Source organism: Conexibacter stalactiti (assembly GCF_033542075.1).
Lineage (GTDB): Bacteria > Actinomycetota > Thermoleophilia > Solirubrobacterales > Solirubrobacteraceae > Conexibacter > Conexibacter stalactiti.
The window spans coordinates 1-41,733 of sequence record NZ_JAWSTH010000052.1 but is presented as its reverse complement, the minus strand read 5'-3'; the positions used below and the strand labels follow the sequence as shown (position 1 = coordinate 41,733).

The following is a 41,733-nucleotide window of genomic DNA, read 5'->3' as shown; positions in this document are numbered from 1 at the left end:
GGCGCGCGCGAGCGTGCCGGCGCGCGTCGGCAGCCCGGCGACGTCGAGCGCATCCTTGATCGTCAGCGGCAGCCCCAGCAGCGGCGGCAGCGGCTCGCGCTCGCGCAGCAGCCGCGCGCGCTCGGCGTCGGCCGCGTCCGCGGCGGCGAGCGCGGCCTCGTCGTCGCGTGAGACGACGGCGTGGACGCGCGCGTCGGCGGCGTCGATCCGCGCCAGCGTCGCCTCGGTCAGCTCACGCGCCGAGACCTCGCGCGCGGAGAGGGCGGCGAGCCAGGCGGTGGCGGAGGGCTGTGCGCTGCGAGCAGTGCAGGTCTGCTGCGGCAGAGCAGCAGTAGACCTGCGTTCCTCGGGGGCGGCGCCGTTCATTCCGCCCCGAACGCCGCGAGCGCGTCCGCGAAGGCCGGCGCCTCCTCGAACGGGGTGCCGTGGGCGCTGTGCTCGAACACGACCGCGCGGCCGCGCGGGGCGGCCTCCGCGATCCAGTCGCCGAGTGAGGTCGGGTAGTACGGGTCGCCGGTCGCGTACGCCGCCAGCACCGGGACGCGCAGGCCGCGAACGGCCTCGCGCATGTCGAGCTTCGCCTGCTCGCGCACGGCCGACAACGCCACCGGCAGCGGTGTCTGCAACGCGATCCCGTAGAGCCAGTCGACGACGGCCGGGTCACTGCCGGGCAGCACCGACTCGGCCTGGAAGGCGCGCTCGGAGGCCGGCCAGCCGGCGGTCATCTCGGCCAGGTAGCCGTCGAGCTGCTCGTCGCTCATCGCGTGCGGAAAGTCGGGCGCGCGCGTCAGCCGCAGCGGCCCGTTCAGCAGCACGACGCGGCCGACCCGCGACCCGTCGCGCTGCATGTGGCGCAGCACGACCGTGCAGCCCATCGACCAGCCGACGACGGTCGCGCCGTCGAGGTCGCGCGTCGCGAGCAGCTCGCCGAGGTCGTCGGCGAAGGTGTCGAAGTCGTAGACCCCGTCGGGCTTGTCGGACTCGCCCATCCCGCGCAGGTCGAACGCCACCGTCCGCACGCCGCGCGCTTCCAGCTCGACGACCGTGCGATCCCACAGCCGGTGCGAGCCCTTCCAGCCGTGCACGAGCACGACCGGCGGCCCGCCGGCCGCGTCGCCGCCGCGCTCGCTGACGCGCAGGCGGACGCCGTCGCGCATGCGCTGCGAGCCGACGGGCGCGGGCGCGATGGGGTCGGGCGCGCTCACGCCTTCCCCAGCCGCCGCAGTCTCACGCCGGCCGCCTCGCGGTCCCAGTCGCCCTCCACGACGCCGCTCTCGCGCAGCACGGCCTTGCGGACCTTGCCGTTGGTCGTCAGCGGCAGCTCGGCGACGAAGCGCAGGTAGCGCGGGATCGCGAAGTACGCGAGGCGCGGCTCGCAGTGGCGGATCAGCTCGACCGGATCGCCGACAACGCCCTCCTCCAGCACGATCGCGCAGGCGACCTCGTCCTCGGCCAGCTCGGAGGCGACCGGGAAGACCGCGACGGCGCTCACCGACGCATGCTGCAAGAGCACCTGCTCGACCTCGAACGCGGAGATGTTCTCGCCGCGGCGGCGGATCGCGTCCTTGAGGCGATCCATGAAGCGGAACCAGCCGTCCTCGTCGCGCAGCACGCGGTCGCCGGTGTGGAACCAGAGGTTGCGCCACGCCTCGACCGTCTTCTCGTCCATCCCGAAGTAGCCGGTCGCGAAGGCGAACGGCGGGTCGTGGCGCAGCACCAGCTCGCCGGCGACGCCGTCGGGGACCTCCTCGTCGTGCTCGTCGACGACGCGCGCGTGGAAGCCCGTGCGCACACGGCCCATCCAGCCGGCGCGCTGCTCGCCGGGCGCGACGCCGATCGGCGCGTTCGTCTCGGTCGAGCCATACGCCTCGATCAGCTGCACGCCGAAGCGCTCGCGGAAGGGGTCGAAGAGCCCGGCCGGCGTGCCGGGCGCCAAGGCGACGCGCACGCCGTGCGCGCGGTCCTCGGGACCCGGTGCACGCGAGGCGAGGATGTTGACCATCGCGCCGAGCAGGTAGGTGACGGTCGCGCCGGCGTCGGCGACCCGCTGCCAGAAGCGCGAGGCGGAGAAGCGCGGGCCGAGGTGGTAGGTCGCGCCGGCGACGAGCGCCTGCACGAACGCGTTCAACGCGTTGGTGTGGAACAGCGGCAGGTTGGTGTAGAGGACGTCGTCCTCGCTCAGCTCCAGCTGCTCGCCCATCAGCACGCCCCACCAGTAGAACTGGGCCTGCGGGCACTGCACGCCCTTCGCGGGGCCGGTCGTGCCTGACGTGTAGAGGATCGCGGCCGTCTCGCCGGGACCGGCGTCGAAGGCCGGCACCGGCGCCGCCGGCGACGGCGGGCCGAGCACGCGGTAGCCGTCGGGCAGCGCGGACGCGGAAGCCGGCACGCCGTCGAGCGCCCACACCGCGTCGAGCGTCGCGGGCGCGGGAACGACCTCCAGCACCTCGACCAGAACAGAATCGACCGCCAGCACGCGCGCGCCGGAGTTGACCAGCTGGTGCTCCAGCTGCACGCCGCGCAGGGCGGTGTTGAGCGGCACCGCGACGGCGCCGAGCCAGGCGCAGCCGAGCACGTAGTCGAGCAGCTCGATGCGGTTCTCGCACATCAGCGCGACGCGCTCGCCGCGCCCGACGCCGGCCGCCGCGAGCGTGCCCGCCGCGACCGCCGCCGCGTCGCGCACCTGCGCGAACGACCGCTCCAGCTCGCCGAAGCGCAGCAGCGGCTTGTCGCCGTACGTCGCCGCCTGACGGTCGAGCAGACGCGGAAGCGTCTGCTCGACGGCCGGCAGCCCACGGAGCGGCGAGGGACGGAGACCGTCCACCGTCCGCTCCGATGACTGGGGCTGCGTCACGATCAGCTGCCGCCCTCGACGAGCGGGATGTTGTCGAACGAGTAGTCGCGCTGCTCGGGATCGACGTAGTCGCCGACCGTCTCAGGCGTCCACAGTATCGATCTGACGATCAGGTTCTCCTGTCTCGCCTCGGGGTCGGCCATCGCGCTTCTCATCGCCTGCGCCACGGCCCAGCCCGACGCGACCGAGTCGGTGTCCCAGGTGCCGGTCAGACGACCCTCTCTGACGGCCTGGATCGCGTCCGGGTCGCCGTTGGAGCCGAACACCATGATGCCGTCGGATCTGCCGTCGGAGACTCTCTTGCCGGCGTTGAGGATCGCCGAGGAGACGCCGAGCGCGGTCTGGTCGTTGTAGTCCCAGAAGACGTCGACGTCGCCGTGCTTGGTCAGCAGGTCCTCGGCCAGCTGCGCGGCCGGGGCGGCGGCGTCTCTGACGTTGTCGGCCTGGTCGATGATCTCCAGCCCGGCCGCCTCGGCGGCGTCGCGGAAGCATCTGACGTTGGCCGTGATCGACGGCGCGGGCGGACCGCCCATCACGATCACCTTCGCTCTGGGACGAGCGTCGGCGATGAACTGGGCCGTTCTCGCCCACGGGCCGTCGGGCTCGCAGGTGTTGACCTCCCACCAGACGGTCGAGGTGACGCCCTCGCCCTCGGAGTTGACGCCGATGACCGGGATGCCGGCCTCCTGCGCGCGCGTGTAGGCGCCGGCCGTCGCGCCCGGGTCGAGCGTCCAGCTCGCGAAGGCGCCGACTCTCTCGTTGATCAGCGTGTCGACGTGCGAGACCTGGCGGTCGGGCGAGAGGTTGGCGTCGAGCACTCTGACGTTCCAGCCTTCGATTCTGGCGGCGCCTTCGAGGCCGAAGTTGACCTGCTGCTGACCGATCTGGGCGCCGACCGGCGAGATGTACGCGACGGTCGTGTCACCACCGCCGCCGCCCGAGCCGCTGCTGGTCGAGCCGCTCGTCGAGCTGCCGCTGTCGTCGCTGCCGCATGCCGCGAGCGCGACCGCCGCGACGAGCGCGGCGCCTGCTGCCGTGAGGCGAATCATCTGGATGCTTCCTCTTTCCTATAGACGGAACCGCGCGCCGGGCGCGCAGCTTCTCCTCCGCGACCTGCACCCTGCACCTGCGTTGCTACTGCGACCCCCACAGGTCCGGCCGCGCGCCGCCGAGCCGCATGCTCACGGCCTTCGGCGCGCTGTACTCCAACAGCGTCTCGGCGCACAGCTCACGACCGTGCCCGCTGTGCTTGACGCCCCCCAACGGCTGCCCCGGACCGACCTGGAACCAGGTGTTGACCCAGACCGTTCCCGCTTCCAGCTCGTCGGCCATGCGGTGGGCGCGACCGAGGTCGCTCGTCCACACGCCGGCCGCGAGCCCGAACTCGCTGTCGTTGGCACGCGCGATCACGTCGCGCTCATCGCGCCACGTCTGCGCGACCACGACCGGTCCGAAGATCTCCTCGCGCGCCGCCGTCGTCGCCCCGTCGGGGTCGTCGACGAGCGCCGGCTCGACGTAGTAGCCGCCGGCCAGCGCGCCGTCCAGCTCGCGCCGCTGCCCGCCGGCGAGCACGCGGCCACCCTCGGCCCGCGCCCGCTCGACATAGCCGAGCACGCGCTCGCGGTGGGGCGCGGAGACGAGCGGGCCGACCTGCGTGTCGGGGTCGAGCGCGTCGCCGATCCGCACGCCGGCGATCGCCGCGCGCATCCGCTCGAGGAACTCGTCGCGGATCGTCTCGTGCACGAACAGGCGCGATGCGGCGAAGCAGACCTCGCCGTTCTGGCTCAGGATCCCCGACAGCGCATCGTGGACGGCAGCGTCGAGGTCGGCGTCGGGGCAGATCACGAAGGCGCTCTTGCCGCCCAGCTCGAGGATCGTCGGCGTCAGCGTCTCGGCCGTCGCGCGCACGATGTGACGCGCCGTCGGCACGCCGCCGGTGAACGAGATCTTCGCGATCCCCGGGTGCGCGACGAGCGCCGCGCCCGCGCCGGGACCGCTGCCGGTCAGCACGTTGAGGACGCCCGGCGGCAGCAGCTCGGCGGTGCGGCGCGCCAGCTCGACGACGCTCGGCGCGGCGAACTCCGACGGCTTCAGCACGACCGTGTTGCCGGTCGCCAGCGCCGGCCCCAGCTTCAGCGCCGCGGAGATCAGCGGCGAGTTCCACGGGATCAGCGCGGCGATCACGCCGAGCGGCTCGCGCACCGTGAAGACGCGGCTGAGCGGGTCGCCGGTCGGGATCGTCTCGCCGTGCAGGCCGCGCACGAGGCCGGCGTAGTAGCGCAGCACCGCGGCGGAGAACGGCACGTCGGCGGCGAGCGCCTCGCGGATCGGGCGGCCGTTCTCGGTCGCCAGCAGCGGCGCCCAGTCGGGCGTCGCCTCGATCGCGTCGGCGAGCGCCAGCAGCACGCGCTGGCGCTCCTCCAGCGTCGAGCGGCGCCAGGCCGGGAAGGCGGCGCGAGCGGCACGGACGGCGGCGTCGGCCTGCGCGGCCGACGCCTCCGCGACCGTCGCCCACTGCTCGCCTGTGGACGGGTTGAGCGCGGCGAAGTCGCCGTCGCCGGGCAGCTCCTCGCCGCCGATGAAGAGGCCGTACGGCCGGCTCGGCGCATAAGGCGCGTGGACGGCGCTCATGACGCGACCGCCAGCATTCTCGCCGCGGTCCGCTCGGCCAGCGCCATGATCGTGATCATCGGGTTGACGCCGGGCGCGGTCGGCAGCGCGGCGGCGTCGCCGATCCAGACGCCGCGCACGTCGTGCAGCTGGCCGTCGCCGTCGGCGACCGCCTCGGCCGGGTCGGCGCCGAGCCGGCACGAGCCCATCTGGTGGGCCGAGTAGGCGGTGAACTGATCGGGCGGGGTCGCGCGCACGCGCTCCTCGTACGCCGCGAAGTCCTCGCCCTCGCGCCAGCGCAGCGGCTTCCAGGCGAAGGTGAAGACCTCCCTGGCGCCGGCGGCGCGATGGATCCGCGCCAGCTCGATCTGCGCGCGCACGGCGACGGCGTGGTCGACCTCGTCCTCCAGCGACCACTGCACGAGCGCCTCGCCGTCGTCGTCGAGCACGACGCGCCCGCTGCCGTGGTCGTGCGAGACGCCGTGCCAGGCGGCGACGTGGCCGAGCTTGAGCGCCTGCTCGCGCGCGGCGGCGCCGTGCTCGAACGGCGACTGGCCGGCCCAGAAGCCGGGGCTGAGGCCGAGCGTCTCGCAGAGGAAGCCGACGCCCTCCTCGACGTGCGTGAAGTCGAACGAGACGGCCGACTGGATCTGGCCCTCCCACCCTCTGACCGGCTCGTCGTAGACGCCGCCGACCATCCACGCCGGGTGGACGCGCAGGTGCTTGCCGGCCGCGGGGCCGCCGATGCCGGAGCGCAGCAGCACGGCCGGCGACTCGATCCCGCCGGCCGCGATCACGACCGTGGGGGCGTTGACCGTGAGGCGCGTCGGCGCGCCATTGGAGTCCTCGCCGCGCACGATCGCCTCGACGCCGACGGCGGCGCCGTCCTCGACCAGCACGCGCTCGACGTGGCAGCCGACGACGAAGCGGGCGCCGGCGTCGGCCGCGTCCTGCAGGTAGTTCTTCTGCGTCGAGCGCTTGCAGCCCTGCTGGCAGCCGCTGTTGCAGTAGCCGCAGAATCTGGGGTCGTCGTCGAGCGTGACGTTGCGCGGCAGCGGCTCGTGGCCGTGGCCCAGCTCGGAGAGGCCCGCGATCATCCGCTGCGAGCTGGCGTTGTGCCGCGTCGCCTCGGTGTTGACGTTGAGCGCGTCCCAGACGCTCTGCTGCCAGCGGTCGTAGTCGTCGCCGTCGAGCCCGTCGAGGCCGAAGGCGGTCCAGTCGGCGCGGATCTCGTCCGGCGTTCTGAGGCAGACCATCGAGTTGATGACCGTCCCGCCGCCGAGCGTCGAGCCGGCCAGCAGGCCCAGCTCGCCGTGCTCGGACCAGACCATCCCCCCGCCGAGGTACATCTCCCCCGCGGCCGATTCGAGCTGCACGAAGTCGGCCTCGTTGCGGTAGGCGCCGCGCTCCAGCACGAGCACCGATCTGCCGGCCTGCGCCAGGCGCGCGGCGATCACGGAGCCGCCGGCGCCGGAGCCGACGATCACGACGTCGGCGGTCAGCGTCGCCTCGCCGCCGCTCACCTGCGTGATCGGCAGCGTCTTCGGCGCCTGCTCCGGCGCCGGCGGCGCGCTGATCGGGCCGGCGAAGCCGATCGCGTCCCAGACCTCGTTGCGGCCGTCCTCGCCGAGCAGGCCGAACAGCAGCCCGAACGTCATCGTCTTCAGCTGCTTGACGGCGAAGCGGCCGTCGGGGAGGCGGTCGCCCAGCTCCAGCAGGCGCGCGGTGCGCTCGTCCAGCGAACGCTCCGCGAAGCCCTCCGCCGCCAGCTCGTCGAGCAGCGCCAGCAGCGCCGCGCGCGGCGCGGCCGGCAGCGCCGGGATCGCGGCGGCGACGTGGGCGGGGATCCCGCGCTCGCGCGCGCCGCGCCGCAGCAGGTCGCCGGCCGGGCCGGGCTCGCGCGTCTCGATCGCCGGCAGCAGCGTGTCGCAGGCCGCGTCGAGAGCGGCGGTGCGCGCCTCGCTCAGCGGGCCGGTGCTCGTCATCGTGCTCATCCTTCTCCCCACAACCGCGGTCGCGCGACGCTCAGGTCGACGTTGACGACCTTCGGCGCGCTGTATTCATGCAGCGTCTCGGCGCTCAGCTCGCGCCCGAAGCCGCTGTCCTTCACCCCGCCCATCGGCACGCCGACGGGCAGGTCGAACCACTTGTTGACCCAGACGATCCCGGCCTCCAGCTCGCGCGCCATACGGTGGGCGCGGGCGAGGTCGCGCGTCCAGACGCCGGCCGCCAGCCCGTAGCGGGTGGCGTTCGCGCGCTGCAGCGCGTCGGCGTCGTCCGTGAACTTCTCCAGCACCGTCACCGGGCCGAAGAACTCCTCCTGCGAGGCGCTCGTGCCGCCGGCCGGGTCGGCCAGCAGCGTCGGCGAGAGGAAGAAGCCGTTGTCGAGCGGCGCGGGCAGCTCGGGCGCGCTGCCGCCGACGACGACCTCGGCGCCCTCGCCGCGGGCGCGCGCGATCGCGGCCGCGACGCGGTCGCGCTGCTGCGCGGTCACGAGCGGGCCGAACTGCGTCGCGGGGTCGAGCGCGTCGCCGATCTTGATCGTGCGCGCGAGCGCCGTGAAGCGCTGCGCGAACTCGTCGTGCACGTCGGCGTGGACGAGCAGCCGCGAGGCGGCGACGCAGACCTCGCCGTTGGCCATGTAGATGCCGGTCAAGGCGTCTGCGACGGCGGCATCGAGGTCGGCGTCGGCGCAGACGATCATCGCGCCCTTGCCGCCCAGCTCCATGATCGCGGGCGTCAGCGCCTCGCCGGCGGCGGCCATGATCTTGCGCGCCGTCGGCGTGCCGCCGGTGAACGTCACCTTCTGCACGTCGGGGTGCGCGACGAGCGCGGCACCGACCTCGGGGCCGAAGCCGGTCACGACGTTGACGACGCCGGGCGGCAGGATCCCCTGCGCCAGGCGGGCGAACTCCAGCACGCTCGCGGAGGCGAACTCCGACGGCTTCAGCACGACCGTGTTGCCGGCCGCCAGCGCCGGGCCGAGCTTGTTCGCGAGCGTGATCAGCGGCGAGTTCCACGGGATCAGCGCGGCGATCACACCGAGCGGCTCGCGCACGGTGTAGATCAGCGTGTCGGGCGCCTCGACGGGGATCTGGTCGCCGCGCAGGTCGCGCAGCACGCCGGAGAAGAAGCGCAGGATCGCGGCGCAGGTCGGCACGTCGGCGACGGTCGCCTCGCGGATCGGGCGGCCGTTCTCGGTCGCCAGCAGTCGCGCCCACCGCTCCGGCTCGGCCTCGACCGCGTCGGCGAGGCGCCACAGCAGCTCCTGCCGCGTCGCCGGGCTGGAGCGGCGCCAGCTCGCGAAGGCGCCGCGCGCGGCCGCGACGGCGCGGTCGACGTCGGCCGCGCTCGCCTGCGGGATCTCCGCCCACGGCGTGCCGACGGAGGGGTCGACCGCCTCGAAGGCGTCGGCGGCGCTGATTTCCTCGCCGCCGATGTGGAGGCCGTAGGCGCTGCGCGGGACGTACGCCGCGCGGGTGTCGGTCACGGGGTTCACGCCATCGGCCCGGCAGCGGGCGCCGGCGCGGCCGGCGGGTTCTCGGGCGGCGGCCCGCCGCGCCGCAGTCTCGGCAGGCGGCCGCGTCTGCGCAGCACCTCCAGGCCGACGGCGCCGATCAGGATCAGGCCGGAGACCATCCCCTGCCAGAAGGTGTTGACGCCCGACAGCGTCAGGCCGTTCTGCACGACGCCGAGGAAGAGGACACCGATCAGCGTGCCGAAGACGCCGCCCTCGCCGCCGGTGTAGGCGGTGCCGCCGATCAGCACGGCGGTGATGACGGTCAGCAGCAGCGTCGGGTCGGACTCCGGCGAGGCGCCGGTGAGGCGGCCGACGGAGACGATCGCGGCGACGCCGGCGGTCAGGCCCGCGATGCCGTAGACGGCCATCAGCACGGCGCCGACGTTGATGCCGTTGAGGCGCGCCGCCTCCGGGTTGGAGCCGACCGCGAACAGCGCGCGGCCGAAGCGCGTGTAGCGCAGCACGCCGCCGGCCAGCAGCAGCAGCGCGAGGTCGAACAGCAGCAGCAGCGGGATGCCGGCGATCTCGTCGTTGACGAACGATCTGATCGGGCTGAAGCCGGAGAGGCCGAAGACCGAGATCGTCGCGCCGTCGTTGACGACCAGCGCGAAGCTCTGGAAGATCGACAGGCCGCCGAGCGTGACGACGAGGAACGAGATCTTCAGCCACGAGATCGTCGCGCCCATGATCAGGCCGAGCCCGAGGCCGAACAGCAGCGTGACGGCGATCGCGGGGACGGTCGCCCAGCCCGCTCTCAGCGTCAGGCCGAGGATCATGCCGCTCGCCGCCATCGCGGAGGCGACCGACAGGTCGATCCCGGCCGAGATGATCACGAACGTCGCGCCGAGCGCCAGCACGAACATGACGCTGTTCGACTTGACGACGTTCATCAGGTTGTCCCACGTGCCGAACGCCGGCTCGGTGATCGCGAGGTAGACGCAGACGACCAGCAGCGCCGCGAGCACGCCGCTGTAGCGCCCTGGTGAGATCCGTCGCAGCCACTCCGGGCCGGCGGCGCGCGGCCGCTCGGCGGCGGCGGCCGGAGCCGGTCGCGCGTCGGTGGTGGGCTGGTCGATGCTCATGGACGACTCTCCGTTCCTGACGGTCATGCTGCTTGCTGCTCCAGGGGCTGGCCGGAGACCGCGACGTGCGCGATCGCCTCCTCCTCCAACCCGTTCGCGTCGAACTCGGCGCGCACCTCGCCGCCGAAGAAGACGAGGATGCGATCGGCGATGCCGAGCAGCTCGGGCAGCTCGGAGGAGACGACGAGCACGCCGGCTCCCGCCTCCGTCGCCTCCTGCATCAGCCGGTAGACCTCGGCCTTGGCGCCGACGTCGATGCCGCGCGTCGGCTCGCCGAGCACGAGCACGTCGGGGCCGAGCGCGAAGACGCGCCCGAGCACGACCTTCTGCTGGTTGCCGCCCGAGAGCGTCGTGATCAGGTGCTGCGAGGAGGCGGTCACGACGCCGTAGCGGTCGATCGCCTCGCGCACGCGTCTGCGCTCGGCGCGCACGTCGAGCAGGCCGCCGCGCGAGAGGTCGCCCCACGCGATCGAGAAGTTCTCCGCGACGCTGCGCGTCGGCAGCAGCGCGGCGCGCTTGCGATCGTCGGGGACGAAGCCGATCCCGCCGGCGAGCGCGGCGCGCGGGTCGCGCAGCGAGACCTCGCGGCCGGCGACGCGGACGCTGCCGCTGGACGGGATCGCGCCGCCGAGCGCGTGCGCCAGCTCGGCCTTGCCGGAGCCGACGAGGCCGGCGATCCCGAGGATCTCGCCGCGCCGCAGGCGCAGGCTGGTCGGCTTCAGCTTGCCGTCGTTGGATGCGAGGTTCTCCAGCTCCAGCACGACCTCGCCGCGCGCGATCTCGCGCTTGCCGTAGTAGTCGCCCAGCTCGCGGCCGACCATCAGCCGCACGAGCTGCTGCTCCGGCGTCTGCGGCAGCGGGACGCTGTCGACGCGCTTGCCGTCGCGCAGCACGGTCGCGATCGAGGCGACCTCGTACAGCTCCGGCATGCGGTGGGAGATCGTCACGACCGCGACGCCCTCGTCGCGGCGCTGCTTGACGAGCTGGAGCAGGCGGGTGGTCGCCGCCTCGCTCAGCGAGCTGGTCGCCTCGTCGAGGATCAGCAGCCGCGCCGGCGAGGACATCGCGCGGGCGATCTCGACCTCCTGCTGCAGCTCGACGCTCAGCTCGCCGACGGGGCGGCGGGTGTCGACGTGGACGTCGAGGCGGTCGAGCACGTCGCGCGCGTGGCGGTGGACGGCGCGCCAGTCGACGAAGCCCAGTCTGGTGCGCGGGAGGCGGCCGAGGTAGACGTTCTCCGCGACGCTGAGCGTCGGCGCGAGCGTCAGCTCCTGGCTGATCAGCACGATCCCGCGCTTCAGCGCGGCCGCGGGGCTCGCGATCGTGCAGCGCGTGCCGTCGATCTCGATCGTGCCGCCGTCGGGCTGCACGACACCCGCGAGGACCTTCGCCAGCGTCGACTTGCCAGAGCCGTTCTCGCCCGTGAGGGCGTGCACCTCGCCGGGCATGATCGTGAGGTCGACGCCGTCGAGCGCGCGCACGCCGGGGAACGACTTGTCGATCCCGCGCAGGCGCACGAGCGGCTGCGCGACGCGCTCCGCTCCACTCATCTCGCTGCTCCCGGGTGCACCACGTTCCACTGCACTTCCGCACTCCTTCTGGGGATTCGGACCTGTGCTCCGCCTCCCAGGGCAAGCTGCCATATCTTTGATCAAAAGTCAACAGATGTGGCATGATCCCCGTGGCAGTGCGAGTCACGGAGAGAGGAACCGGATGAGCAGCGAGCCGTACCACGAGGGATCGCGGGCGCTTCAGGACCGCTTCGACACGCGGCGCCTCGCCGACCGCGGCGCCGAGCTGATGTTCGTGCCGGAGCCGCGGATCGGGCCGAGAGAGCGCGCCTTCGTCGAGCGGATGGAGATGGTCTTCGTCGGCACCGCCGACGCCGACGGCATCCCCCACTGCTCCTACAAGGGCGGCGCTCCCGGCTTCGTGCGCGTGCTCGACGAGCGCACGCTCGCGATCCCCAACTACGACGGCAACGGCTTCTTCGACTCGTGGGGCAACGTCGCCGTCAACCCGAACGTCGACCTGCTCTTCATCGACTTCGAGGCCGACTCGCCGTGGCGGCTGCGGATCAAGGGCACCGCCGCGCTCGAGTTCGACGGCCCGCTGCTGGCCGACTACCGCGAGGCGCAGTTCGTCGTGCGGATCACGCCGACGCGGATCTACCCCGTCTGCCCGCGCTACGTCCATCAGATGGAGATCGTCAGACGGTCGCGCTTCGTGCCGGACGACGACGCCGCCCCGACGCCCGTCGCGCAGTGGAAGCTCGACGGCGCCGAGGTGCCGCCGGAGGTGCTCGCCGCCGACGACCCGTCGCGACGCGAGTCCGAGCGGCTGCGCGACGGCGGCGCGCCGCAGCCGCCGACCCACGGCCCCTTTCCGGGCTGAACCGACTTCGCCACCCCGACCGACCACAGCCAAGGAGCCAGTGCATGCCCCGCATCGCCACCGTGCAGCTCGAACCGTCCTACATGGACCCCGAGGCCGGCCTGGAGCGGATCCGCCACTTCACCGCGCAGGCCGCGGCCGAGGGCGCCGAGCTGGTCGTCTTCCCCGAGCTGCTCGTGCCCGGCTACCCGCGCTACGTGCCCGACCCCTTCCCGCACACCGAGGAGGGGCAGCGGCTGTGGTCTGACATCCAGCGCTACCACCGCGCCTACCTCGAGCACTCGCAGCTGATCCCGGGGCCGTTCACCGACCGTCTCGGCGAGATCGCGCGCGCCCACGACACCGCGCTCGTCGTCGGCGTCTCGGAGGCGCATCCGAGACGGCGCAGCTGCATCTGGAACACGGCCGTGGCGATCGACCGCGACGGCACCTACCGCGGCAAGCGCCGCAAGCTCGTCGCCGTGATGCACGAGCGGCTCTACTTCACGCGCGGCGGCAGAGAGGACCTGCGCACCTTCGAGCTCGACGGCAACAACGTCGGGATCGCGATCTGCTTCGAGAACCACCACCCGCAGATCCGCCGCGCCTTCGGCGAGCTGGGCGAGGAGATCCACTGCGCGCTGTGGACCGGCCCGGCGCCGCGCGAGGTCGCCGCCGGCGGCGGCTCGCACGAGCAGCACAAGGCGCTCGGGGTCGCGCACGCGCTCGACACCGGCGCCTTCGTCGTGATCTCCAGCCAGGTGACCGAGCGCGAGCCCGACGGCGGCGACTACGGCTCCAACTGGTCGCACAGCGGCGGCAGCTACATCATCGACCCGCTCGGCCGCACGCTCGCCTCGGTGCCCGACTGGGAGGAGGGGATCGCCGTCGCCGACTGCGACCTGTCGCACATCGACGTCGGCCGGCTCGTCTGGAACCCGTTCGGCGACGACCTGCGCGACGACCTCTTCCCGTCGCCGTTCGACTGAGGCGGGACGGGCGCGGCGCGCCCGCGGTCTACGACGAGCTGCGCGGGAGCAGCTCGTCGAGCGCCGGCAGGTGGACGCGCGTCGCCTCGGGGTCGCCCTCGAGGCCGGCCGCGACCAGCTCGACCGACGACAGCAGGTGCGAGGCGAGCAGCGCGACCGCGCCCTCGGCGTCGCCCTGCTCCAGCGCCTCCAGCATCTGCACGTGCTCCTCGGCGCGCCGCGCGACGTGGTCGGGATGGCGCATCGACTCGACGCGGTAGCGCTCGCTGTTGCGCCAGGCGGGGCCGATCGAGCGCACCAGCCAGTCCGAGCGGCAGGCGCGGTACATCGTGAAGTGGAAGCGCTCGTGCGCGTTGCGCGCGCCGACCTGGTCGCCGCGGGCGCGCGCGGCGACGTGCTCGTCGAGCGCGTCGCGGGCGGCGGCGCCCTCCTCGGCGGTGAACTGGCCGGCGGCCGTCCGCATCGCGAGGCATTCGAGGTTGAGGCGCGTGAAGTAGGTGTCGTGCAGGTCCTCGAGCGTCAGCGGGCGCACCCAGGCGCCCTTGTGCGCGACGATCTCGACGAGGCCGAGACCCTCCAGGCGCCGCAGCGCCTCGCGCACCGGCATGATCGACATGCCGAGCTGCTCGGCCAGCTCCTGCAGCCGCAGCGGCGAGCCGGGCGGGATCTTCCCGTCCATGATCGCCTCGAAGACGGCCTCCTCGGCCTGGTCGCCGGCGGTCTGCCGGGCCGGACGTGAGACGACGGGGCTGGCGCTCGCCAGTCCGGTGCTGCCGTTGCCGCCGTCGACCTGCTCGCCTTTGCTCATGTCAGCGTCACCGCCACGACGTTGTTGCGAAGCTCCCCAAGGCCCTTCACCTTCGTCACCACCATGTCCCCGTCGTTCAGAAAGACCTGCGGATCGCGGGCGTTTCCAATTCCGCTCGGCGTTCCCGTCAGGATCACGTCGCCCGCGCGCAGCGTCATCCCGCGGCTCAGCTCCGCGATCAACCGCTCGAACCTGAAGGCTACCTGCGCCGTGGACGCATTCTGCATGATCTCGCCGTTCAACTCGCAGGTGATCTGCAGGTCGTACGGATCGGGGACCTCGTCGGCGGTCGTGATCCACGGCCCCAGCGGCATCGTGTCGTCGATCGACTTGCCCTTCAGCCACTGGCCGCCATGGGCGCGCTGGAGGTCGCGCTGCGAGACGTCGTTGGCGATGCAGAAGCCGAAGACGTGCTCCCACGCCCGCTCCTCCGGGATCGAACGGCCGTCGCGGCCGATCACCAGCACGACCTCGGCCTCGTAGTCCCACTTCTGCGACAGCGCCGCGTCGAAGGCGACGTCGTCGGCCGGGCCGATCACGGTGTCCGGCCCCTTCGTGAAGAAGGTCGGGTGCCGCGGTCTCTCTCTCGGATCCTGGCCCTCGCGCTTGCCGGCCGACTCGGCGAAGTGGTCCCAGTAGTTCCAGCCGGTGCAGAGCACGTCGCGGTTGAAGCGCGTCAGCGGCGAGAGCAGGCGCACGTCGGCGAGCGGCAGCGGCGCGCGGCCGGCGTCGGTCTCGGGCTGCGCGCCGCGCACGACGTCGTCCACGGACGTCCCGCCGGCCAACGGGACGAACGTCTCGCCCTCGACCAGGCCGGAGACGGCGGCGCCGTCCACCAGCGCGCGCGCCAGCCTCACGACACCACCGCGATCGCGTTGATCTCGATCAGGTAGTCCTTGTTGACGAACTTCGACACCTCGACCATCGTCGAGGCCGGCGCGACCCCCGTGAAGTACTGGCGGCGGACGGCGTGGATCGCGTCGAAGTCCTCCATGTTGCGGACGTAGACGTCCACGCGCGCGATGTCCTCCAGCGTGCCGCCGGCGCTCTCGACCGCCGCCTGCAGGTTCTGGCAGACCTGGTGGGTCTGCGCGCTCACGTCGCCGACACCGGTGACGCCGCCCTCGGCGTTGCGCGCCGTCATCCCCGAGATGAAGACGAAGCGGCCGGTCGCCTCGGCGACCGTCGCCTGCGCGAAGTGGCCGTTCGGCACCGCGAGCTTGTCGGAGACCAGTTCCTGCTTGGGCATCAGCGTGCGTCCTCGGGATCGGTGTACCAGTCGGGCTGCGTCGGGTAGTGGGGGCCGTCGTAGAACTCGAGCAGCACCGAGTCCTCCTCCGCGAGCGTCGGGCCGTGCATGCTGCCCTTCGGATTCCAGTAGAACGCACCGGGCGTCAGCACGACCCCGGTCGCCGTGTACGTGTAGCGGCCGGCGAGGCAGTACATGAACTGGTTGGAGGCATGCGCGTGGATCGACGGGACGCCGCTGCCTCTGAGAAAGCGCACGAGCGCGATCGAGGCGCCGGTGTCGTCGTCGCGCCACAGCATTCTCTGCGCCAGGCCCGGCAGCGACTTGTCCGACCACTCCAGCTTCTCCGGGTCGAGCAGGATCTCGCGGAAGCGCGCGAGGCCGTCGGCGTCGGGCGCGGTGGCGCGTGCGCCGTCGCCGGCCGCGCCGGAGTAGCGCGCCGGCTCGGAGAGGTTCTCGGGCTCAGACACCGTCGCCCTCCCGCTCCAGGTGCTTCAGCTCGATCAGGCGGTTGCGATAGGTCGTCTCGCCGGCGTTGGTGAGCTTGTGGACTCTGCCGGCCTCGCGGTAGACGACGCGGCCGACGGTCTCGTGCATTCTGCGCGCCTCGCCGCCGTCGAGGTACTCCATCACGTTGTGCGCCTCCTCGACCGCGAGCACGAGGTACGGGTGGTCGTGCAGGTGCCAGTCCTGCACCTGCCCCGGTTCGAGCAGCACCTCCCACACGCGCACGTGCTCGTTCTCGAACAGGATCGACGTGCCGACGTCGCCGAGCACGACGTCGCTCCCCGCCGGATCCGTCACGACGTCGCCGTTGGCCATGCCAGCTCTCTCCTCTGCTCGCTTCCGGTGATGCGGTCGTAGAGCGCGCCGGCGAGGTCCTCGCCGGCGGCCGGGTCGAACGGCACGATCGCCGCGACGTGCGCGTCGGGGCGCAGCAGCACGAGCGTGTCGTCAGGGACCCCGAAGCGGCGCTTGACGCGCTCGGCGGGGTCGAACAGCGCGCGCTCGCGCAGGCCCGAGTCGTGCGGCGCGTCCCAGCGGCTGACGGCGACACGGCGCAGGCCGGGGCGGTCGTCGGGCGCGATCTGGGGACGGCGGCGCACGTCGGTGAAGTGGAGCGCGAGGAAGCCGTCGGCGGCAAGGTCGTGCAGGTGCGCCTGGCCGGCGTCGCCGAACAGCGGCAGGTCGGGGGCGCGGTCGCCCGCGCGGACCGCGGTCGGCGCCGACCCTCTCTTGACCATCGACCAGTCGCCGCTGCCGTCGACGTCGAGGCTGACGCCGAGCAGCGCGCGCGTGAAGGCGTTGCCCCAGTTGTCCTGGCCCATCGCGGCGACGTCGCCGGCGCGGCCGTCCATGTAGGCGCGCGCCGCCTCGGCCATCTCGCCCGAGCCCTGGATCGCGACCGGCCCCTGCTCCTGCTCGTAGGCGTCGAGCAGCGACGGCTGCGCCCAGCCGCGCAGCACCCAGGCGATCCGCCACGGCAGGTTGGAGGCGTCGAGCACGCCGGTGTTGAGGCCGAGCGCCCACATCGGCGTGATCAGGTGGGCGGCGTCGCCCATCAGGAAGATCCGCCCGTCACGCCAGCGGTCGGCGACGCGGTGGTGGACGGTGTAGACGTTGGAGCCGAGGATCTCCAGTTCGCCGACCTCGCCGATGAAGCGGCGCGCCTTGTCGGCCAGCTGCTCGCGCGTCGGTTCCTCTCTGCCGGGCGCGAGCGGGAAGAGGAAGCGCCAGCAGTGCGGCTGGCGCACGAGGATCATCCACTCGCTCGGATCGCCGAAGTAGGCGAGGTAGGGGTAGTCGCGCGCGTCGGCGACGTCGAGGTCGGCCTTCAGGTCGACGAGGCTGTAGCGCTCCGGCAGCGTCGTCCCCTGGACGGTGATGCCGAGCTGCTCGCGCACCTGCGAGCGGCCGCCGTCGCAGGCGAGCACGTACTGCGCCTTGATCGTCTTGGTGCCGCCGGGGGTCTCGACGGTGAGGACGACGTGGTCGTCTTCTTGTGTGAAGGCGGTCAGCCGGTGCGACAACCTCAGCGCGCCGGGCGCGAGCCGCTCCAGCGCGCCCTTCAGCACCGGCTCCAGCTCGTGCTGGGGGATGTTGATGACGAACGGGAAGCGCGTGTCCTCGGTCAGCGCGCCGGTCAGGACGCTCGCGCGGGCGGTGTTGGTCGCGCGGTCGAGGTCGCCGATCTCGTCGATCCGCAGCGAGGCGCGCAGCACCTCGTCGAGCGCGCCGTAGCGGTGCAGCACCTCGAGCGTGCGCGTCAGGACGGTGCCGGCCTTCGTGTCGAGCGAGAGGCGGTCGTCCTCCTCCAGCACGATCGTCTCGACGCCGTAGCGGGCGAGGCCGAGCGCGGTCACGAGGCCGACGGGGCCGGCGCCGATCACGGCGACGGGAAGCTGCTCGTCGGTCACTGGCCGTCCTCCTCTTGCTCTGCGGGGAAGGCGCGATCGCGGGTCAGCGTCGAGCCGGTCATCGTGGCGGCGTCGGAGAGCAGGAACAGCAGCGGGCCGACGACGTCGTCGGGCGTGCCGATGCCGGTCGTCTTCTGCCAGTGCTCGCGCTCGCCGCCGGTCGGGTTCGCGGCCTGGAACTGGGGCGTGTCGATCACGCCCGGGAAGACGGTGTTGACGCGCACGCGCGCCGGCGCGACCTCGGCCGCGAGCGACTTCGCGAAGGCGATCAGCGCGCCCTTGCTGGCGGCGTACGCCGACGCCTGCGCGCGGCCCATGTGGGCGAGGCCGGAGGCGAAGACGAGGATCGCTCCGCGTTGGGCGGCGGTCATCGTGGGCAGCACCGCCTGACAGGCCCAGACGACGCCGTCGAGGTTGACCGCGAGCGTGCGGCGCCACGCTTCGGGATCCATCGTCCGCACGTCGCTGCGCGGCTGCACGGCGGCGCCGGCGACGAGCGCGTCGACGCGGCCGTGTCTGTCGAGGACCGCTTGGGTCGCGGCGAAGACGGCGTCGCGGTCGGAGACGTCGACGGTGTGCTGCTCGACGCGGGGCTCTTGGTCGAGGTCGGACGCGTGCGTGACGTCGAAGACCGCCACGCTGCCGCCGGCCCGCGCGTAGCCGCGCGCGAGCGCGGCGCCGATGCCGTTGGCGCCGCCGGTCACGATCAGGACCTCGCCGGTCGCGTCGAAGGCGGCTCTCATGCGGGCGCCCCGGTGGGGTCGGCCGGGGCGGGGCCGCCGGGCGCTGCCGGGGCGGGGTCGCCCAGCTCCACGCCGACGCTCTCGGCCGCGGCGCGCAGTCTCTCCAGCACGCTCGCGTCGAGCGCGACGCCTTGCGCCTCGGCGGCGGCGTGACGCTCGGCCTCCAGCTGGCCCGGCACGAGCAGCCGCTCGACGCCGGGGGCGGCCGGCGGGCTCGTGACCTGCTGTGAGAGGTCGGCAACGCGCGCCGCGAAGCCGTCGAGATCGCTGCCGAAGCGCGTCACGTCGAGCGCGAGGAAGAAGTGGGCGCAGTCGTTCGGCACCGCCGTGTCGGCGTACAGCCCTCTGACGGCGCCGCCGTAGGAGCCGCCCGACAGCACGCCGGTCAGCACGTCGACCATCAGCGCGAGGCCGTAGCCCTTGTGACCGGCGGCCGGCAGCAGCAGGCCGGCGATCGCGGCGGCGGGGTCGGTCGTCGGCGTGCCGTCGGCGGCGGTCGCCCACGTCGCGGGGATCTCGCGGCCCTCCTGCGCGGCGAGGCGGATCTTGCCGAGCGCCGCTTCGGAGAGCGCCATGTCGAGCACGAGCGGCTCGCCGCCGGCGCGCGGCACGCCGATCGCGAGCGGGTTGTTGCCGACGACCGCGTGGGCGCCGCCGGGCGCCGGCATCAGCGGCCGCGTGTTGGCGGCGGCGACGCCGATCATGCCGGCCTCCGCGGCGCTCTGGACGTAGCGGAAGGCGCCGCCGAAGTGGAAGGCGCGGCGGACGGCGACGGCGCCGAGGCCGTGGTCGCGCGCCTTCTCGATCGCGAGCGCCATCGCCTGGTCGGCGGTCAGCACGCCGAGCGCGTGGCCACCGTCGAGGACGGCGACGGCACCGAAGTCGGCGACCGGCTCGGCGCTGGTCAGCGTGGTGACCGAGCCGCTCACGATCCGCTCGACGTACATCGGCACCAGCAGCGAGCCGTGCGACGGGATCCCGCGCATGTCGGCGTCGATCAGCGCGGTCGCGACGGTCGTCGCGGCGGCGCGTTCGAGACCGGCGCCGGCGAAGACCGCCGCGAGCCGTTCGACGAGCCATGACGGGGATGTGAGGGTGGGTCCGGGCATCTGCTCTCGCGGTCGGAATCGCTTGCTGCGACGGCGTTTTCGACGCCTTCGCGGGTTGCGTTCTTGGGTGCTTGTGGGCAAGCTTATCGTTTATCAAACTTTCCCGCGACCCAATTTCGCACACCCTCCCGGAGCCCCTCCATGCCTGGAATCGACGTTCATACGCACCTCGCCCCGCTGTTTGAGGACGGCTCCGCGGCCGGCGTCACCGCGACGCCCGACGGCCGCCTCGACGTGGACGGCCACGTCGTCGGGCCGGGCGGGCTGTACGCGCCCGACCAGCTCGTCGCGTACCTCGACCGGGTCGGCCTCGACGCGGCCGCCGTCTCCGTGCCGCCGCCGTTCTTCCGTCAGCGCCTCGACGCCGACGACGCCGCCGCCTGGGCGCGCGCCGTCAACGACGGCCTGCTTGCCGCCGTCGGCGGCCGCGAGCGGCTGCTGCCGCTCGCCTACCTGCCGCTGGAGCATCCGCAGGTCGCGCTCGCCGAGTACGAGCGGGTGCGCGGCGACGGGCGCTGGGCCGGCCTCTGCGCCAGCGCCGGCGGCCGCTCCGTCTCGCTCGCCGACGACGCGCTCGCGCCGCTGTGGCGCGCGCTCGACGACGACGCCCGCCTGCTGCTGCTGCACCCCGGCAGCTCGCCCGACGCGCGCCTGGCCGAGTTCTACCTCGCGAACCTGCTCGGCAACCCGGTCGAGACGGCGGTCGCCGCCGCGCAGCTCGTCTTCGGCGACGTGCTGCCGGCCCACCCGCGCATGCGCGTGCTGCTGGTCCACTGCGGCGGCTGCCTCGGCAGCGTCGTCGGCCGCTGGGAGCGCGGCGTCGCGACCGATCGGCCTGGCCTCAAGCCGCTGACCGAGTCGCCGCGCGAGGCGGTCCGCCGCCTGCACGTCGACTGCCTCGCGCACGACCCCGTGCTCGTCACGCAGGCGGTCGAGCTGTTCGGCCCCGACAAGCTGCTGCTCGGCAGCGACTGGCCCTTCCCGATGGGGATCGACGACCCGCGCGAGCTGATCGCCCACCTGCCCGCCGAGCTGCGCGAGCGCGTCGCCGTCGACAACGCGCGAGCGGCGCTGGGGATCTGACGTCGGAGCTAGCGTCCGCCGCCTCCCAGCCGCGTCGCGACGAGGTCGGCGGTGGAGCGCAGGTGGGAGGCGAGCAGCGCGGCGGCAGCGCGGCCGTCGCCGGCCTCCAGGGCGGTCAGCATGCGGCCGTGCTCCTCGGCGCGGCGGCGCACGTGGCCGGGGTCGCGCATCGACTCGACGCGATAGCGCTCGCTGTTGCGCCAGGCCGGCTCCAGCGAGCGCACCAGCCACTCCGAGCCGGAGGCGCGGTAGAGCGTGAAGTGGAAGCGCTCGTGCGCGTCGCGCGCGCCGACGCGGTCGCCGGAGCGGTTGGCCGCGTCCTGCTCGCGCAGCGCCGCGCGCGCCTGCGCCGCCTGCTGCGGCGTGAAGCGGTCGGCGGCCGCCAGCAGCGCCAGCGATTCGAGGCTGATGCGCGTGAAGTAGGTGTCGCGCAGGTCCTCCAACGTCAGCGGCCGCACCCACGCGCCCTTGTGCGCGACGATCTCGACCAGCCCGAAGCCGGCCAGCCGCCGCAGCGCCTCGCGCACCGGCATGATCGACATCCCGAGCTGCTGCGCCAGCTCCTGCAGCCGCAACGGCGCGCCCGGCGGGATCTTGCCGTCCATGATCGCCTCGAACAGCGCTTCCTCGGCCTGGTCGCTGGCCGTCTGCCGGCTCGGTCTGCTGACGACCTGCGCCTCGTACGCCTCGCCTCCGCTGCTGAACATCGCTCCCGCCCCCTCTGCCCGCTCAGTCGTTCCCGAAGAAGAGGCGGCGGCCGACGCGCGCCTCGACCTTCATGTACTTCCACAGCCGGTCGGCCCCGACCTCGAACTCGCGCAGCACGTTGGTGACCTGCTTGACCGCCTCCAGGTCGGGCGCGTCGGCAAGCACGTACGCCGTCCACGGATAGGTCGTCGACGCGCCGACCTGCAGGTCGTCGTCGTCCAGCGTCCCGAGCACGGTCAGGCCGAAGCGGCCGCCGAGGTCGTCGTAGGCGCGCGTGATCGTCTCCCCGACCGCTGTGCGCGTCTCCGCGTCCGCGTCGAAGAAGGCCTGTGTCACGCCGAAGCAGAGCAGGACGCGCAGCTGCTCGCTGTCGCGCCGGCGGATCGCGTCGGTCATCTCGTCTCCCGCAGTCGGGTCGTGGTGTCGGCATCGAGCGTGCCGTCGGGGTGCAGCGCGACGCGGTAGGTGTCGCGGGCGCGCTCGCGCGTGACGTAGCCCTCGCGCACGTCGGCGACGACGCGCGCCGGCTCGCGCTCGCGCGGCGGGCCGTAGCCGGCGCCGCCGCAGGAGATCGAGACGAGCCGCTCGCCGGGCGCGACCGTCACCTGCGCGTAGGTCCCCAGCTCCCCGCCGAGCGTGCCGTCGGCGCTCCGCAGACGCTGCTGCGCCGGCGCGCCGTCGAGGCCGCCGCGCACGCCGGCGGCCGGGTTCTCGGTCCCGTCGGAGAGCCAGATCACCTCCAGCTCGCAGCCAACCGGCCCGTACTCGACGTGCGCGCCGGGCGAGCCGCGGCGGCGCCCGGCGCCCTCGCTGTCGGCGATCAAGCGCTGCTCGTGGACGCGGATCGGGTACTTCATCTCGTCGATCTCGACGCTGTCGCGCAGCAGGAAGCCGGCGGCGCCGATCCCCAGCGTCGTCAGCCAGCCGTCGGCGACCGGGCCGCCGGCGCCGCCGGTGACCGCGAGCATCAGCTGGTTGACGAACGGGCCGCCGTGCTCGCGTGGGTCGACGCCGGAGATGACGCCGGTCGCGGGCGGCTGGTTGCGGCCGGTCGCCGCCATCCCGCAGCCCTCCCCCAGCTCCGCGAGCGCGCCGGCGACGAGGTTGGCGGTCAGCTCCGAGAGGTTGGTCGTCGCGGCCGAGCAGGAGTGCGGATGGCGCGGGATCCCGACGACGCAGTTCTCGCGCAGCCTCACCTCGATGCGGCGGAAGCTGCCGGCGTTCGGCGGCACCTCGGCGCCGAGGCCGGTGAAGATCCCGATCATCGCCGCCGTCTTGGAGGTCGCGCGCGTGAGGTTGAGGCCGCACGGCAGGCAGTCGGGGTTGTCGGTCAGGTCGACGGCGATCCGCCCTGCCTGCGGGTCCACGTCGACCGCGACCTGGACGGGGACGCCGTCGGGGGCGCCGGGGACGGGATCGTGGCGGCCGCGCGTGACCGCTCGCCCGGCCGGCAGCCGGCCGATCGCGTCGGCCATCCGCCGCTCGCTGTAGTCGAACCAGTCGCGCTCGTAGTCGGCGAGCGCCTGCGGGCCCAGCTCGTCGAGCAGCTCCAGCAGCCGCCGCTCACCGATCCGCGCGGCGCCGAGCAGCGCGAGGAAGTCGCCGTGCCACAGCTCCGGCACGCGGATGCGCGTGCGCGCCATCTCCAGCACGTCGGCGCGGTCCTGGTAGTCGTGCTGGACCTGGACGCAGGGGAAGATCAGCGCGCCCTCCTCGTAGACGTCTCTCGCCGCCGCCGAGTAGGTCGTCGGAATCGCGTTGCCGCAGTCGGCGAGGTGGGCCTTTGCGAGCACGGTGTAGCGGTGGACGCCGGCGTCGTCGATCACCGGCACCAGCAGCGACCAGTCGGCCGCGTGCGAGTTGCCGTGGTAGGGCGAGTTGTTGAGGAAGGCGTCGCCGCGTTTGAGGTTCGGGTGCGCCTGCTTCATGTGCGCGGCCATCAGGTCGGGGCCGCTCATCACGTGGATCGGCAGGCTCTCGGCCATCGCCAGCAGCTCGTCGCCGGCGGTCAGCACGCAGCAGGAGAAGTCGCGCGCGGTGTTGAGGATCGCGCTGCGGGCCGTCCGCAGCAGCGTGTTCATCATCGCCCGCGAGATCCCCTCGAAGCGGTTGTTCAGGAGCGCGAGGCGGAGGCCGTCGGGCTGGGGCGCGGCGGCGGGCTCGCGGGCGGCGTCGGGCTGGCTCATCGGTTCGTCTCCAGGGGTCGCAGCAGCAGCGTTCCGCTCGCCGCCAGCTCGGCCGAGGCGCCGGGCTCGACGACGACGGTCGTGACCGGCGACTCGACGAAGGCCGGTCCTTCGACGCGGTCGCCGGGGCTCAGGTCGGCGACGCGGTGGACGGGCACGTCGGTCGTCCCGATCGCGGCGAAGTGGGCGCGGCGGGTCGTGAGCACCGCAACTCCGCGGTCGCTCTGCGGCCGTGAGCTTCCAGTGCTCGCGTCCGGCGTCGCGATTTCGAGATCGGGGCTGCCGAGGTCGCAGCGGATGCGCGCCCGCCACGTCACCAGCTCGACCTCGGCGTCGCGGTCGGCGACGGCGAAGAGGCTCTCGTGCAGGCGGTGGAAGTCCTCGCGCAGCGTCGCCACGTCGGCCGGCGTCGCGATCGAGCCGCTGCGCAGGGGCAGCTCGATCTCCCACACCTGCTGCGGATAGCGCGCCTCGACCGAGTAGGTGATCTCGCTGCCGAGCGCGCCCGCGCCCGGCCCCTCGGCGAACTCGCGGCAGCGCAGCTCCAGTCGCCGCAGCACCTGCTCGGCGCGCGCGTGGTCGAAGGCGCCGCTGCTCAGCACGGCCGTCTCGGCGACGTCGGTCTGCAGGTCACTCAGCAGCACGCCGGTCGCCGAGAGCGTCGCCGCGACCGCGGGCAGCGCGACCAGCGGGCTGCCGAGGCGGCGCGCGATCGCGCACGAGTAGAGGCCGCTGCCGCCCCCGCCGCCGATCATCACCGTGCCGGCCGGCTCGATCCCCTGCTGCAACGTCAGCTCCTCGATCACCCGCACCATCCGCTCGACCGCGAGCTGCACGACCGCCGCCGCGGCCGCCTCGACGTCGAGCCCCAGCGGCCCGCCGACGTCGCGTTGCAGCGCGGCGCGCGCCGCGTCGCCGTCGAGCGTCAGCTCGCCGCCGAGGAAGTAGGCGGGGTCGATCCAGCCGAGCGCGACGCAGGCGTCGGTGACGGTCGCGCGCACGCCGCCTCTGGCGTAGCAGGCGGGACCGGGGTCGGCGCCCGCGCTCTGCGGCCCGACGTGCAGCAGGCCGCCGTCGTCGACCCACGCGATCGAGCCGCCGCCGGCGCCGATCGAGGTCGTGTCGACCGACGGGAAGCCGGTCGTGAAACCGAACGTCGGGTGGCCGACGACCGACTCGCGCGTCCACGGCAGGACGCCGTCGCGCAGCACGCTGACGTCGTAGGTGGTGCCGCCGGCGTCGGTCACGATCGCCGTGTCGCGAGCGGCGTCGAGCTGCGCGAAGTGGCGGCCGGCGACCGGCGCGGCGGCCGGGCCGGAGCCGATCGAGTGGATCGGCGCGGCGGCGACGGCGTGCGCGTCGAGCGTGCCGCCCGAGGAGGTCATGATCAGCAGCCGGCCCTCGAAGCCGGCGCCGCGCAGCCGCTCGCCGAGCTGCTGGAGGAACGTGCTCATCAGCGGCTTGAGCGAGGCGTCGATCGCGGCGCTGGAGGTGCGGCGGTACTCCCGCAGCGCCGGGTTGAGCTGGTGCGAGAGCGTGAACGGGATCCCCGGCAGCTCCTCCGCGATCAGCTCGCCGAGGCGCAGCTCGTGGGCCGGCTCGACGATCGACCACAGCAGGCAGACGGCGATCGCCTCGGTGTGGTGATCGGGCAGCGTGCGCAGCAGCGCGCGGGTCTTCGCCTCGTCGAGCGGCGTGACGATCTCGCCGCCGGCGCCGACCCGCTCGGGGATCTCGAAGGTGAGCGCGCGCGGGACGTACGGCGCCGGGTACTCGTGCGAATAGTCGAACAGGCTCGGGCGGCCGCCGCCCTCGCGCAGCGTGAGCGTGTCGGGGTGGCCGGCGGTGGTGAGGAGGGCGGTGCGGGCGGTCGCGCCCTCGACGATCGCGTTCGTCGCGCGGGTGGTGCCGAAGACGAGCTGGTCGCCGCGCGCGAGCAGCTCCTGCCGCGTGCAGCCGAAGTCCTGCGCGGCGGCGTCGAGCGCGTCGAGCAGCCCCTCGACCGGGTCGGCCGGCGTCGTCGGCCGCTTGAAGATCCGCAGCCCGCCCGAGTCGCCCGCGACGACGAGGTCCGTGAACGTGCCGCCCGTGTCGACGCCGAAGCGGAGGCGGTTATCGTTGATCAATGGCATCCGAGGACTCCTTCGATGGGCGGCGCGTCGCGCTCGTGACCGGGGCCGCGCGCGGGCTCGGGCGGGCGATCGCCGCGACCCTGCTCGAGCGCGGCCACGACGTGGTGCTCGCCGATCTCGACGGCGACGCGCTGCGCGAGACGCAGGCACAGCTCGATCCCGGTCTGCGACGCAGCGACGCGGTCGTCGCCGACGTCAGCGAGCGCGGCCAGTTCGAGGCCGCCTTCGCCGTCGCGCAGGCCCGCGGCGGCCGCGTGCACGTGCTCGTGAACAACGCCGGCAAGACGGTCAGCCGCCCGTTCTTCGAGATCGAGCAGCAGGAGTGGGACGAGCTGATGGCGGTCAACCTGCGCAGCGTGCTGTTCGGCTGCCAGATCGCCGGCGCGCACATGCGCGCCGCGGGCGGCGGCCGGATCGTCAACATGGCCTCGCTCGCGGGGCAGCGCGGCGGGCTCGTCGCCGGCGCCCACTACGCCGCCTCGAAGGCCGGCATCCTCGTGCTGACGAAGATCGTCGCCGCCGAGCTGGCGCCGCACGGCGTGACCGTCAACGCCGTCGCCCCCGCGGCGATCGACGGGCCGGTGATGCAGGCGCTCGGCGAGGAGCGGATCGCGCAGCTGGAGGCGGCGATCCCGGTCGGCCGCGTCGGCCGCCCGGAGGAGGTCGCGGCGCTCGTCGCCCACCTCGCCGGTGACGACGCGGGCTTCGTGACGGGCGCCTGCTTCGACGTCAACGGCGGCGTGTCGATGCGGTGAGGTGCTCACAACAGCGCCTCCAACCGGTTCGCGATCGTCGCCCACGCCGCCGAGCGCGGCTCGATCGGGGCTAAGTGCTCGACGCCCTCCAGCTCCAGCAGCTCGACCCAGTCCCCGGCCGCCGCGGCGCGCTCGGCGTAGCTGCGGTTCATGTCGACGTTGTCGGGCTGGTCGGCCGTGCCGTGCACGAGCAGCTGGCGCACGCCGAGCGGCAGCAGTTCGTGAGGCGAGGCGAGCGCGTAGCGCTCGGGGAACTCGTCGGGCCGCCCGCCGAGCAGCGCGGTCGCGCCGTCGTCGTAGGTCGCCCGCCGCGACGTCTCGGCCATGTCCGGCAGGCCGGCGAGCGAGACGACGAGGGCGGGCGGGTGGCGTGCCGCCGCCCACAGCGCCAGGTGGCCGCCGGCGGAGTGGCCGAGGAGGGCGACGCGGGCGAGGTCGAGCGGGGCGTCGAGCTGCGCGAGCAGGTCGATCGCGGCGGCGACGTCGTCGAACGTCTGCGGCCAACCGCCGCCCTCCCCCACGCGCCGGTACTCGACGTTCCAGCTCGCGTAGCCGCGCCGCGCGAGGTCGACCGCGAGCGCGTCCATCAGGTCGCGCTCCCACTGCGCCCGCCAGGCGCCGCCGTGCAGCAGCGCGACGACGGGGAAGCCTCCGGGCGGCGCGGCGCCGGCCGGCAGCCGCAGGTCGCCGACCTGGTCGCGGCCGTCGCCGTAGGCGTGGGTCGAGAACGGCCACGCGGCGCGCTCCAGCAGGCTGCGCAGCGCCCAGCGGTGGCCGTCGATCCCGCGGCCGCGGACGGTCTGCACACGCGCCGCGGAGATCGTCGCCGGCGGCGGCCCCAGCGCCGCCTCCAGCTCGAACCAGATCAGCGGGCCGGCGGCGCGGGCGGCGGCCGCGGCCTGCACCTCCTCGTTCCCGCTGAGATCGCCCGGGGCGAAGATGACGGGAGCCGGTGTGGCAAGTTCACGCAGGAGGGAGACGGCGTCCTCGCACACCACCAGCTCCACCGCGACCCCCTCCTGCGCCGCGCACCAGCGCTCCAGCGACGGGCGGTGGCAGTCGACGCCCGGGCCATGCAAGACGACGATGCGCATCAGTACAGCTCCGCCGTCTCGGAGTCGGCCAGCAGCCTGCGCTCGGCGGCGTCGGGGGCGGTCTGGTCGCGCAGCATCGCGCCGAGCGTCGGCAGCTCTCCGCGCACCGCGAACGACTCCGGATCCCACACCCGGCCGCGCTTGAACGCCCGCCCGCAGTGCAGGAAGACCTCCTCCGCCGTCACGACGAGCGCGCTGCGCGGCTCCCTCCCGCCGACCGCCATCGACGCCAGCAGCTGCGGATCGGCCGTGATCGCCGCGCGGCCGTTGACGCGCAGCGTGTCGTCGCAGCCGGGGACGACGAACAGCAGCCCGGCGTGCGGGTTCTCCAGCACGTTGCGCAACCCGTCGAGGCGGTCGTTGCCCTTGCGGTCGGGCAGCGCGAGGCGGTGGTCGTCGAGCACGCGCACGAAGCCCGGCCCGTCGCCGCGCGGTGAGACGTCGCAGCGGCCGTCGGCGCCCGCCGTCGCCACGAAGACGAGCGGCGAGCGGGCGACGAAGCGGCGGCAGTGGCCGTCGAGCGCGTCGAGCTGCTTGCGCAGCACGAGCGGGTGCGGCTCGCGATAGCGCGCCCGCAGCGCGGCGAGCGAGTCGATCGCGTGCGGGTCAAGCCCGCCCGCGCCGCCAACGCCGCCGCCGTCGAGGCCACCGCCGCCGGGCGTCACGCGGTGACTCCGGCCAGCAGCCGCGCGCGGCCCGTCAGCGCCCCGCGGCGCTCCTCCGTCCCCTCCACGTCGACCGCCCCGTCGCCGTCGAGCACGACGCCGTAGACCTCCTCGGCGCGCGACGGCGAGACCCAGCCCTCGCGCACGTCCTTGCGCACGCGCTCGGGGTCGCGGTCGGTCGGCGGGCCGTACCCGCCCCCGCCGGTCGAGCGCGAGACGATCGTCTCGCCGGCCTCCAGCACCACCTGGCCGTGCGCGCCGAGCCGCTCCAGCGTGCCGTCGACGCGGCGGCGGAACTGCTCGGCGCGCGCGCCGGGCAGGCCGCCTCGCACGCCCTCGGGCGCCGTCTCGGTCCCGTCGCTCATGTAGATCACCTCCAGCTGCGTGTCGATCGGCCCGTACTCGACGAGCGCGCCCGGGGCGCCGCGGAAGCGGCCGGCGCCCTCGGAGTCCGGGATGATCTCCTGCCGCCGCACCTCGATCGGGTACTTCATCTCGTCGATCTCGACCGAGTCGTGCAGCTGCAGGCCGGCGACGCCGACGCCGATCACCGTCAGCCAGCCGTCGGCGTGCGGCGCGCCCGCGCCGTTGGTCACAAGCAGGCAGAGGAAGTTGATGAACGGGCCCCGGCCCTCGCGCGGGTCGACGCCGGAGATCACGCCCATCGCCGGCGGCAGCACCTTGCCGATCTCGGCCATCCCGAAGCCGTCGCCGAGCTTCGCGACGCCCATCGCGACCGCCTTGCCGAGCGTCTCCGCCAGGTTGGTCGTCGCGGCCGAGCACGAGAACGGGTGGCGCGGGATCCCGACGACGCAGTTCTCGCGCAGCTTCACGTCGATGCGGCGGAAGCTGCCGGCGTTCGGCGGCACCTGCTGCGCGAGGCTGGAGAAGATCCCCGTCATCGAGTTGGAGACGGCGGTCGCCTCGGTCAGGTTCAGGCCGATCGGGAGGCAGTCGAGGTTGTCGGTCAGGTCGATCTCGATGCGGCCGGCGTCGGGGTCGACGGCGAGGTCGACGTTGATCGGCACGCCGTCGGGCGCGCCCGGCAGCGGGTCGTGCGCGAGCCTCACCCGCACCTGGCCGCCGGGCAGGTCGGCGATCGCGTTCGCCATCCGCTGCTCGCAGTAGTCGAACCAGGTCGTCTGGTAGTCGCGCAGCGTCTCCTCGCCCAGCTCGTCGAGCAGCTCCAGCAGCCGCCGCTCGCCGACGCGCGTCGAGCCGAGGATCGCGAGGAAGTCGCCGTGCCACATGTCCGGCACGCGGATCCGCACCTGGCACTGACGCACGAAGTCGTCGACGACCTCGTACTGGTCCTGCACCTTCGTGCAGGGGAAGATCAGCGCGCCCTCCTGATAGACGTCGGTCGCGTCGGCGTAGAAGGTCGTCGGGATCGAGTTGCCGCAGTCGGCGACGTGCGCCTTCGCGAAGACGGTGTAGCGGTGCACGCCGGCGTCGTCGATGACCGGCGCGAGGATGCACCAGTCGGCGGCGTGCGAGTTGCCGTCGTAGGGCGAGTTGTGCAGGAAGGCGTCGCCGCGCTTCAGTCTCGGGTGGACCCTTCTCATGTACGCGGCCTGGATGTCGGGGCCGCGGAAGGTGTGGCAGGGGAGCGATTCGGCGACGGTCAGGATCTCGTCGTCGGCGGTCAGGATCCCGCAGGAGAAGTCGCGCGCGACGTTCATGATCGCCGAGCGCGCGCTGCGCAGCAGCGTGTTCATCATCGCGCCGACGATCGCGTCGAGGCGGTTGGTGACGAGCGCGAGCTGGAGGCCGTCGAGCGTTCTGGTGCCGGTGGTCGGGGTCATCGCGGCTGCTCCGTTTCGACGAGGGCGGGGGTGAGGACGGGGGTTGCGGCGGCGCCGGTCAGCAGCAGCAGCGAGCCGGAGTCGAGCCGTTGCAGCGCGGCCCCCGGCGGGACGACGACGGTCGTGACGGGCGACTCCACGATCGCGGGGCCGGCGACGGCCGCGCCGGCCGCGAGCTGCTCGATGCGGTGGACGGCGGTCGCGACGGTGCCGTGGCCGCTGAAGTAGGCCGCGCGCGTGCGCGGCTCCTCCGGGGCGGCGGCCGGCGCGGCGATCGTCACGTCGGCGGCCTCGTGCAGACGGCAGCTGACGTGCGCGTGCCAGGAGACGATCTCGATCCCCGAGTCGCCGTCGCTGAAGGCGAACAGCTCCTCGTGGGCGCGGTGGAAGGCCTGCTCCAGCGCGGCGACGTCGTCCTCGCTCGCGAACCGCTGCACTGGCAGCGGCACCTCGACCTCCCACACCTGGTTCGGGTAGCGCGCCTCGACCGACAGCCGCACCTCCGAGGCGACCGCGTCGCGTCCGGCGCCGGCGCGGAACGCCTCGCAGTCGGCGACGAGCGCCTCCAGCGTTGCGTTCGCGGTGGCCGCGTCGAAGGCGCGCGAGGAGGAGAGCTGGATCCGCTGGAAGTCGCGCGACAGCTCGCTCAGCAGCGCGCCGGCGGCGCTCAGCGCGGCCGAGACGGCGGGGATCACGACGCGCTCGGAGCCGAGCCGTCTGGCGATCGTCGCCGCGTACAGTCCCGCGCCGCCGCCCCCGCCGACCGTCACCGCCTCGCGCGGGTCGAGCCCCTGGTTGAGCGTGATCTCCTCGATCGCGGTCACCATCCGCTCGCAGGCGAGGTCGAGCACGGCGGCGGCCGCCTGCTCGACCGGCAGGCCGAGCGGCTCGGCGACGTCGCGGCTGATCGCCTGCCGCGCCAGCGCCGGCTCGATCCGCATCTCGCCGCCGAGGAAGTAGTCGGGGTCGAGCCAGCCGAGCACGACGCAGGCGTCGGTGACGGTTGGGCGTGTGCCGCCGCGGTTCCAGCAGACGGGGCCCGGGTCGGAGCCGGCCGACTGCGGGCCGACGTGCAGCATGCCGCCGTCGTCGACCCAGCCGATCGAGCCGCCGCCGGCGCCGACGCTCTTGACGTCGACCGACGGGAAGCCGGTGATGTTGCCCTGCACCGGGTGGCCGACGATCGTCTCGCGCGTCCACGGGATCCGCCCGCGGCGGATCAGGCCGACGTCGTAGGTGGTGCCGCCGGCGTCGGTCACGATCGCGTAGTCGGAGCCGGCGTCGATGCTGGCGAAGTGGCGCCCGGCGACCGGCGCCGCGGCCGGGCCGGAGCCGATCGAGTGGATCGGGCTGTCCCACACGTCGCGCGCGTCGAGCACGCCGCCGGCCGAGGTCAGGATCAGCAGGCGGCCGCCGAAGCCGGCGATCCGCAGGCGCTCGTCGAGGTCGCCGATGTAGCGGCTCATCAGCGGCTTCAGTGAGGCGTCGATCGCGGCGCTGGAGGCGCGCCGGTACTCGCGCACGGTCGGGTTGAGCGCGTGCGAGAGCGTCACCGGGACGCCCGGCAGGTGCTCGCGCAGCAGCTCGCCGACGCGCAGCTCGTGGACCGGGTTGACGACCGACCACAGCAGGCAGACCGCGACCGCCTCGACGCGCTCCTCGCGCAGCCGCGCGGCGATCTCGACGACCGCCTGCTCGTCGAGCGGTCGCCGCACCTGGCCCTCGGCGCCGATCCGCTCCGGCACCTCGAAGGTCAGCGCGCGCGGCACGTACGGGTCGGGATAGGTCTGCGTGTAGTCCATCGGCGTGATGCGACCGCCGCCCTCGCGGATCAGCAGCACGTCGCGGTGGCCGTCGGTCGTCAGCAGCGCGGTGCGGGCGGTCGCGCCCTCGACGATCGCGTTGGTCGCGCGCGTCGTGCCGTGGATGAACATCCCGGCTCGGCCGAGCAGCTCGCCGCTGTCGGTGCCCAGCTCGGCGGCGGCCGCCTCGACGACGTCGAGCAGCCCGCGGACGGGATCGTCCGGGGTCGTCGGGCGCTTGAAGAAGCGCAGCCCGCCCGGCAGGCCCTCGACGACCAGGTCGGTGAACGTGCCGCCGGTGTCGACGCCGAAGCGCAGCCCGCCGGTCTCCTGTGATGGGGTCATGTGCGTGGGTTCGTCCTCGTGGTGTTCGGCGGGATTCGGCGCGGTGCGGGCGCCTCAGCGCATCGCGGCGCCGCCGTTGACGTCGTAGGTCGCGCCGGTGACGAAGCCGGCGTCGTCGGAGGCGAGGAAGGCGACGAGCGCGGCGACCTCGCGCGGGCTGCCGATGCGGCCGACGGGGATGGAGCCGACGAGCCGCTGGAGGATCTCCGGCGCGACCGTCTTCACCATCGGCGTCTCGATCGGGCCGGGCGCGACCGCGTTGACGGTCACGCCGTCGCGCGCCAGCTCAGCGGCGAAGGAGCGGGTGAGCGCGATCACACCGGCCTTCGAGGCGGCGTAGGGGATCCCGCTCGGTCGCGGCGCCTGGCCGGCGAGCGAGGCGATGTTGACGATCCGGCCCCAGCCGCGCTCGCTCATGCGCGCGCCGGCCGCGCGGCTGAGCAGGAAGACGGCGCGCAGGTTCGTGTCGAGCACGTCGTCCCATTCGTCGACGGTGATCTCTGGGAGCGGCGTCGGCGTCGTGTACGCGGCGCTGTTGACGAGGACGTCGAGGCGGCCCCAGCGTTCGTGGGCCGCGGCGACCGCGGGCTCGATCGCGGCGGCGTCGCGGAGGTCGAGCGTGAGCGCGTGGGTGGCCGTCTGGTCGGGGTCGAGCCGCGCTTGGGTGGCGGTGTTGGCCTGCTCGTCGCGGTCGACGAGCACGACGCGGTGGCCGCGCGCGAGCAGCTCCTGCGCGATCGCCGCGCCGACGCCCTGGGCGCTGCCGGTGACGAGCGCGACGCGCGCGCCCGCATGCGCCGCATTCGCGCTGGGCGCGCTGTCGCCGGGCGCGCTCATGATCTCGCGAAGAAGAGCGGGCGGCCGATCCGCGCCTCGACCTTGACGTACTTCCACAGCCGGTTCTCGAGCACCGGCGTCTCGCGCACGATGTTGCAGACCGCGATCACCGCCTCTGTCGAGGGCGCGTCGGCGATCACGTACGCCGTCCACGGCCACGCCGCCGACGGCCCGACCTGCAGCTGGTCGTCGTCCATGCTCGCGAGCACCGTCACGCCGAAGCGCGCGTGGAGACCGTCGAAGGCGGTGTCGAAGGCGGCGACGCAGGCGTTCACGTGCTCGGTGTCGGCGCGGTAGAAGTCGGGCGTCAGCCCGAAGGCGAACAGCACGCGCAGCTGCTCTGGTTGCTCACGCCGAAGGTCCACGGCGCTCCCTTTCGTGGTGGTCGTCGGCCCAGGCCAGGACGGCCTGCACCACTTTCTGGTAGCCCGTGCAGCGGCAGAGGTTGCCCGCGAGCGCGCGGCGGATGGCGGACTCGTCAGCGGCGGGCTCGGCCGCGAGCGCGGCCATCACGATCCCCGGCGTGCAGAAGCCGCACTGGATCGCGCCGTGCTCGACGAGCGCCCGCTGGAGCGGGTGGGGATCGCCCGGCCCGCCGTCACCGTGCACGCCCTCGACGGTCGTGACCGCGCGGCCGCCGGCCTGCGCCGCGAGCAGGATGCAGGCGTTGACGGGAGCGCCGTCGAGCAGCACCGTGCAGGCACCGCACTCGCCGTCGTCACACCCCTCCTTCGCTCCGGTCAGCCCGAGTCGCTCGCGCAGCAGCTCCAGCAGAGTGGTCTGCGGTGGCAGGTCGAGCGTGCGCGGCTCGCCGTTGACGGTGAGCGTGACGGTCATCGGGCCCGCTCCACTGCCGTGTCCAACGCCCGCCGCAACGCGACCTCGACGACCGCCTCGCGGTAGGCAGCCGGGGCGCGGTGGTCGTCGATCGCGGCGGTGTGACCGACAGCGGCGCGTGCCGCGGCGTCGAGCACCGCCGGCTCCGGCGCGGCGCCGATCAGCAGCGCCTCGGCGGCCGGTGCCCGCAGGCAGGTCGACGCGACAGCGCAGAGCGCGACCCGCGCCGCGGCGATCGTCGCGCCGCCGGGCGCGAGCACGACCTCAGCCGCCGCCCCCGCCAACGCCACCTCCATCGCCGCCCGTCCGCCGATGCGAACGTAGGCGGAGCCGGCGCGCGGCGCGGCGTCGCCCGGCGCGGCGGCGGGCGGAAGCTCGATCGCGACGAGCAGCTCCCCCGCGCGCAGGTCGACGCGGCCGGGGCCGAGCAGGAACTGCTCCAACGGCAGGCGGCGGGTGCCGCCGGCCGCGGCCAGTTCGACCGTCGCGCCGAGCGCCAGCAGCGGCGCGCCGAGGTCCATCGCGGGCGAGCCGTTGACGAGGTTGCCGCCGACGGTCGCGACGGTCCGCGTCGCGGGCGCGCCGATCAGGGCGGCGGCGTCGGCGAGCGCGGTCGCGCCCGGCCGGACGCGCGGGTCGCGCTCCAGTGCGGCGACGGTCGTCGCGGCGCCGATCCGCAGCCCGCCGCCGGGCTGCGGCGCGATTCCGGCGAGCGAGCCCAGCTCGTGCAGCAGCAGCCACGCGGCCGGCTGCTCGCGCCGCCCCGCCCGCAGCGCCGGCACGACGTCGCTCCCACCCGCCACGACCAGCGCTTCCGGCCGCGCAGCCAGCACCGCCAGCGCCTCCGCCAGCGTGCGCGGCACCGCCATCGCGCTCACGACGCCGCCTCGGCATCGCGCAGGGCGGCCCACACGCGGTGGGGGAGCATCGGGAGCTGGCGGAGCTGGACGCCGGTGGCGTCGGCGATCGCGTTGGCGACGGCGCCGGCGGCGGCGATCACGCCGGCCTCGCCGATCCCGCGCGCGCCGCGGGGGCCGTCGCCGGGCGTGCGCGGGGCGATCAGCTCGACGTCGATCGGCGGGACGTCGGCGGCCGTCTGGAGGCGGTAGTCCATCAGCCGCGTCGTCAGCTGCCGGCCACCGTCGAGCACCGCCCCCTCGCTCAGCGCCAGCCCGAGCGAGTGGGCGACCCCGCCCTCGATCTGACCCTCGGCGCCGGGGCGGTTGAGCACCTCGCCGACGTCATGACAGGCGACGACGCGGCGCACGACGACGCGGCCGGTCGCCGGGTCGACCGCGACCCGCGCCGCGCAGCAGTAGTAGGCCGGGAACGGGAACGACGAGTACATCGCCCGCCCTTGCGAGCGCGCCGCGCCCGGCTCCGCGGGCCGCTCCGGCGGCTGTGGCGAGACCTCGGCGGCGAGCGGCCGGCCGGCGGCCTGCGCGGCAGCGGCGAGATCGGCGATCGGGATGCGCTCCTCCCCTGCCGTTGCACGCCCGCCTTGCAGCACGACCTCCGACGCCGCGCAGCCCAGCCGCTCCGCCGCATCCGCGCGCAGCCGCGCCGCGACCTCGTCGGCGGCGGCGAGCGCGGCGCGGCCGGCGTTGAACGTCGTCTGGCTGCCGAGGCTGCCGTAGTCGAACGGCGTCGCGCCGGTGTCCTGGTGGACGAGCGCCACCCGCTCGACCGTGATCCCGAGCACGTCGGCGACCAGCGCCGGCAGCGCGACCGCCGCGCCGGAGCCGTTGTCCTGCGCGCCGCTGACGAGCGTCGCGCTGCCGTCGGCGTGCATCCGCACGCTCGCGCCCGAGGGCAGCGGCACGTTGCCCCACGTGCCGACCGCGAAGCCGACCCCTTCGAGCCAGCCTGGTTCGGGCGCAGCCCCGCCACCCGCTCGCATCACCTCCTCCGCCCGCAGCAGGCAGTCGCGCGCGGTCGGGCGGACGAGGCGCTGGCCGGTCGGACCCGTGTCGCCGTCGCCGACGAGGTTGCGCAGGCGGAAGGCGATCGGGTCGAGGTCGGCGCGGGCGGCCAGCGCGTCGGTGTGCTGCTCCAGCGCCCAGCAGAGCTGCGGCCCGGTCGGTGCGCGCGTCGAGCCGGCCGGCGTGCGCGAGGTGTAGACGGTGTGGGCCTCGATCGCGAGGTCGTCGATCCGGTACGGACCGACGGCCATCAAGGTCGCGATCTCGCTCGCGGTCGGGCCGTGCGAGGCATAGGCGCCGCTGTCGAGCACGAGCCGCGCGCGGCGGGCGGCGATCGTGCCGTCCTCGCGCAACGCGGTCGAGAAGGTCATCGAGATCGGGTGGCGGGTGAGGTCGGGGACGACGAACTCCTCCGCGCGGCTCAGCACCAGCCGCACCGGCCGCCCCGCGGCACGCGAGAGCGCGGCCGCATGCGCTTCGAGGTGGAAGTCGCACTTGCCGCCGAAGCCGCCGCCGAGGTGGGTGACGACGACGCGCACGGCCGACTCGGGCAGCCCGAGCGTCAGCGCGACGCCGGCGCGCGCGAGGAACGGGACCTGCGTCGTCGTCCAGATCGTGACCGCGCCGTCGCGCCAGTCGGCCAGCACGGCGTGCGGCTCGATCGCGAGCGGGTGGGTCATGTCGGTCGCAAACGACTGCTCGACGACGGCGAACGCCGAAGCGAACCCCGCATCCACATCACCCTTCACGAGCGTCACGTGCGCGCAGTCGTTGGCGCTGCGCGTCTCCTCGCGGTCGATCGCGTACGAACGCCACGCGGGGTGCAGCGGAACCGCGTCCGCAGCCAACGCCGCCTCCGAGTCGAGCAGCGGCGGCAGGTCGTCCCACTCCGCGGAGATCAACCCCACCGCGGCATCAGCCTGCGCCCGCGTGTCGGCCGCGACCGCGGCGACGATCTCGCCCTCGTAGCGCGCGACCTCGTCGACGAACAGCGTGCGGTCGCGGACGCACATGCCGTAGCGCACGTCCGGCACGTCGACCTGCGTCAGCACGGCGCGCACCCCCGCGGCGGCCCGCGCCGCGCCCACGTCAAGCGACCGCAGCCGCGCATGCGGCCGACCGGCCAGCAGCAGCCGGGCGTGCAGCATGCCCGGCAGCTCCAGGTCGGCCGTGTAACGCGCCCGGCCCGACGCCTTCACGGCGCCGTCGGCCCGACCGCGGGCGCGCGCAGGCACCCGCGGACGGACGGCGGTGACGGTCGTCTGAGCCATGGCGTCAGGCGGCGGCCGCGATCAGCCGACGCCGTACTCCTTCGCCCACTTCGTCTTGAAGTAGGTCTCGTAGTCGGGGCCGTAGATCGGCGCCGGCCCGGAGGCGAGCGCGTTCTCTCTCGTGATCACGTACGGCTCCATGAACGGCAGCGAGTAGTCGTCGTAGATCGCCTCGCCCTGGTCGATCGAGTCGCCGCGGGTCCACTCGCGCAGCGCCTGGTCCATGCCGACCCAGACGGGCAGCGCCCAGGCGTAGTCGGCGACGGCGTCGGCTCTGCCGGAGCGGATGTCGGCGATCGTCTCGGGGCTGGAGAACATGCCGGCGACGACCGTTCTGCGCTCGCCCGGCTGCTTGGAGGCGACCGTCTGCGCCATCAGCGGCAGACAGAAGTCGCAGAGCGTCCACATGCCCGCGAGATCGGGGTTCTGCTCGAGCGTCTGACGAGTCGTGTTGAGCGTGTCCTGAACGGCGTTGGCGAGGTCGAGGTCGTGCTTGATCAGCTCGATCCCGCCGGCCGCCTCGATGTCGTCCTTGAGCTGGTTCTCCTCGTTGAGGCTGGCCACTCCGACGGTCGGCGCCGTGATCGCGAACAGTCTCTTCGGGTCGGCCGTGCTTCTCTCGTCCATCGCTCTGAAGAGCCACTCGTCGAGCGTTCTGGCGAGCGCGAAGCCGTCGATCCCGAGGTCGTTGATGTAGGGCGATCTGGTCGACGCCGAGCCGGTCCCGAACCACGGGATTCTTCTGTCACCGGCCTGCTTGACCGCCGAGCCCATCGGGCCCGGGTTCTGGCTGACCGAGAAGACGACGCTCGGGTTCTGCGAGACGATCGAGGTCGCGCACTGCGGGACCTTCTGCGCGTCGAAGTTCGGGTCGCAGACGTTGACTCTGTAGCCGAACAGGTCGCCGATCTCCTCGGCGGCCGCCTTGATCGCCTTGCTGGTGGCCGACTGCCCCGACAGCTGGATCACGCCGATCGATCTGCCGGTGGGCGGCTCGACCGGTTCGCCGGCGTCGGCCTCGCCGGCTCTGACGGCCTCCTCGGCCTCCTCGGGCGTGCCGGACCAGATGTAGCCGCCCGAGGCCTCTGCTCTGGGCGCCTCCGCCGGGGCGTCGGCGGCGGCCGTCGTGTCGGCCGGCGCGGCCGTCGTGGCGGCGCTGGTGTCGGCTGCGTCGTCGTCGGACGACCCGCAGCCGGCGACCGCGACACCCGCGACGAGCGCGAGCAGCACGGCCAACGCGGCACGCCGGAGCCTGGTGCCGGCACGCCACGCCTCTACGAAGCGATGCATGAGATGTTCCGTCCTTTGTTGCGAACCGGTGCCGCCCCGGACAGGGCGGCACCCCGTCTCACTGCGTCACGCGGCGGCGGCGTACGACAGCCGCACCAGCGCCTCCTCCGTGATCTCCTCACCCGCGACGGTCCCCGTCACGCGGCCCTCCTGCAGCGCGATCACGCGCGTGCAGAGGCCGACCAGCTCCGAGTAGTCCGACGAGATCACGATCGCCGCCCGCCCCTCGGCGGCGATCGCGCGGATGAGCGAGAACATCTCCTCCTTCGCCCCGACGTCGACCCCTTGGGCCGGCTCGTCGAAGATCAGCACGCGCTCGGAGCGCTGCAGCCACTTGGCCAGCACGACCTTCTGCTGGTTGCCGCCGGAGAGGCGCCGCACCTCCTGCGCGTCCGACGGCGTGCGGATCGCCAGCCGCTCGATCATCGCGCTCGTCGCACGCTTCTCGCTGGAACGCCGCGGCAGCGGCAGCAGTCTGCCGGCGCGGTGGCGGCCGAGCGAGGCGAGCGTGACGTTCTCGCGCACGTCGAAGTCGAGCACGAGCCCCTCGTGGCGGCGGTCCTCGGGCAGCAGCGCGATGCCGGCGCGGATCGCGTCGACCGGCGTTCTCGCGCGCAGCGCGGCGCCGTCGACCTCGATCGTGCCGGCGCTCGGGCGGTCGGCGCCGAAGACCATCCGCGCGACCTCGGTGCGGCCCGAGCCGACGAGCCCGGCGATCCCGAGGATCTCGCCGGCGTGCAGGTCGAAGCTGACGTCGGCGACGCGCGGCGGGCGCGCGAGGCCGCGCACGCGCAGCAGCGGCGTGGCGCCGTCGGCGACCTGCGGGGCCGGCGGCGCTCTGCGCTCGGCCGCGGCGGCGGCGCTGCCGGCGATCGCCTGCACGAGCGCGCCCTCGTCGAGGTCGCTGGTCGCGCGCTCCAGCGTCACGCGGCCGTCCTGCATCACGACGACGCGGTCGGTCAGCGAGACGATCTCGCCGAGCCGGTGGGAGACATAGACGACCGACTGGCCCTTGTCGCGCAGCCGTCGCACGATCGCGTGGAGGTGGCCGATCTCCTCGACCGTCAGCGAGACGCTCGGTTCGTCGAGCACCAGCACGCGCGCGTCGTGGTAGAGCGCGCGGGCGATCATCACGACGCGCTGCTCGACGCTGGAGAGGTCGCCGGCGTGCGCGTCGGGATCGATCTCGGCCTCCAGCTCGTCGAGCACCGCGGCGACCCGTCTGCGCAGCGGGCCGCGCGCGATCAGCAGGCCGGCGCGGCGCGGGTAGCGGGTCCCGAGCGCGACGTTCTCGGCGACCGTCAGCGAGGGGAAGTTGCCCAGCTCCTGATGGACGAAGGCGAGCCCGAGCTTGTGCGCGACGTGCGGCGCGTAGCCGGCGGGGAGCGGCTGGCCGTCGATCAGCACCTCGCCCTCGTCCGCGCTGGAGACGCCGGCGAGGACCTTGATCAGGCTGCTCTTGCCGGCGCCGTTCTTGCCGACGAGGCCGAGCACCTCGCCGCCGTGCAGGTCGAGGTCGGCGTGGTCGAGCGCGACGACGCCGGGGTAGCGCTTGACGAGCCCGCGCGCGGAGACGACCGGCGCGCCGCTCACTGCTCGCTCCCGCCGCGCACGAGCCGCGAGATCAGCACCGCGGCGGCGAGGATCCCGCCCTGGATGATCTGCACGAGCGGACCGCTGAGGCTGAGGATCGTCAGGCCGGTCCCGATGATCTGCAGGTAGAGCGCGCCGAGCGCGGTGCCGAGCGGCGTGAAGACGCCGACGCGGAACATGCTCGAGCCAAGGAAGGCGGCGGCGTACGCCGGCAGCAGCAGGCCGACACCGGTGTTGGGGTTGGCGGCGGCCGCCTGCGAGGTCATCAGCACGCCGGCGATCGCGGCGGTCAGACCGACGATCGCGAAGCCGACCGCGAGCAGCAGCCGCACGCGCAGGCCCGACAGCCGCGCCGCCTCGCGGTTGCCGCCGATCGCGTACATGTAGCGGCCGGGCTCGGTGTGGCGCAGCAGCACGTGCGCGATCAGCAGGACGGCGAGGCCGATGAAGACGACGTTGGAGAAGCCGAGGAAGGTGCCGTTGGCGATCTCGGCGTAGCCGGGCGCGATCCCCTCGAAGACGCTCTGGCTGTCGACGAGCTGCAGTCCGAGCCCGGTGAAGACCGTGCTCATCGCGATCGTGAGGATGAAGCTCGGCAGTCTCAGATAGGCGATCAGCACGCCCTGGCCGGCGCCGAGCGCGGTGCCGATCCCGAGCGTCAGGATGATCGCGACCCAGTAGTTCATCCCCTCGTACTGGGTCGAGAGGAGGACGACGACGATCGTCGCGCAGAGGCTGATGAGGCCGCCGACGGCGAGGTCGTACTCGTTCATCACGAGCACGACCGTGACCCCGAGCGCGACGATCAGCAGCGGCGCGCAGTCGCGCAGGATCCCCTTCATCGTCAGCGCGGTGAAGAACGAGTCGGGCCGCAGCAGGCTGAAGACGGCGAAGGTGATCACCATCGCCGCGAGCACGCCGTAGCGCGCCAGCACCGCCCGCACCTGCTGCGCCTGTGCGCGCTGCTGGGAGCGTCCGCCACCCGTGTCTGGAGCCGGTTGCCGTCTCGCGGTGAGGTCCGTCGCCATCGCCCATTCCTCTCGTGCCACATGCCGAGCCGAGCGCGGCCGCCGACGCGCGCCGCCGCGTCGGGACCGAGCGCGGGCGTGCACCATCGAGGGCGTCTCTGCTGTCTCCGTTCTCCTCCGACAGGCGGGCGGGGGCGCGCGACCTGCGCGACCTGCCCGTCACGGTCCGGGAGCGAGTCCCTGCGCGTCAGCCACCTGCGATCTGGGTGGGATCGACTGGCGTGCGACCGTGGTGGGCACGCTAGCGATATGCGTGATCAAATGTCAAGAATCTCGTACCAATTGAGCGTGCGGTCGAACCTTTCCTCTCCCGAAGGTGAGAGGTGAAAGGCGCGCGGAGGCTGCGAGTGATGGGGCGCGTCAGGCCGCGAGCGCGGCGGCGAGCGCGCCGCGGCCGTTGACCGCGAGCTTCACGAAGGCGCTCGCGAGATGGCTCTCGACCGTCTTCTCGCTGAGGAACAGCTCGGCCGCGATCGCGCGGTTGGTGGTGCCGCCGGCGGCCAGCTCGGCGACCTCGCGCTCGCGCGCGCTGAGCGCGGCGGCGCCGTCGAAGCGCCCGCCGCGGCCGCTGCGGTTGACGCGCCGCCCGATCCGCCGCAGCTCGCGCCGCGCCTCGCCGCGCAGCC

At 73.7% G+C, this 41,733-nt stretch carries 38 protein-coding genes; 4 read left to right on the top strand and 34 right to left on the bottom strand.

Translation table 11 applies throughout. From position 1 onward, the window contains the following. The 9 genes from R7226_RS18440 to R7226_RS18400 all read right to left on the bottom strand — a co-directional run. Positions 1–366 (bottom strand): amidase family protein (locus tag R7226_RS18440; protein ID WP_318598712.1); only part of this gene is annotated, 366 nt, incomplete at its 3' end. Further along, on the bottom strand, positions 363–1,205 hold the full coding sequence (locus R7226_RS18435) for an alpha/beta fold hydrolase (protein WP_318598711.1): 843 nt from the start codon (positions 1,203–1,205) through the stop codon (positions 363–365). The genes R7226_RS18440 and R7226_RS18435, both read right to left, overlap by 4 nt. Beyond that, positions 1,202–2,824, bottom strand: a complete 1,623-nt coding sequence (locus R7226_RS18430) for an ATP-dependent acyl-CoA ligase (protein ID WP_318598710.1) — start codon at positions 2,822–2,824, stop codon at positions 1,202–1,204. The genes R7226_RS18435 and R7226_RS18430 overlap by 4 nt, the downstream gene beginning before the upstream one ends. 32 nt (positions 2,825–2,856) lie before the next feature. After that, positions 2,857–3,903 carry a sugar ABC transporter substrate-binding protein gene (locus R7226_RS18425; RefSeq protein WP_318598709.1) on the bottom strand — a complete coding sequence of 349 codons (1,047 nt, stop codon included), beginning with the start codon at positions 3,901–3,903 and terminating at the stop codon, positions 2,857–2,859. Positions 3,904–3,988: 85 nt separating this feature from the next. Next, positions 3,989–5,485 (bottom strand): aldehyde dehydrogenase family protein, encoded by a 1,497-nt coding sequence (locus R7226_RS18420; protein WP_318598708.1) that lies wholly within the window; start codon positions 5,483–5,485, stop codon positions 3,989–3,991. After that, positions 5,482–7,449 (bottom strand): GMC family oxidoreductase, encoded by a 1,968-nt coding sequence (locus R7226_RS18415; protein ID WP_318598707.1) that lies wholly within the window; start codon positions 7,447–7,449, stop codon positions 5,482–5,484. The genes R7226_RS18420 and R7226_RS18415 overlap by 4 nt, the downstream gene beginning before the upstream one ends. 5 nt (positions 7,450–7,454) lie before the next feature. Then, on the bottom strand, positions 7,455–8,954 hold the full coding sequence (locus tag R7226_RS18410) for an aldehyde dehydrogenase family protein (protein WP_318598706.1): 1,500 nt from the start codon (positions 8,952–8,954) through the stop codon (positions 7,455–7,457). A 5-nt stretch (positions 8,955–8,959) separates the two neighbouring features. After that, positions 8,960–10,066: an ABC transporter permease gene (locus tag R7226_RS18405; protein ID WP_318598705.1), complete on the bottom strand. Its 1,107-nt coding sequence runs from the start codon at positions 10,064–10,066 to the stop codon at positions 8,960–8,962. Positions 10,067–10,089: 23 nt separating this feature from the next. Beyond that, positions 10,090–11,616, bottom strand: coding sequence for a sugar ABC transporter ATP-binding protein (locus tag R7226_RS18400; protein WP_318598704.1), 1,527 nt, complete (start codon positions 11,614–11,616; stop codon positions 10,090–10,092). 163 nt (positions 11,617–11,779) lie between these two features. Between R7226_RS18400 and R7226_RS18395 the strand changes: the two genes are divergently transcribed. After that, positions 11,780–12,460: a pyridoxamine 5'-phosphate oxidase family protein gene (locus R7226_RS18395; RefSeq protein ID WP_318598703.1), complete on the top strand. Its 681-nt coding sequence runs from the start codon at positions 11,780–11,782 to the stop codon at positions 12,458–12,460. Positions 12,461–12,504: 44 nt separating this feature from the next. Next, positions 12,505–13,428, top strand: coding sequence for a nitrilase-related carbon-nitrogen hydrolase (locus R7226_RS18390; RefSeq protein ID WP_318598702.1), 924 nt, complete (start codon positions 12,505–12,507; stop codon positions 13,426–13,428). 28 nt (positions 13,429–13,456) lie between these two features. Here the strand turns inward: R7226_RS18390 and R7226_RS18385 are convergent, their stop codons facing one another. From R7226_RS18385 to R7226_RS18350, 8 genes are read right to left on the bottom strand one after another with little or no spacing between them, the layout of a single operon-like run. Beyond that, the gene (locus tag R7226_RS18385; protein WP_318598701.1) at positions 13,457–14,236 is read right to left on the bottom strand and encodes a GntR family transcriptional regulator; all 780 of its coding nucleotides are present in this window, start codon (positions 14,234–14,236) and stop codon (positions 13,457–13,459) included. After that, the gene (locus R7226_RS18380) at positions 14,233–15,093 is read right to left on the bottom strand and encodes a fumarylacetoacetate hydrolase family protein (protein WP_318598700.1); all 861 of its coding nucleotides are present in this window, start codon (positions 15,091–15,093) and stop codon (positions 14,233–14,235) included. Before R7226_RS18380 ends, R7226_RS18385 begins: the two co-directional genes overlap by 4 nt. After that, positions 15,090–15,485, bottom strand: a complete 396-nt coding sequence (locus R7226_RS18375; RefSeq protein ID WP_318598699.1) for a RidA family protein — start codon at positions 15,483–15,485, stop codon at positions 15,090–15,092. The genes R7226_RS18380 and R7226_RS18375 overlap by 4 nt, the downstream gene beginning before the upstream one ends. Further along, positions 15,485–15,955 carry a cupin domain-containing protein gene (locus R7226_RS18370; protein WP_318598698.1) on the bottom strand — a complete coding sequence of 157 codons (471 nt, stop codon included), beginning with the start codon at positions 15,953–15,955 and terminating at the stop codon, positions 15,485–15,487. Before R7226_RS18370 ends, R7226_RS18375 begins: the two co-directional genes overlap by 1 nt. Beyond that, the gene (locus R7226_RS18365) at positions 15,948–16,307 is read right to left on the bottom strand and encodes a cupin domain-containing protein (protein WP_318598697.1); all 360 of its coding nucleotides are present in this window, start codon (positions 16,305–16,307) and stop codon (positions 15,948–15,950) included. The genes R7226_RS18370 and R7226_RS18365 overlap by 8 nt, the downstream gene beginning before the upstream one ends. Next, positions 16,286–17,902 (bottom strand): FAD-dependent monooxygenase, encoded by a 1,617-nt coding sequence (locus R7226_RS18360; protein ID WP_318598696.1) that lies wholly within the window; start codon positions 17,900–17,902, stop codon positions 16,286–16,288. The genes R7226_RS18365 and R7226_RS18360 overlap by 22 nt, the downstream gene beginning before the upstream one ends. Next, the gene (locus R7226_RS18355) at positions 17,899–18,645 is read right to left on the bottom strand and encodes an SDR family NAD(P)-dependent oxidoreductase (RefSeq protein WP_318598695.1); all 747 of its coding nucleotides are present in this window, start codon (positions 18,643–18,645) and stop codon (positions 17,899–17,901) included. The genes R7226_RS18360 and R7226_RS18355 overlap by 4 nt, the downstream gene beginning before the upstream one ends. Next, the gene (locus tag R7226_RS18350; protein ID WP_318598694.1) at positions 18,642–19,754 is read right to left on the bottom strand and encodes an Ldh family oxidoreductase; all 1,113 of its coding nucleotides are present in this window, start codon (positions 19,752–19,754) and stop codon (positions 18,642–18,644) included. The genes R7226_RS18355 and R7226_RS18350 overlap by 4 nt, the downstream gene beginning before the upstream one ends. Positions 19,755–19,895: 141 nt before the next feature. Here R7226_RS18350 and R7226_RS18345 point away from each other — a divergent pair, with 141 nt between their 5' ends. Beyond that, complete coding sequence (locus tag R7226_RS18345) at positions 19,896–20,837, top strand: amidohydrolase family protein (protein ID WP_318598693.1); 942 nt, start codon at positions 19,896–19,898, stop codon at positions 20,835–20,837. An 8-nt stretch (positions 20,838–20,845) separates the two neighbouring features. Here R7226_RS18345 and R7226_RS18340 read toward each other — a convergent pair whose 3' ends face one another. From R7226_RS18340 to R7226_RS18325, 4 genes are read right to left on the bottom strand one after another with little or no spacing between them, the layout of a single operon-like run. Then, on the bottom strand, positions 20,846–21,544 hold the full coding sequence (locus R7226_RS18340; RefSeq protein ID WP_318598692.1) for a GntR family transcriptional regulator: 699 nt from the start codon (positions 21,542–21,544) through the stop codon (positions 20,846–20,848). 22 nt (positions 21,545–21,566) lie between these two features. Then, on the bottom strand, positions 21,567–21,941 hold the full coding sequence (locus R7226_RS18335; protein WP_318598691.1) for a hypothetical protein: 375 nt from the start codon (positions 21,939–21,941) through the stop codon (positions 21,567–21,569). Then, positions 21,938–23,731, bottom strand: coding sequence for a hydantoinase B/oxoprolinase family protein (locus R7226_RS18330; RefSeq protein WP_318598690.1), 1,794 nt, complete (start codon positions 23,729–23,731; stop codon positions 21,938–21,940). The genes R7226_RS18335 and R7226_RS18330 overlap by 4 nt, the downstream gene beginning before the upstream one ends. Next, entirely contained in the window at positions 23,728–25,863 is a 2,136-nt protein-coding gene (locus tag R7226_RS18325; RefSeq protein ID WP_318598689.1) for a hydantoinase/oxoprolinase family protein, read from the bottom strand. The genes R7226_RS18330 and R7226_RS18325 overlap by 4 nt, the downstream gene beginning before the upstream one ends. On the opposite strand from R7226_RS18325, the gene R7226_RS18320 reads away from it, so the two are divergent. Then, entirely contained in the window at positions 25,857–26,618 is a 762-nt protein-coding gene (locus R7226_RS18320) for an SDR family NAD(P)-dependent oxidoreductase (RefSeq protein WP_318598688.1), read from the top strand. The two genes, R7226_RS18325 and R7226_RS18320, sit on opposite strands and share 7 nt — an antisense overlap. A gap of 5 nt (positions 26,619–26,623) precedes the next feature. Here the strand turns inward: R7226_RS18320 and R7226_RS18315 are convergent, their stop codons facing one another. The 13 genes from R7226_RS18315 to R7226_RS18255 form a co-directional block, all read right to left on the bottom strand. Then, positions 26,624–27,712 (bottom strand): alpha/beta hydrolase family protein, encoded by a 1,089-nt coding sequence (locus R7226_RS18315; RefSeq protein ID WP_318598687.1) that lies wholly within the window; start codon positions 27,710–27,712, stop codon positions 26,624–26,626. Then, entirely contained in the window at positions 27,712–28,377 is a 666-nt protein-coding gene (locus tag R7226_RS18310) for a pyridoxamine 5'-phosphate oxidase family protein (RefSeq protein WP_318598686.1), read from the bottom strand. The genes R7226_RS18315 and R7226_RS18310 overlap by 1 nt, the downstream gene beginning before the upstream one ends. Further along, the gene (locus R7226_RS18305; protein ID WP_318598685.1) at positions 28,374–30,182 is read right to left on the bottom strand and encodes a hydantoinase B/oxoprolinase family protein; all 1,809 of its coding nucleotides are present in this window, start codon (positions 30,180–30,182) and stop codon (positions 28,374–28,376) included. Before R7226_RS18305 ends, R7226_RS18310 begins: the two co-directional genes overlap by 4 nt. Continuing rightward, positions 30,179–32,329 carry a hydantoinase/oxoprolinase family protein gene (locus R7226_RS18300; protein ID WP_318598684.1) on the bottom strand — a complete coding sequence of 717 codons (2,151 nt, stop codon included), beginning with the start codon at positions 32,327–32,329 and terminating at the stop codon, positions 30,179–30,181. Before R7226_RS18300 ends, R7226_RS18305 begins: the two co-directional genes overlap by 4 nt. Positions 32,330–32,383: 54 nt before the next feature. Next, on the bottom strand, positions 32,384–33,166 hold the full coding sequence (locus R7226_RS18295; protein WP_318598683.1) for an SDR family NAD(P)-dependent oxidoreductase: 783 nt from the start codon (positions 33,164–33,166) through the stop codon (positions 32,384–32,386). Further along, the gene (locus tag R7226_RS18290; RefSeq protein WP_318598682.1) at positions 33,163–33,531 is read right to left on the bottom strand and encodes a hypothetical protein; all 369 of its coding nucleotides are present in this window, start codon (positions 33,529–33,531) and stop codon (positions 33,163–33,165) included. The genes R7226_RS18295 and R7226_RS18290 overlap by 4 nt, the downstream gene beginning before the upstream one ends. Beyond that, positions 33,515–34,003, bottom strand: coding sequence for a (2Fe-2S)-binding protein (locus tag R7226_RS18285; RefSeq protein ID WP_318598681.1), 489 nt, complete (start codon positions 34,001–34,003; stop codon positions 33,515–33,517). Before R7226_RS18285 ends, R7226_RS18290 begins: the two co-directional genes overlap by 17 nt. Further along, complete coding sequence (locus tag R7226_RS18280) at positions 34,000–34,872, bottom strand: FAD binding domain-containing protein (protein WP_318598713.1); 873 nt, start codon at positions 34,870–34,872, stop codon at positions 34,000–34,002. The genes R7226_RS18285 and R7226_RS18280 overlap by 4 nt, the downstream gene beginning before the upstream one ends. Positions 34,873–34,877: 5 nt before the next feature. Beyond that, positions 34,878–37,196 (bottom strand): xanthine dehydrogenase family protein molybdopterin-binding subunit, encoded by a 2,319-nt coding sequence (locus R7226_RS18275; protein WP_318598680.1) that lies wholly within the window; start codon positions 37,194–37,196, stop codon positions 34,878–34,880. A 21-nt stretch (positions 37,197–37,217) separates the two neighbouring features. Next, positions 37,218–38,486 (bottom strand): sugar ABC transporter substrate-binding protein, encoded by a 1,269-nt coding sequence (locus R7226_RS18270; protein ID WP_318598679.1) that lies wholly within the window; start codon positions 38,484–38,486, stop codon positions 37,218–37,220. A 66-nt stretch (positions 38,487–38,552) separates the two neighbouring features. After that, a complete protein-coding gene (locus R7226_RS18265) occupies positions 38,553–40,079 on the bottom strand; it encodes a sugar ABC transporter ATP-binding protein (protein WP_318598678.1) in 1,527 nt (508 codons plus the stop codon). Continuing rightward, on the bottom strand, positions 40,076–41,107 hold the full coding sequence (locus R7226_RS18260) for an ABC transporter permease (RefSeq protein ID WP_318598677.1): 1,032 nt from the start codon (positions 41,105–41,107) through the stop codon (positions 40,076–40,078). Before R7226_RS18260 ends, R7226_RS18265 begins: the two co-directional genes overlap by 4 nt. 360 nt (positions 41,108–41,467) lie before the next feature. Then, the coding region (locus tag R7226_RS18255) for a helix-turn-helix domain-containing protein (protein ID WP_318598676.1) at positions 41,468–41,733 on the bottom strand (266 nt) is incomplete at its 5' end.

Bases quoted from the DNA above. Each gene is read 5' to 3' on its own strand.
- R7226_RS18425 (WP_318598709.1), bottom strand. From the start codon at position 3,903: ATGATTCGCCTCACGGCAGCAGGCGCCGCGCTCGTCGCGGCGGTCGCG.
- R7226_RS18420 (WP_318598708.1), bottom strand. From the start codon at position 5,485: ATGAGCGCCGTCCACGCGCCTTATGCGCCGAGCCGGCCGTACGGCCTC.
- R7226_RS18415 (WP_318598707.1), bottom strand. From the start codon at position 7,449: ATGACGAGCACCGGCCCGCTGAGCGAGGCGCGCACCGCCGCTCTCGAC.
- R7226_RS18405 (WP_318598705.1), bottom strand. From the start codon at position 10,066: ATGAGCATCGACCAGCCCACCACCGACGCGCGACCGGCTCCGGCCGCC.
- R7226_RS18400 (WP_318598704.1), bottom strand. From the start codon at position 11,616: ATGAGTGGAGCGGAGCGCGTCGCGCAGCCGCTCGTGCGCCTGCGCGGG.
- R7226_RS18395 (WP_318598703.1), top strand. From the start codon at position 11,780: ATGAGCAGCGAGCCGTACCACGAGGGATCGCGGGCGCTTCAGGACCGC.
- R7226_RS18390 (WP_318598702.1), top strand. From the start codon at position 12,505: ATGCCCCGCATCGCCACCGTGCAGCTCGAACCGTCCTACATGGACCCC.
- R7226_RS18385 (WP_318598701.1), bottom strand. From the start codon at position 14,236: ATGAGCAAAGGCGAGCAGGTCGACGGCGGCAACGGCAGCACCGGACTG.
- R7226_RS18375 (WP_318598699.1), bottom strand. From the start codon at position 15,485: ATGCCCAAGCAGGAACTGGTCTCCGACAAGCTCGCGGTGCCGAACGGC.
- R7226_RS18365 (WP_318598697.1), bottom strand. From the start codon at position 16,307: ATGGCCAACGGCGACGTCGTGACGGATCCGGCGGGGAGCGACGTCGTG.
- R7226_RS18355 (WP_318598695.1), bottom strand. From the start codon at position 18,645: ATGAGAGCCGCCTTCGACGCGACCGGCGAGGTCCTGATCGTGACCGGC.
- R7226_RS18350 (WP_318598694.1), bottom strand. From the start codon at position 19,754: ATGCCCGGACCCACCCTCACATCCCCGTCATGGCTCGTCGAACGGCTC.
- R7226_RS18345 (WP_318598693.1), top strand. From the start codon at position 19,896: ATGCCTGGAATCGACGTTCATACGCACCTCGCCCCGCTGTTTGAGGAC.
- R7226_RS18340 (WP_318598692.1), bottom strand. From the start codon at position 21,544: ATGTTCAGCAGCGGAGGCGAGGCGTACGAGGCGCAGGTCGTCAGCAGA.
- R7226_RS18335 (WP_318598691.1), bottom strand. From the start codon at position 21,941: ATGACCGACGCGATCCGCCGGCGCGACAGCGAGCAGCTGCGCGTCCTG.
- R7226_RS18330 (WP_318598690.1), bottom strand. From the start codon at position 23,731: ATGAGCCAGCCCGACGCCGCCCGCGAGCCCGCCGCCGCGCCCCAGCCC.
- R7226_RS18320 (WP_318598688.1), top strand. From the start codon at position 25,857: ATGGCATCCGAGGACTCCTTCGATGGGCGGCGCGTCGCGCTCGTGACC.
- R7226_RS18325 (WP_318598689.1), bottom strand. From the start codon at position 25,863: ATGCCATTGATCAACGATAACCGCCTCCGCTTCGGCGTCGACACGGGC.
- R7226_RS18315 (WP_318598687.1), bottom strand. From the start codon at position 27,712: ATGCGCATCGTCGTCTTGCATGGCCCGGGCGTCGACTGCCACCGCCCG.
- R7226_RS18305 (WP_318598685.1), bottom strand. From the start codon at position 30,182: ATGACCCCGACCACCGGCACCAGAACGCTCGACGGCCTCCAGCTCGCG.
- R7226_RS18300 (WP_318598684.1), bottom strand. From the start codon at position 32,329: ATGACCCCATCACAGGAGACCGGCGGGCTGCGCTTCGGCGTCGACACC.
- R7226_RS18295 (WP_318598683.1), bottom strand. From the start codon at position 33,166: ATGAGCGCGCCCGGCGACAGCGCGCCCAGCGCGAATGCGGCGCATGCG.
- R7226_RS18285 (WP_318598681.1), bottom strand. From the start codon at position 34,003: ATGACCGTCACGCTCACCGTCAACGGCGAGCCGCGCACGCTCGACCTG.
- R7226_RS18280 (WP_318598713.1), bottom strand. From the start codon at position 34,872: ATGGCGGTGCCGCGCACGCTGGCGGAGGCGCTGGCGGTGCTGGCTGCG.
- R7226_RS18275 (WP_318598680.1), bottom strand. From the start codon at position 37,196: ATGGCTCAGACGACCGTCACCGCCGTCCGTCCGCGGGTGCCTGCGCGC.
- R7226_RS18270 (WP_318598679.1), bottom strand. From the start codon at position 38,486: ATGCATCGCTTCGTAGAGGCGTGGCGTGCCGGCACCAGGCTCCGGCGT.
- R7226_RS18260 (WP_318598677.1), bottom strand. From the start codon at position 41,107: ATGGCGACGGACCTCACCGCGAGACGGCAACCGGCTCCAGACACGGGT.